Genomic DNA, 56,968 nt, shown 5'->3' with positions numbered 1-56,968 from the left:
CTGACACTTGAAACTGCCATCAATGTAAAAAGCGCGCTTTCACCCAATGACAACAGGCGAATGCCGCACCGCGGTATGATGCGCAACCGCCCGCCCGTCACAGACCGGCACCGCGAGTTGGCTTCGATTGAGAGATGAGGAACAGCATGACCCCCTGGCTGACAGTAGTAGGCATCGGAGAGGACGGCTTCAAGGGGCTTGGAAAAAATGCCCGGCATGCCCTGCTGAACGCTTCGCGAATCATAGGCGGTCAACGGCAGCTGGATCTGCTGCCAGCCTGCATCCGTGGGGAACGGCAATTGTGGCCAAGCCCTTTTACCCTTGAAGCGGTTTTGACCAGGCGTGGCGAGCCCGTTTGCGTCCTGGCCAGTGGCGATCCGATGCTCTTTGGCGTCGGCGCCAGCCTGGCCCGGCAACTCCCCTCGGCCGAAATGCTGACGCTTCCCGCGCCCTCCTCCTGCTCGCTGGCTGCGGCGCGAATGGGTTGGCCCTTGCAGGAAGTGGTCACGTTGTCGGTGGTTGCCCGCCCCGTCGCCGCACTCAACGCGCAACTGTTCAGCGGCGTGCGCTTGCTGGTGTTGAGTAACGACGGCGGCAGCCCCACCGCCATCGCCGCACTGCTGCGTGAACGTGGTTTCGGTCCGAGCCGGATAACCGTGCTCGAACATTTGGGCGGTGAAGCCGAGCGGCGTGTCGACGGTATCGCCAATGACTGGAGCGATCCTTTGATCGCCGACCTGAACCTGATCGCCATCGAGTGCATCGCCGAGCCGAACACGCTGCGCCTGTCGCGACTGGCCGGCCTGCCGGACTCTGCCTTCAAACACGACGGCCAACTGACCAAACGCGATGTACGCGCCATCACCCTCGCGCGCCTGGCGCCCATCCCCGGCGAATTGTTGTGGGATGTTGGCGCTGGCAGTGGCTCGATCGGCATCGAATGGATGCGCGCCCACCCCGCTTGCCGCGCACTGGCCATCGAGGCCGATGAAGGCCGACAAGGGTTGATCGAACACAACCGCGATGCCCTCGGTGTTCCCGGCCTGCAACTGGTTCGCGGCAATGCGCCACAGGCCTTGGCCGGCCTGGAGCGACCGGATGCGATTTTCATTGGGGGCGGCGTCACCCGAGAAGGCGTGCTTGATACCTGCTGGGCCGAACTCAAACCCGGAGGCCGGTTGATTGCCAACGCTGTCACCCTGCAAAGTGAAATGACCCTGATGGCCTGGCGCGAGCAACACGGCGGGGAGTTGACCCGCATTCATATCGCGCAAGCACAACCTCTGGGTGACTTCGACACTTGGCGCCAGGCCTTGCCGATTACCTTGCTGGATGTGACGAAACCCTTCGATGCGTGACGAAACAGCCGAACAACCCGCCCCCCTGCGTAGTGGCCTGACCACCGGCAGCTGCGCCACGGCCACCAGCCTCGCCGCCGCGCGCCTGCTGCTGGCTGGCACAGAGGCCGATGCGGTGGAAATCGTATTGCCCAAAGGCAAGCAGGTGCAGATGCGCCTGGAGTTCTGCCGCCTCACCGAGGACGGAGCCGAAGCGGGAACTCTCAAGGATGCTGGTGACGATCCGGACGTGACCCACGGTGCCCTGCTCTACTCCCAGGTACGCCTGAGCAGCGAACCGGGGACACGCTTCAAGGCCGGTCGCGGCGTCGGCACCGTGACCCGGCCCGGGCTGGTGCTGGGTGTCGGCGAGCCCGCGATCAACCCGGTGCCACGAAAAATGATCAGCGAACACCTGGTCCGACTGGCCGACGAACTCGGCTATAGCGGTGGTTTCGAGGTCACGGTCAATGTCGAGAACGGCGAAGCACTGGCACTGAAAACCATGAACCCGCGCCTTGGCATTCTTGGCGGCCTGTCGATCCTCGGCACCAGCGGCATCGTCCGGCCGTTTTCCTGCGCGGCCTACATCGCCTCGATCCATCAGGGCATCGACGTGGCGAAAACCAACGGTTACCTGCATATTGCCGCCTGCACCGGCAATGCAAGCGAAGACACCATGCGCCGGGTCTACAACCTTCCGGAAATCGCTTTGATCGAAATGGGCGACTTCGTCGGTGCCGTGCTCAAGCACCTGCGCAAAGTACCGGTGGATAAACTCAGCCTGTGCGGTGGTTTCGGCAAGATCAGCAAACTGGCGGCCGGGCACATGGATCTGCACAGCCGTCATTCGAGCATCGACCTGCCGCAACTGGCGTTATGGGCAGCACAGGTCGGCGCCGATGCGGCGTTGCAGCAAAACATCCGCGAGGCCAATACCAGCCAGCAGGCGCTGGCCATGGCCGCCGCAGCCGGGGTCGCCCTGGGTGATGCAGTCTGTCAGCACGCCCTGGACTTTGCCCGTAGCGTCGTGCCGGCGCAGGTTCAGGTGGAAGTCTTCGCCATCGATCGCCAGGGCGGGATCGTTGGCCATGCCGGAGCATTTCAATGAAACGCATCCTGTTGCTCGGCGGCGTGACCGAAGCCATGGCGATTGCCCGCACGCTGGGACCGCAGCATATCTACAGCCTGGCCGGTGTCGGTCGGGTGCCGACCGATCTGCAATGCCAGGTGCGCGTCGGCGGCTACGGCGGTGCCGAAGGCCTGGCGCAATTCATTCGCGATGAAGGCATCGATCTGCTGCTCGACGCCACTCACCCCTACGCCGCCAGTATCAGCCAGAACGCCGCGACCGCCGCGCGCTTGAGCGGCATTCCCTGCTGGGCGCTGCGCCGTCCGGCCTGGCAAGCCCAGGCGAGTGATGACTGGCGGGAAGTCAGCGATTGGGCCGGACTGATCGATGCCCTGAAGCCCTTCCGTCGACCGCTGTTCACCCTCGGTCGCGAGCCCCTGCAACACCTGAACGAAATTCCTGCGGAGCAATTCTGGACCCTGCGCGCACTGGACGTGTACCCGGGCAACGAGCGCTGCGAAGTGATCGGCGCACGTGGGCCCTTCCTGATCGACGATGAACGTGAGTTATTCGAACGGCGAAACATCGACGTGCTGATCAGCAAGAACAGCGGCAGCACGGCGACCGAGCCGAAGCTGGAAGTGGCGCGTGAGCGTGGGGTACCGGTGATTGTCTTGAAGCGGCCGGTGTTGCCGGGAGTTGATCGGGAGTTTGAGGGTGTGACAGAAATCCTGACGACCCTGTCGCTCTTCGACGGCTCCTGATCCCCCGTCCGCCGGGACTTTTCCTACGACACCTTCGGAGTACACGGATTATCCACTCCAGGTCTCCACCCTATAGTCCGGCGGATTCTGAACAAAGCTCCAGCACTACTGACGCTTTGAAATTCACGACTATTATGAAGGCTACGAAAGGATGGCGCTGCGACACCAAACCGCACGTCGCCTTTTTACTTATCGGCCCTGATCAGGCTAAATAGCCCGCGCCTGATCGCCCACCCAAACGGATTTTGTGCCATGTCCCGACAACGGCTCGCAATTGCCTGGATAGCCTGCTTCGCAGTGCTGTTCAACATGCTCGCCATGCCGATGTCCGGAGCGATGGCAAAAACGGCTAATTCACCTGCCGAGCAGTTGTTGTGGGGCAGTTTCTGCAGCTCCAGCGGCGCCAGGATGGTGGCGATTTCCATCGGTGACCTTGAACAGAAAGCCCCGCAAAACGACGATCATTCCAACATGCAGCATTGCTGGTGTTGCTCCGGTTCTGCGCCATTGGTGGCGTTGCCGGGGCATTCGCCGCAGCTGTATTTAGCGCACTTCGAATCCAACCGAAGCCTACCCGCCACCGCCCTCGACAGCCCGTCACCGCGCCAGCAATGGCCGAGTCTCAACCCCCGCGCGTCCCCTCTGGTGTGATTTTTTCTCGCAATTGACTGCGTTTTAAATCGTTCCGGAGAACTGCCATGTTGAACAAACTCATCGTTCTGGCTGCGTTACTGCTGCCTGCCTGTTTTGCCAATGCACACGAATACAAGGTCGGCGAACTGGCAATCGCGCATCCGTGGTCCCAGGAGTTGCCACCCAATGCGCCCACCGTTGCGGCGTATTTCGTGATCGACAATCAAGGCCAGACCGCCGACCGCCTGCTCAGCGTCGACACCCCCATTGCGGGCGAAGCGCAACTGCATGAGCACGTGATGCAAGGCGACATGATGAAAATGCAGCACGTACCGAGCGTGGAAGTGCCCGCCGGTGGCGAGGTCACCTTCGCACCAATGGCCTATCACGTGATGTTGCTGAACCTCAAGGACCGCAGCCTGCTCACTGACGGCAAGCGCTTCCCCATGACACTGCACTTCGAAAAGTCCGGTGACGTGACAGTCGAAGTCGCGGTGCAGAAACAGGCGCCGGACGCCATGCAAGAACACAAGCACGCGCAATAACCACCCGCGCTGAATACGCCCATGCGCCCGCTTAGCGCCAGGTCATCCAGGTCATCCAGGTCACGCAATCAGGCATTGAGCCTGACACGCGGCAGCTGGATCAGCCTGTTCGCCATGTTGATGATCTTTATCGGTCCGCTGATTTCCCAGTCGATGCCGATGGATTCGCGCGCCATGTCGATGACCATGCCTGCGGGTATGAGCATGGACATGCCGATGGACATGTCGGCAATGGAGCATGCCGACCATGCCACGCAAGCCAACGCCGAGCATTGCCCGCCAGCCCCCGGGCACCATGTGCTGTGGGAAAAGTGCGGCTATTGCAGCCTGCTGTTCAATTGCCCGGCGCTGACCGGTGGCGTGTCTTTCGCCAACTTCGTCATCCCGCCCGTCAACACCTTCACTACACCCTCTGTGCGCCTGGGCCATGCCCGGCAAACCTTCTTCCCCGGCGCCCGCACCCGCGCCCCGCCCATCGTCGCGTAAACACTCACTTCTGATTTCACACGGCCCGCAAGACAGCCAACGCAACCTGTGGGAGCGGGCTTGCTCGCGAAGAGGGAGTGTCAGTCAACGTTGATGTTGTCTGGCGCACCGCTTTCGCGAGCAAGCCCGCTCCCACAGGGACAGCTTCAGGCTGCCGGCCGTGTCGTTTACGACTGTTCGATGGAAATTGTCATGTCCAGGTTTTCCGCTGTCCCGTGCTTGAGCCCTGCCCAAGCCTCTTATGCCCTGAACGAATCCGGCGTTCGTTTCAGGCACGCCACCGCCATCCTGTGCGGTGCTTTGCTGGCGCCTTCTGCGCTGGCCGATGATCACGCCGGTCATAGTGAAGAGTTGAGCCCGACGGTGATTACCGCCGTGGCGCCCAGCTCGCCCTTGACCATCGTCACCAACCCCAAGGACCCGCGCCAACCGGTGCCGGCCAGCGACGGCGCCGATTACCTGAAGACCATCCCCGGCTTTGCCATGGTGCGCAATGGCGGCACCAATGGTGACCCGGTGCTGCGCGGCATGTTCGGCTCGCGGCTGAACATCCTCACCAACGGCAGCATGATGCTCGGCGCCTGCCCGGGCCGGATGGACGCTCCGACTTCCTACATCTCGCCGGAAACCTACGACAGACTCACCGTGATCAAAGGCCCGCAAACCGTGCTGTGGGGGCCGGGTTCTTCGGCCGGGACCATCCTGTTCGATCGCGAGCCGGAGCACTTCGGCGAACTCGGCACGCGGGTCAACGCCAGCGTGTTGGCCGGCTCCTACGGTCGCTTCGACAAACTGGTGGACGCCGCAGCCGGCGGACAATCGGGTTATGTGCGGGTCATCGGCAACACCGCGCACTCCGACGACTACCAGGACGGCAACAACGACACCGTGGCGTCGCGCTATGACAAATGGAACGGCGACGTGGCCATCGGCTGGACGCCGAATACCGACACTTTGCTGGAACTGACCGCCGGCCGTGGCGATGGTGAAGCCCGCTACGCCGGGCGCGGCATGGACGGCTCGCAGTTCCTGCGCGAGAGCCTCGGATTGCGCTTCGAGCAGTCCAACATCGGCGAGGTTCTGGACAAGGTCGAGGCGCAGATCTACTACAACTACGCCGACCACGTGATGGACAACTACACCCTGCGCACGCCGTCCGGTACCGGAATGATGTCCGGGCCCATGGCCTCCAACGTCGACCGCCGCACCCTCGGCGCACGGGTCAAGGGCACCTGGCGCTGGGCCGATGTACAACTGATCAGCGGCATCGACGCGCAGACCAACGAGCATCGCCAGCGTGGCGCCATGGGTGTCGACACCTACAAGGACCTGCCGTACACCAAGGATGCCGACTTCCATAACTACGGCGTGTTCGGCGAACTGACCTGGTACGCCGCCGACCGTGACCGCCTGATCAGCGGCGCACGCCTGGACCGTGCCTCGGCCAAGGATTTTCGGCAGACCATCGGCTCGGGCATGATGACCCGCCCGAATCCGACCGCCGACGACACCCGCGCCGATACCCTGCCCAGCGGTTTCATCCGCTACGAGCATGACCTGGCCGACAGCCCGACCACCTTGTATGCCGGCCTCGGTCACACCCAGCGATTCCCGGATTACTGGGAGCTGTTTTCACCCAAGTCCGGCCCCGCCGGTTCGGTCAATGCCTTCGATTCGATCAAGCCGGAAAAAACCACCCAGCTCGATTTCGGCCTGCAATACAAGACCGAAGACCTCGAAGCCTGGGCATCGGCTTATGTCGGGCAGGTGCGCGATTACATCCTGTTCAACTACACCCCGACGATGATGGGTACGACCTCGCAAGCCGAAAACATCGACGCGCGAATCATGGGCAGTGAACTGGGCGCCGCCTACAACCTCACCGACAACTGGAAAGCCGACGCGACCCTGGCCTACGCCTGGGGCAAGAACAGCAGCGATGGCAGTGCATTGCCACAAATGCCGCCGCTGGATGCCCGTTTCGGCCTGACCTACAGCGAAGACAACTGGAGCGCCGGCGCACTGTGGAGAGTGGTTGCCGCGCAAAACCGCATCGACCAGAACAAGGGCAACGTGGTCGGCAAGGACTTCGGCAAAACGCCGGGCTTCGGCGTGTTCTCCCTCAACGGTGCCTATCGGATCAACAGCAACTGGAAGGTCAGCAGCGGCGTCGACAACCTGTTCGGCAAGGCTTACGCCGAGCACTTGAATCTGGCCGGCAACGCCGGTTTCGGCTATCCGGCCAATGACCCGCAAGCCATCAAGGAGCCGGGGCGAACGCTCTGGACCAAGGTGGATATGAGTTTCTAAAAGCTTCGCGAGCAAGCTCGCTCCTACAGGGGAACGAGCCTGCTCGCGATCGGTTGCACAGCAACCGCAAAACAAACAACTAAAAAAGATCCAGCCAAGCGGAGCACACGTGATGAAACAGCCCAAAGTGAATTTCTACAACCTGGCCTGGCGCTGGCATTTCTATGCCGGATTATTCGTTGCGCCATTCATGGTGATGCTGGCCCTGACCGGCACCGTCTACCTGTTCAAACCGCAGCTCGACTCGCTGATGTACAGCAGCCTGCTCAAGGTTCCGGCCGGTCATCACACCGTCTCGGCCGACGACCTGCTGACACGGGTGAAAATGGCTTATCCACAAGGCCAGGTCACCCAATACCTGCCGCCGGTCAACGCCGAGCGCAGCGCGCAGTTTGTCGTACTCAACGATGACAAGGAGCTGAACGTTTTCGTCGATCCGTACCACGGTGACATCCTCGGCGAACAAGACGCCAAGAAGAACCTGCAAGCCATTGCCCGGTCGATTCACGGTGAGCTGATGATCGGCACCGTTGGCGACCGACTGATCGAACTGGCCGCCGGTTGGGGCGTGGTGCTGGTGGTGTCCGGCATTTTCCTGTGGTGGCCGCGCGGTCAGGCGGCAGGCATTTTGTGGCCGCGCCTGAACAGTCGTGGTCGCATATTGTGGCGTGACCTGCACGCGGTCACCGGATTCTGGGGCGCGTCCCTGCTGCTGGTGATGTTGCTCAGCGGCATGACCTGGACCGGCTTCTGGGGCAAGCAGTACGCCGAAGTGTGGAACGTGTTCCCGGCAGCCATGTGGGATGACGTGCCGAAGTCCGACGTCGAGGCGCGCAGCCTCAACACCGCCACCCGCCAGACCGTGCCGTGGGCCATGGAAAACACACCGATGCCGATGTCCGGCGACCATGCCGGGCACATGGCCCACGACAGCGCAGCGGCCGGTCCGGCATCGCCGACCATCCGCCTGCAGGACGTACAAAACATTGCCAGCGAGCGCAAGGTCGAACCGGGCTACAGCATCACCCTGCCGACCACTGCAACCGGCGTGTTCACCATCGCCGTATTCGCCGACGACCCGCGCAATGACGCCACGCTGCACATCGATCAGTACACCGGCAAGGTCCTGGCCGATGTACGTTTCGAGCAATACGGCAGCGTCGCCCGCGCCACGGAAATCGGCGTGATGTTGCACGAAGGCAAGATGTTCGGCGTGTTCAACCAGATCGTCGTGTTGCTGATCTGTTTGATGATTTTGCTCAGCGCGGTCAGCGGCGTGGTGATCTGGTGGAAGCGCCGCCCGCAAGGAAAACTCGGCGTGCCGCCGCTACGCCACGACCTGCCGAAATGGAAAACCGCGATGGTGATCATGTTCGCCCTGGCGGTAGCCTTCCCGATGGTGGGCGCTTCGCTGGTGGTGGTATGGGTGTTCGATCGCGTGCTGCTGTCACGTTTCACCCGGCAGACTGAGAGCGCCTCATCTTCATCATGAAACAGGCGAGATGCGCGGGGCGAAAGGCACTGTAAACTCCCCGCGCATCACCTCAGCCCCATCGCGAGCAAGCTCGCTCCCACAGGATTTGCGCAATACCTGTGGGAGCGGGCTTGCCCGCGAAGGGGCCATCAGCATCACCTCAAGAGCCACTGCATGACCTCGCTGAACCTCACAAACCTCACCTGGTCCCCTCTGGGTCACGGCCATTGCCACCATCAATTCCAGCTGCGTGATGCCTCGCTACACGTGGCCGCCGGTGAGTTCGTCGGGCTGATCGGCCCCAACGGCAGTGGCAAGACCAGCCTGTTGCGGTGTGCCTGGCGCTTCAGTAAACCGGAAAGCGGCGAAGTCAGGCTCGATCACCAGAACGTCTGGAAACAATCCTCACGCTGGTGCGCACAACGCATCGCCGTAGTGCTGCAGGAATTCCCTGATGCGTTCGGCCTCACCGTCGAGGAAGTGGTCGCCATGGGCCGCACGCCGCACAAAAGCTTGTTTGATGGCGATACCCTTGAAGACCGCGACCTGATCAATCAGGCCCTGGAGTCCGTCGGCCTCAATGGCTTCGAAGACCACGGGTTCGCCACCCTCTCCGGAGGTGAAAAGCAGCGGGTCATCCTCGCCCGCGCCCTGGCCCAGCAACCACAACTGCTGATCCTTGACGAGCCGACCAACCACCTCGATCCGCGTTATCAGCTTGAGCTGCTGCAGTTGGTCAAACGCCTGAATATCGGCACCCTGGCGAGCATCCACGACCTCAATCTGGCGGCGGCTTTTTGTGATCGGCTGTACGTGATCAACCATGGTCGTATCGTCGCCAGCGGCACACCGAAAGACGTCCTGACGGTTGCGTTGCTGCGCAATGTGTTCGGCGTCCAAGCGCTGATCGATGAACATCCACTGCACGGCTACCCACGAATCACCTGGATAACCCAACCATGACTTTGCGTTCCCTGCTGCGCTCCTGCCTCCCACTCGTGATGCTGCTGGGCAGCGCCCAGGCATTGGCCGAAGCCACCCGTTACCCGCTGACAATCAAAAGCTGCAACCGCGAGGTGACCTTCAAGCAGGCACCGCAACACGCCCTGAGCCACGACATCAACATGACCCAGATGATGCTCGCCCTCGGCCTCAAGCCCCGGATGGCCGGTTACAGCGGCATCAGTGGCTGGAAGGCCGTGACGCCCGAGATGCAGGGCATTCTCGAAGGCCTGCCGGAACTGGCGGCCAAGTACCCGTCAGTGGAAACCCTGCTCAATGCCAACGTCGATTTCTTCTTCGCCGGCTGGGACTACGGCATGCGCATCGGCGGCGACCTCACGCCACAAACCCTGCAACCGCTGGGCATCAATGTGTATGAGCTGAGCGAATCCTGTGCCTTCGTGATGAAGCGCCCGCCGGCCAGCCTCGAAGACACCTACAACGACCTGCGCAACCTCGGCAGAATCTTCGACGTGCAGGACCGCGCCAATGCCCTGATCGCGAACATGCAGGCGCAAGTCGCGAATATTCGCAAAGGCCTGCCCGCGCAAACACCGCGGGTGTTCCTGTACGACAGCGGCGAAGACCGGGCCATGACCTCGGGGCGACTGGGCATGCCACAAGCGCTGATCGATGCCGCTGGCGGGCGCAATATCCTGGAGGATGTCGAAGCGAGCTGGACCCGGGTCAATTGGGAAACCGTGGTCGAACGCAACCCGCAGGTGATCGTGATCGTCGACTACAGCGAAGTCACTGCCGAGCAGAAGATTCAATTCCTGCTGAGCAACAAGGCTCTGCAATCGGTGGACGCGATCAAGCACCGGCGTTTCATCGTCATCCCTTACGTGCAGGCCACGCCGGGGATCGATAACGTACTGGCGGTCGCCACCCTGGCCAAGGGTTTCCACGGCGAATGATCAACCGTCGCTACGCCCTGTTGCTGATCGCCCTCGGCACCCTGTTGCTGGTGTCGTGCGTGGTGTCCCTGGGTTTCGGCCCGGCGCGGGTGCCGCTGGATGTGGTGTGGCGCATCCTGTTGCACAAACTGTTCGGCTTCGGTGTGTCGGACTGGAACCCCGGACAGGAACATATCGTCTGGCTGATTCGTGTGCCGCGCATGCTGCTCGGCGCGCTGGTGGGCGCCGGGCTGGCGCTGATCGGCGCGGTGCTGCAAGCGGTCACACGCAACCCTTTGGCCGACCCGCACCTGCTCGGCGTCACGTCCGGCGCGACCTTGGGCGCAGTCATCGTGGTGTTGCATGTGGGCGAAATCGTTGGCCTGCTGACCTTGCCGATCGCGGCATTTATCGGTGCATTGCTGAGCATGCTGGTGGTGCTGATGATCGCCAGCCGCCACGGTCGCCTCGACAGTGATCGTTTGTTGCTGTGCGGCGTGGCAGTGTCCTTTGTGATGATGGCGATTGCCAATTTGCTGCTGTTCATGGGCGACCATCGAGCCAGTTCGGCGGTGATGTTCTGGATGCTCGGCGGGCTCGGGTTGGCTCGCTGGGAGCTGCTGGAGGTGCCGACAGCCAGTGTGTTGCTTGGGTTGATGTTATTGCTGGGCATGGCGCGACCACTGAATGCGCTGATGGCCGGCGAGCAAACAGCGGTGACCCTGGGCTTGAATGCTCGTACCGTGCGCCTGCGAGTGTTTCTGATTGCGTCATTGATGACCGGGGTGCTGGTGTCGATCAGCGGCTCGATCGGTTTTGTCGGGCTGATGGTGCCGCACATTGCGCGGCGCCTGGTCGGGGCTGAACACCGAAGATTGCTGCCGGTGTGCGTGTTGCTCGGCAGCGTGTTTCTGGTTTGGGTCGACGTTGCCGCCCGGACACTGATCGCCCCCGAAGACTTGCCTATCGGTATTGCCACCGCAGCAATTGGCGGGTTGTTCTTCATCGGCCTGATGCGACGTCGTTAACGCCATGGTTAATTAAAAAATTTCAGAACTGCATTTACGCTTGGAAAAAACTCGTATTGAGTTAACGCTTAACAAGTTCACCATCATGTTCATACTCCGCACTCGCGAGCTCACCCATAAAACGCTCGCGCACTTCAATGACGATTATTCCTACAACTTAATCGCCACAATTCTTACAAGAGCGGAAAGAGGTAAACATGTTCAAGAAGTTCATCGCATCCATTGCACTTGTTTCAGCGCCCGCATGGGCAGTGCAGCCACCCTTTACTGGCGTTGACTACAGCGGTCGGTATCAATGCACCGGAATGGACAGTCATATCGGTGCGTTTGAAGGTGTTGTCGAGATGAAGCTCAATGCCGAACAAAGTACCGGCGAACACGGTGCCTACGGTTTTACGCTGACGTTGCTCGACAACTCCCGATATGAAGGATTTGCTGCCGCCAACTTGAGTTCCCTGGCGATTTACTTTGCCCATACGGATCCGTCGCTCAAGGATTACGGCGTCGGGATTGCGAAACTCGCTACAACCCCTGACGGAAAAGCTTCATTCACCAAGTACTACTACGGTCCGGAGTACGAGGGTGGCGGGCATGGCTTTGAAACTTGCATTAAAAGCTGACGGTCCCCGTTTACGACGCTGATACGCCATCGTTGAGTCCTGTGGGAGCGGGCCACTCGCGATGGCGTCTGTTTTTTATCGATTTGATGCGCCGTCGATGATCTGCCCTTAGACTGCGAGTCCGCATAATCTCAGGATGAGTTCCATGTTGAAAACGTTTGTTCTCTCGTTGTTGGCTTTCGGCACCGGCACCGTGCTGGCTGACACCACGGTCGATGTTTCGAAAATTTACGGCAAGATTCAGTTCGTCAATTCTTACCCTGACTACAAGGTGAAAATTGACGACAGCTGGCCTGATCTGAAAGTCCAGAAAGTCACTCAGTGGCCCGACTCCGTCGGTAAATGGGAGATTGTCGACCAGTACCCCGACTACAAGATCCAGATCGTTGACTCCTACCCTGACTTCACCATCAAGTATGTGGATTCCTGGCCCGGCGTGAACTGACCACCATTGTCCCGCAACTGCCGCCATGCGGCAGCACCACAATGACGCACCTCCTCGCACCACGGCCCCGACCTCGTCCCTTCATGGTGCGCCCTCAAACCGCGCAACCGCTCTAAAACGACATTCCCCTGCCTTTTGCCGACCGGGCACAGCCCTTGCAAAACACAGCTTCAGTAGTCCGCATCTGCCAACCAAGAAAACTCATAAGTTCATGGAGATCGCACAATGAAGCGTCGCAGTTTGATCAAGGCTTTCACACTCTCGGCATCCATTGCCGCGATGGGCATGACCTGGACTGTCCAGGCGGCCGAGACCATCAAGGTCGGTATTCTGCATTCGTTGTCCGGAACCATGGCGATCTCCGAAACGTCGCTCAAAGACATGGCGCTGATGACCATCGACGAGATCAACGCCAAGGGCGGCGTGAACGGCAAGATGCTCGAGCCGGTGGTGGTCGACCCTGCATCGAACTGGCCGCTGTTCGCCGAGAAGGGTCGTCAGTTGCTGACCCAGGACAAGGTCGCCGTGGTGTTTGGTTGCTGGACTTCCGTGTCGCGCAAATCGGTACTGCCGGTGTTCGAAGAACTCAACGGCTTGTTGTTCTACCCGGTGCAATACGAAGGCGAAGAAATGTCGCCGAACGTCTTCTACACCGGCGCAGCGCCGAACCAGCAGGCGATCCCCGCCGTTGAATACCTGATGAGCGAAGAAGGCGGCAGCGCCAAGCGCTACTTCCTGCTCGGCACCGACTACGTCTACCCGCGCACCACCAACAAGATCCTGCGTTCGTTCCTGCACTCCAAAGGCGTGGCCGACAAGGACATCGAAGAGGTCTACACCCCGTTCGGTCACAGCGACTACCAGACCATCGTCGCCAACATCAAGAAGTTCTCGGCTGGCGGCAAGACGGCGGTTATCTCCACCGTCAACGGTGACTCCAACGTGCCGTTCTATAAAGAGTTGGCCAACCAGGGCCTAAAGGCCACCGACGTTCCGGTCGTGGCGTTCTCGGTTGGCGAAGAAGAACTGCGCGGCATCGACACCAAGCCACTGGTGGGCAACCTGGCGGCGTGGAACTACTTCGAATCGGTCGAGAACCCGGTGAACAAGAAGTTCGTCGATGACTGGAAAGCCTATGCGAAGAAACACAACCTGCCGGGCGCCGACAAGGCGGTGACCAACGATCCGATGGAAGCCACCTACGTCGGCATCCACATGTGGGCGCAAGCGGCGGAAAAAGCCAAGTCCACCGACGTCGACAAAGTCCGCGAAGCCCTGGCCGGCCAGACCTTTGCCGCGCCGTCCGGCTACACCCTGACCATGGACAAGACCAATCACCACCTGCACAAGCCGGTGATGATCGGCGAGATCCAGTCTGACGGTCAGTTCAACGTGGTGTGGCAGACCGAAGGGCCGATCCGCGCCCAGCCGTGGAGCCCGTTCATCCCGGGCAACGACAAGAAGCCGGAGTATGCGGTGAAGAGTAACTGAGCCATTGGGCCTGACGGTAGTTCAGGCCCAACACAACTCCCGGTGGGAGCGGGCTTGCTCGCGAAGACGGCGGCACATCCAACATTTATGTGACTGACACACCGCTTTCGCGAGCAAGCCCGCTCCCACATTTAGTCCGAGCAAGGCGACTCTCTATGCCCACTGCCCTGTACCGATTTCTTCTGGCGATCGCGCTCTTGCTGCCGATGGCCACCCACGCCGGTGACGCCGAAGACTTCGTCGCCGCCAATCCCGTGCAGCAAGCCCGGCTGCTGGAAATCTGGGCCGCGCAACCCGATCCGGCCCGTATCGAACTGATCAACGCCCTGCAACTCGGCGAATTGACCGTCGACGGCCAGCCAAAAACCCTGCGCCTGAACAACCGCCTGCGGGGTCTTATCGACACGGCCCTGGCCAGTCATCAGTTGCTTGCCGCCGACGCTAAACTCCGTCTGGCCGCCGCGCGGCAATTGCAGAAAAGTGCCAAGCCGGCGCAATTGAAATTCCTCGATCAGCAACTGGCGGGCGAAAAGGACGAGAGCGTTCATCCCGCCCTCAGCCTGGCCCTGGCCAATCTGCAACTGGTCGACAGCGATCCGGCCGTGCGCCTCGCCGCTGTGCGCTTGCTCGGCGAAACCGGTGATCCGCTAGCCCGCACTCGCCTCGAAGGCTTGCTCGATCCTGGCGTTGAGGCTGATGCCAATGTACGCACTGCGGCCGAAACCAGCCTCGCTCAAGTCAAACGCAAACTGCTGGTCGGCGAGATGCTCGGCCAGGCCTTCAGCGGCATGTCCCTTGGCTCGATCCTGCTGCTCGCGGCATTAGGGCTTGCGATCACCTTCGGCCTGCTTGGCGTGATCAACATGGCCCACGGCGAGATGCTGATGCTCGGCGCCTACTCGACCTATGTGGTGCAACTGATGTTCCAGCGCTTCGCGCCGCAGGCCATCGAGTTCTATCCACTGATCGCGCTGCCGGTGGCGTTTTTCGTCACCGCGGCCATCGGCATGGCGCTGGAGCGCACGGTGATTCGCCACCTCTACGGCCGTCCGCTGGAAACCCTGCTCGCCACCTGGGGCATCAGCCTGATGCTGATTCAACTGGTTCGCCTGGTGTTCGGCGCGCAGAACGTCGAAGTGGCCAACCCGGCCTGGTTGTCGGGCGGCATTCAAGTGCTGCCGAACCTTGTGCTGCCGTACAACCGCATCGTCATCATTGCCTTTGCGTTGTTTGTGGTGGTGCTGACCTGGCTGCTGCTGAACAAGACTCGCCTCGGCCTGAATGTTCGCGCCGTCACCCAGAACCGCAACATGGCCGCCTGCTGCGGAGTACCGACCGGGCGCGTGGACATGCTCGCCTTCGGCCTCGGCTCGGGCATCGCCGGTCTCGGTGGCGTGGCCCTGAGCCAGATCGGCAACGTCGGCCCGGACCTCGGCCAGAGCTACATCATCGACTCGTTCCTGGTGGTGGTGCTCGGCGGTGTCGGGCAGTTGGCCGGTAGTGTTTTTGCTGCGTTCGGCCTGGGCATCGCCAACAAGATTCTGGAACCGCAGATCGGTGCCGTGCTCGGCAAGATCCTCATCCTCGCGCTGATCATTCTGTTCATCCAGAAACGTCCGCAAGGCCTCTTCGCACTCAAAGGACGGGTGATCGACTGATGAACCAGCCCCTGATGCTCAAGGCTACACAAAAGGCCGGCCCCAAAGTCACGATTGCCATCGGCGCGGTGATCCTCGTTTTGCTGCTGGCGTTACCACTGCTGTCGTTGTTAACGCCGGACAGCACGCTGCATGTTTCCGCCTATACGCTGACGCTGGTGGGCAAGATCCTTTGCTACGCCATCGTCGCCCTGGCGCTCGATCTGGTGTGGGGATACGCAGGCCTGCTGTCCTTGGGCCACGGCCTGTTCTTCGCCCTCGGCGGCTATGCCATGGGCATGTACCTGATGCGCCAGGCCTCGGGCGATGGTTTGCCGGCGTTCATGACCTTCCTGTCGTGGACCGAAATGCCATGGTTCTGGACCGGCACCAGCAGCTTCCTCTGGACCCTGTGCCTGGTGGTATTGGCGCCGGGGCTGCTGGCGTTGGTGTTCGGCTTCTTCGCCTTCCGCTCGCGGATCAAGGGCGTGTATTTCTCGATCATGACCCAGGCCCTGACCTTCGCCGGCATGTTGTTGTTCTTCCGCAACGAAACCGGCTTCGGCGGCAACAACGGCTTCACCAACTTCCGCACCATTCTTGGCTTCGGCATCACCGAACCGGGTACCCGCGCCGTGCTGTTTTTCGCCACGGTGCTGTTGCTGGTGGCGAGCCTGTACATCGGCTGGCGCCTGGCGCAAAGCAAGTTCGGTCGGGTGCTGACCGCGCTGCGCGATGCGGAAAATCGCCTGATGTTCTGCGGCTACGATCCGCGTGGCTTCAAGTTGTTCGTGTGGGTGTTGAGCGCGGTGTTGTGCGGCCTGGCCGGTGCGCTGTACGTGCCGCAAGTGGGGATCATCAACCCGAGTGAAATGTCGCCCACCAACTCGATCGAAGCGGCCGTCTGGGTGGCACTGGGTGGGCGTGGCACCTTGATTGGTCCGTTGCTCGGTGCCGGCGTGGTCAACGGTATGAAGAGCTGGTTCACCGTGGCGTTTCCCGAGTACTGGCTGTTCTTCCTCGGCGCGCTGTTCATCGTCGTGACCCTGTACTTGCCCAAGGGCGTAATCGGTCTGTTGAAGAAAAGAGGTGAGCAATGAGAGTCACTGCAACCGCTGAATTCATGCTCGAACCGGCGTTCTTTCCACCCCTGGAACCCAACCGCGACGCCGGCAGCAGCCGCGATGCCATCGGTCTTGGTCAGCGTGCCGGTAAAGGCCTGAATACGCGCCACGGCACCATCCTGACCCTGGAAGACATCAGTGTCAGCTTCGACGGCTTCCGCGCCCTGAACAATCTGAACCTGTACATCGGCGTCGGCGAACTGCGTTGCATCATCGGCCCCAACGGCGCAGGCAAGACCACCCTGATGGACGTGATCACTGGCAAGACCCGGCCCAGCCACGGCAAGGCCTGGTTCGGCGAAACCCTGGACCTGACGCAAATGAGCGAAGTGCAGATCGCACAGGCCGGCATCGGTCGCAAGTTCCAGAAACCGACGGTGTTCGAAGCGCTGAGCGTGTTTGAAAACCTGGAGCTGGCGCAGAAAACCGACAAGTCGGTGTGGGCCAGCCTGCGGGCACATTTGAGTGGCCAGCAAAAAGACCGCATTGCCGAAGTACTCGAGACCATTCGCCTGACCCCATCGGTCAACCGCCCCGCCGGTTTGCTGTCCCACGGTCAGAAGCAGTTCCTGGAGATCGGCATGTTGCTGATGCAGGACCCGCAATTGCTGCTGCTCGATGAGCCGGTGGCGGGCATGACCGACGCCGAAACCGAGTTCACCGCCGAGCTGTTCAAGAGCCTGGCCGGCAAGCACTCACTGATGGTGGTAGAGCACGACATGAGCTTCGTCGGTTCGATTGCCGATCACGTCACCGTGTTGCATCAAGGCAGCGTGTTGGCCGAAGGGTCGCTGGAACAAGTGCAGGATAACGAGCGGGTGATCGAGGTTTATCTCGGTCGATAGACATGTGAACACCGCTCCCACAGGGGGGTCTGAGGAGAATCTGGAAATGTTGCAAGTCGAAAAACTGCACCAGTACTACGGCGGAAGCCACATCCTGCGCGGCCTGACGTTTGATGTGAAGGTCGGCGAAGTCACCTGCCTGCTCGGCCGAAACGGCGTGGGCAAGACCACCCTGCTCAAATGCCTGATGGGCCTGCTGCCAGCCAAGGAAGGCGCAGTGAACTGGGAAGGCAAACCGATTACCGCCTTCAAGCCGCACCAGCGTGTGCATGCCGGCATCGCCTACGTACCGCAAGGCCGGGAGATCTTCGGCCGCCTGACCGTGGAAGAAAACCTGTTGATGGGCCTGTCGCGCTTTCCCGGCGGCGAAGCGAAGGAAGTCCCGGCGTTCATCTACGAGCTGTTCCCGGTGCTGCTGCAAATGAAGCAACGCCGGGGGGGTGACCTGTCCGGCGGCCAGCAACAACAACTGGCTATCGGCCGTGCGCTGGCCAGCCGCCCTCGCCTGCTGATCCTCGACGAACCCACCGAAGGCATACAGCCGTCTGTGATCAAGGAGATCGGTGCCGTGATCAAAAAGCTCGCGGCCCGGGGCGACATGGCAATCCTGCTGGTCGAGCAGTTCTACGATTTCGCCGCCGAACTGGCCGACCAATACCTGGTGATGTCCCGGGGCGAAATCGTGCAACAGGGTCGCGGGGAAAACATGGAGGCCGAGGGCGTGCGTGGGCTAGTCACGATCTGAGCCAATGGTCACGATCCTCTTGATTCGACTTTCGGGCGTGGAACCCAGCCCGAATCCAGGATTGCCGGATGCGTTTTGTGGATTGATGGAGTAGGCCACCAAAGAACCATCGTGACTTGAGGTGTAATTGTTCTTGAAGACATCGACATGCCTGAAAGCTGTCGCGAGATCGACTGTCGAAGGCAACGCCTGATGCAACTTGATCTGATCTGCGCTGTAGCGGGGGTAAGACCGGGCAGTCTGTTCTGCATACTCCGGTATGTCTAAAAAGGGACAATGCACCAATTTGGTTCTCTACATTTCAGGAGTCTCCCCCTATTGGTGCGCTCAATCCGGCAATAACCGCCTCCTGCTGCGATACCTTGCGGCACAGCCTTTGCAACCATCGTGATGTCCTCACGATAAGCACTGACTATGACTCTTCCCGCTTCTGGTGCCTTGTTTACCCCCAGCTGGCACGCCGAGCTGGAGCTGGGTTACGCACGATTCGACGACAGCACGCGCCCGGTCCAGCGTCGACACCAAGGTCCGTTGCGGGTGCAAAAACACCTGTATGCCGAAGGGCCGGAAGTCTGCCAGCACATCATCGTCCACCCGCCCGGTGGAATTGCCGGCGGTGATCGGCTGGACATCTCGGCCAGCGTCGAGCGCGATGCCTGGGCACAAATCACCAGCCCCGGCGCGGCCAAGTGGTATCGCGCCGCCGGCCCCGCCTATCAGCAGCTGAAGTTGAAGGTGGCGGCCGGTGCGACACTGGAATGGCTGCCCCAGGAGACGATCATTTTCAGCGCGGCCCAGGCTGAACTCAGCACTTGCATCAACCTTGAAGGCGATGCGCGACTGTTCTACTGGGACGTCGTGGCCCTGGGCCGTCCGGCCAGTGGCGAGCGCTTCGATCTCGGGTACTTCCAGGCGCAACTGGATATCCGCCGCGACGGCCAGTTGCTCTGGCACGAACGCCAGCGCATTGTCGGGGCGGACGGCTTGCTGGATTCGCCCATCGGGCTCGATGGGCGACCGGTATTTGCGACGTTGCTGGTGACCGGGGAAATCGATAGCGACTTGCTGGAAACCTGCCGCTCGCTGCCCAGCGACGTGCGCGGGGATCTTTCGCAGTTGCCGGGATTGCTGGTTGCACGGTGCCTGGCCAGTGAAGCGTTGTTGGCGCGGGGGTGGCTGATTGATTTGTGGCGATTGCTCAGGCCTGCGCTGCTTGGCCGCGAAGCAATACCTCCACGAATATGGAACACCTGAATCATGCTTTCTGTGGGAGCGGGCTTGCCCGCGATAGCGATGTATCAGGCACCATTTTTGTTGAATGTGCCGACGCCATCGCGAGCAAGCTCGCTCCCACAGGGGATTTGTACTCACAGGTCCCACACCTTTTAACTGCCGATTATGGATGTCTACGATGGACCTGACCCCACGTGAAAAAGACAAGCTGCTGATCTTCACCGCCGGCCTGGTGGCCGAGCGGCGATTGGCTCGCGGCGTGAAACTCAATTACCCGGAGGCCATGGCCTACATCTCCGCAGCCCTGCTTGAAGGCGCCCGCGACGGCCAGACCGTGGCCGACCTGATGCACTTGGGCACCACCCTGCTGACCCGCGAACAAGTGATGGATGGCATCCCGGAAATGATCCCGGAAATCCAGGTCGAGGCCACTTTCCCCGACGGCACTAAACTGGTCACCGTCCACCAACCCATCGCCTGAGGCCGCGCCATGACTTACCACATCCGCGATGCCGAGCATGCCGACCTGCCAGCCATTCGCGACATCTACAACGACGCGGTGCTCAACACCACGGCGATCTGGAACGAACAGGCGGTCGACCTCGGCAATCGACAGGCCTGGTTCAACGCCCGGCATTCCCAGGCTTATCCGGTCCTGGTGATTGTCGATGCCGACAATACGGTGCTCGGGTACGCCTCGTTCGGCGACTGGCGACCCTTCGACGGTTTTCGCCACACCGTCGAGCACTCGGTCTATGTGCGCAGCGACCAGCGCGGCAACGGCCTCGGTCCACAACTGATGGATGCGCTGATCGAGCGCGCCAAAGGCTGCGGCAAGCACGTGATGGTTGCTGCCATCGAAAGCGGTAACGCCGCCTCCATTCGCTTGCATGAGCGCATCGGCTTTATCACCACCGGGCAAATGCCTCAGGTCGGCACCAAGTTCGGCCGCTGGCTGGACCTGACCTTCATGCAACTGACCCTCAATCCTGGCGCGCAACCACCCGCCGCCAACAAGGAGTGATCGCCCATGAACCCCGCCCAACTGCGACGAGTCAACGTTGAAAGCTTTGCGCATTATCGCCAGGGCCTGATCGATCTGCTGCTCGATGCCGTCGGTTATGGCGCCAGTGTCGGCTTCATGGCTGACCTCGATGCGACCCAGGCCCATACCTATTTTGATGAAGTCCAGGACAACCTGAACAAGGGCAATGTGTTGCTATGGGTGGTGGTCAAGGACGAGCAGGTGCAGGCCAGCGTACAGCTGAGTCTGTGCCAGAAAGCCAACGGTCTGAACCGTGGCGAAGTGCAGAAACTGCTGGTTCGCGAACATGCGCGGCGTCGTGGTCTGGGCCAGCAACTGATGAGCGCCCTGGAGGCCGCTGCCCTGCAGCACAAGCGCGGCATGCTTTACCTCGACACCGAAGCCGGTTCGCCCGCCGAAGCTTTCTACCAATCGCTGGGTTATACCCGCGCCGGTGAAATCCCCGACTACGCCTGCGACCCGAGCGGCCGCTACAAGCCGACCGCCCTGTACTACAAGATTCTCCAAGGAGCCCATTGATGATTCCCGGTGAATACCAGATCCAGCCCGGCGAGATCGAACTCAACGCCGGCCGGCGCACGATCAGCCTGAAAGTGGCCAACAGTGGCGATCGGCCGATCCAGGTCGGCTCGCACTACCACTTTTTCGAAACCAACGACGCCCTGACGTTCGACCGCGCCGCCAGCCGCGGCATGCGCTTGAACATACCCGCCGGCACCGCCGTGCGCTTCGAACCGGGGCAGAGCCGCGAGGTGGAGTTGGTGGACCTGGCCGGGCATCGCCGGGTGTTCGGCTTTGCCGGCAGGATCATGGGTGATCTCGACTGACAAATGCGGTGCTCCCAAAAGATCGCAGCCTCGCTTCGCTCGACAGCCCCAACAGAGACCGGGCGCGCGAATGCAGTGTGAACACCCGTAGGAGCTGCCGAGCGCAGCGAGGCTGCGATAGCGAGTAATGCGAGCGGTCTCAAAATCAATTGAATTCCAAGGCGAACACATGAAGATTTCCCGTCAAGCCTACGCCGACATGTTCGGTCCCACTGTCGGTGACAAGGTCCGCCTGGCCGATACCGAGTTGTGGATCGAAGTGGAACAGGACTTCACCACCTACGGCGAAGAAGTGAAATTCGGTGGCGGTAAAGTCATCCGTGACGGCCAGGGTCAGAGCCAGTTGCTGGCCGCCGAGGTGGTCGACACCCTGATCACCAACGCGCTGATCATCGACCACTGGGGCATCGTCAAGGCTGACGTCGGTCTCAAGGACGGGCGCATCGCGGCGATCGGCAAGGCCGGCAATCCGGACATCCAGCCCAACGTGAACATCGCCATTGGCGCCAGCACCGAAGTCATCGCTGGCGAAGGCATGATCCTCACCGCTGGCGGCATCGACACCCACATCCACTTCATCTGCCCGCAGCAGATCGAAGAAGCGTTGATGAGCGGCGTCACTACCATGATCGGTGGCGGCACCGGACCGGCCACCGGCACCAACGCCACCACCTGCACCTCCGGGCCGTGGCACCTGGCACGCATGCTCCAGGCCGCCGACGCGTTCCCGATGAACATCGGCCTCACCGGCAAGGGCAACGCCAGCCTGCCGGAACCGTTGATCGAGCAGGTCAAGGCCGGCGCCATCGGCCTCAAGCTGCACGAAGACTGGGGCACCACCCCGGCGAGCATCGACAACTGCCTGAGCGTCGCCGACCAGTACGACGTCCAGGTGGCGATCCACACCGACACGCTCAACGAATCCGGCTTCGTCGAAACCACCCTCGCCGCCTTCAAGGGCCGCACCATTCACACCTATCACACCGAAGGTGCCGGTGGCGGTCATGCGCCGGACATCATCAAGGCCTGCGGCTTTGCCAACGTGCTGCCCAGTTCCACCAACCCGACCCGGCCGTTCACTCGCAACACCATTGATGAACACCTCGACATGCTGATGGTCTGCCATCACCTGGACCCGAGCATTGCCGAAGACGTAGCGTTCGCCGAAAGCCGCATCCGCCGCGAGACGATTGCCGCCGAAGACATCCTCCACGACCTCGGTGCGTTCTCGATGATCAGCTCCGACAGCCAGGCCATGGGCCGCGTCGGCGAAGTCATCACCCGCACCTGGCAAACCGCCGACAAGATGAAAAAGCAGCGCGGCCCGTTGCCCGGTGATGGCGAGGGCAACGACAACTTCCGCGCCAAACGCTACATCGCCAAGTACACCATCAACCCGGCGATCACCCACGGCATCAGCCATGAAGTGGGCTCGGTCGAAGTGGGAAAATGGGCCGACCTGGTGCTGTGGCGCCCGGCGTTTTTTGGCGTGAAGCCGACGCTGATTCTCAAGGGTGGTGCCATTGCGGCCAGCCTGATGGGTGACGCCAATGCCTCGATCCCGACGCCACAACCGGTGCACTACCGCCCGATGTTCGCCAGCTTCGGCGGCTCACTGCATGCCACCAGCATGACCTTCATCAGCCAGGCCGCGCAGGAGGCGGGCTTGCCCGAAGCCCTGGGCTTGAAGAAGAAAATCGCCGTGGTCAAAGGCTGCCGTGACGTGCAGAAAACCGACCTGATTCACAACGACTACCTGCCGGACATCGACGTTGATCCGCAGACTTACCAGGTCAAGGCCGACGGCGTGTTGCTGTGGTGTGAGCCGGCGCAAACCTTGCCGATGGCCCAGCGTTACTTCCTGTTCTGACCCGGCAACCACGACACGAGCAAAGGCCTCGCACACCCTGTGGCGAGGCTTTTGTTTTTTCCGTGGTTACTGGGCGGTTTCAATCCGCAGCCGATCCAGCTTGGCCCGAATCATCGCTTCGCGTGTCAGTTTTTTCAGCAACTGCGTAATCTGCAGATCGATGTCTTCCAAGGCTTGAACATATTGCTCGTCAGTCATCAGCTTGCCATCGGCAAAGTCAGCTTCACTTTTGCCCAATTCACTGCACAGCCCTTTGATTTCCACCTCCACCGCAGCCTTTTCCTCGGAGGTCAGCCCCGTGCCTTCGGCCCTGCGCTGCAACGCATCCTGCAAATCGATGGTCGCGTCGATCCGGCGCTTCAAGCCATTCAATTCCTCGCGGTAAGTCGACTCCAGCCAGGTTCGCCAGAGCGGTTGTTCAACGATTCGATCAATCAGCAACTCGCCCTCCTCCAGCGCCTTGATCCGCTGGAACGCTGCCTCGATCATCTCCTTGCTCACCTTGGCGATCTTGCGAAACTGCATGCCCCGTGCCTGCCACGGCAGATCCAGGCGTTCCGCCAGTTCGGTCATGTAGGCCAGGTGCACTTCCACTTCATCGATAGTGCCGGTCACTTCGCCATCGGCGTCGTAGCGGCGGTACCGCTCTCCCTTCGCCCACCGTTCAGAAACACGCGTACGGGCAATGGCACCGAGTTCATCGAGCCGGGACTTGCCCAGGGCCAGCTCCAGCAATTGCGTTTCGATCAGGTCCGCACGCTCCAGGGCGTAAGCTTCGTGGACCAACACCTGCACGCCCATGGCATTGAACAACTGTGTACCGCCATCCACGCACTCGGTGGGGGTTGCCGCCTCGCTGAACAGCCTGATGCGCAGTTCACTGTCGCTGGCCATGGCTTCGAGCATGCGCCAGACCTTGCCGGTCAGTTCTGACCGATAGGTCCCGCCGGCCTTGAAGTCGGCGGATTCGGTGAGCCTGCGGATTTCATTGAAGAACGGCACTGAATCGAATTCATCCTCGACCGCATCCCAGACTTCCTGTTTTATCTGCCATTGCCGCTCGGTCATGCCCGACTTCCAGTTCTTGCTATCCATTACGCTGCGAGGCGGATAGGGACGTTCCGGATCCATGCCAACCGACTCGATGTAAGACTTGAGGATCTCGAGATCCTCCGGCGAGATCCAGCGCGGGGAACGACTGATCACGGTACGCGCCAATAGCTCTGCTCGAAATGAACCGGGCGCGACCTCGGGTATCCGGCTGATCGGGTTACCGCTCAGATCAAGATAAATACTGCGCGGCCGCGATTGCGAAAACAAACCGACAGGCCAGCTGTCCAGCCCTGTTTCGCCCAGCAACAGCACCTGCAAATACGGCATTCGGCTGATGTTCGGAATGAGCTTCAGCGGGTTGCCGTGCATGTGCAGGAACATCATGCGCGTCAAGTTCTTCAGGCGGTCTACCGCCAATGCATCCAGTTCAATGTTATTGCCACCAAGATACAAGCAAGTGAGATGGGGCATGTCCTCCACCGCCTGCGGCAGCTCCGTCAGCAGATTTTCTTGCAGATTGAGATAGCGCACCTGGTGAAACGAGTCGAGGAATGACATGTGCTCGCCGCGCAACCGGCCCCCGCTCAGGCTCAACTCGGTGACATGATCGAAGTTGGCCTCCAGTTTCGGCAGGGTATCCAGAAGCTCGCTCAACTTTGGAATATTGTCGAACCTCAAGGACTGCGGATGCAGCACACCCACCGCTTCCATACCTTCGGGCCCGGTGCGCTGCCAGCATTGCCTGAGTACTTTGTAGATATTGTTTCGCGCACGCCACTCCGCCATGCCCGCCGGGCTAAAACGAAAGGACTTCGTCGGCGAGTCCAACCAGCGTTGCAGGGCGCGGTTCAACTGGTTGAACTCGGCCTCGAGCACGGCCAGTCGTTCATGCGCCGTACCTTCGCCCTGGCGTACCTCCGCCAGCAGCGTCTCGACCTCCTCCGAGGTAAAACCCGGATACAGCGCACGAGCCCGTCGCCGCAACCCCATGCCATTCGGTGCTTGTCGAGCATAGCCACGCATGCCGCCGCGCAGGCGCATGACGGTCGGATCGTAAGTCGGCTTGAAGTTCGGGTTGTCCCGCAGAATCGGCTCAAATACCTGACGATCCAGCGGATGTGCCTTTATCGTTTGCTCCAGCCGCGCGGCCTCGTTGATGCCGAAGCCCAGGGCCGTTCGTTGCGAATCCGGCAACGCATGCAGCACCGCGGCATACACATTGTCCGCGCCGTGCAGGTGTTGATCGCTGTCGTCGCGCGCTTCGTATTTGCCATCCTCACCCAGAATCAGCACTTTGCGGATCGGCGCGTCGACGGGGCCGAGACTGTCGGTCAACGTTCCCTCGAATGAATTCTTACGAACCTCCAGACGCACATCCGCCGGCCAGTCTGGCAAGGCCGCCAGGGAGTGCAACTCCAGGCGCGCGGTATCAGCGTTATGCAAGGCATCGAGGTAAAGGCCTTCATAGGCCCGTGTCATCCGCAATTGCTCGGCGTCCTTGCGGACTTGTTCCGCCAGGCGCAAGGGCACGCGTTTTTTTTCGTTCAGGTGTCGTACGTCCGAAGGATGCGCCTCACCCAGCAACTCTTGCGCCTGGCTGAGCGAGATTTCGGCAAAATCCCCCTTGAGCAGATTCACCAAGGGATCGTCCGAACGGGTCCGACGACTGTACAGAAGGTCGAACAACTTGCGCTTGCGCTGCCCCACCCGTGTTGCCCATTGTTCGCGCAACGCTTCGGTACGCTTCTGCGAGTCACCGGATAACCATTCGCCGAGCAGTTCACGAAGCGCCTGTTCATCAAGGAACCCCACCACGCGCTCGGGCAGCGCCCCCGCCAGCAGGTCGGACCAGCTCATCTGCAACGTATTGGCCGGTAACGCCTGGGCATAACCGTCCTTGATCGCCTTCCCGGTCAGTCCCGGCCCCTGGAAGACTTCAATGGCCTTGTCATCGGGCCAGCCCCTCATTTCGGTCATGATTCGCACGGCGTAATCGGCCCATTCCTCGCCGATCCGGTTGGCCAGAATCTGCTCCGCGCAGGCTTGCGCATCGGTATGGGCCTTGAAGCGCTTGAGGGTATCGGCCAACAGTGCGGGAGGGGTCTGCTGTTCGACGTGAAGCCGGCGCAGCAGATTTTCGTGCACGCCACTGGCGGTCAGAATCTGCTCCAGGGTTTCATCGGAAAGTCCATCCACCGAAGCGCCCAGACGCCTGAGTATCTGCCTCCTGTCCCATTCGAGCGGTTGGTCGAGCTCCGTCTTCCAACTGCCGGCACCGTTGTGCTCCACCAGCGGCTGATAGGCATCGGCGCGAGTCGGGTGTTGAAGTCGATGCCGGCCGGTGGCCGGGTCTTGTTTGACTGCGTAACATTTGTCATCGCGGCGCAGCAGGTCCTGATCCTGATGACGGTACAGCCCTGTGTCACTGGCCTTCGCTCCATCGGGCAACACGATCGGCTGTTCATAGGGACCGAGGTCAGGGCTCCACAAACGCTCCTTGCCGCCGACTTCCACGGGTTTGAGGCCCTCGACAAACGGCGACACTTTGATCGGCGTGACGCCGGTGCCGGGCAGTACATGCCCGGCACCCATGAGTGCCAATTGCGCGAAGTTGATCAAGACCCCATTGAAGTAGGCAGAGGCTTGCTCCTTGTCGCCCTTGCTCCAGTCCTCGATGCCTTCGGCGACCTCGGCGAGCATCTGCGCGACCATGATACCGAGCATGGCTTCGCCCAGTCCGGGCACCAGCATTGCGGCAAAATTGAATACGTTCCAGCCGATCGACAGGTAACTGGTCAAGCGTTTGAAGCGTGCATTGGCATCCTCGTCGTCAGTCGGCACGGCAATGAGCCTGGCATCGGCGATGGCCTTGTCGCGGCGCTCCAGAAACAGCGCCACCCACAGTTCACCCGTAATCTGGTTGGTGATGGGCTCCGCATCGGGGTTTTCAACCGCGGTTTCACGCCACCACGGCCCCATGTCGAGCGGCTCGCGCTCGTGCCAGGCGTAGGTCGTGAGTCGTTCGTTGACCCGGGAGAAAAAAAGTCCTTTGTCCTTCTGAGCTACAAAACGGCTGAAAAAGGCTTGGTAATCGGCATTTCTCAACTGACCGAGCAGCGTTTTCATGAACGCTGTCAGCGACGGATACTCCCTGAAGGGATGCTCCGGATCATCCGGGACATAGGCGATCAACGAACCGGTCAAACGACTTTGTTGATAAATATCCTCGCGGCGCAACAGTTCATCGCTCAGCCCCTGCGGTCCATTGGCAAAGAAGGCTTGCAACAGTTTGAATTGATCATATGCCTGGCCCGGCAGTACCGAGAGGCGGCGCGACCAGTCTATCCAGAAACTCAACAGCTCCGGCGTCAACGCTTCAACTTCGCGTTTTACTTGCGATGGCTCAATGACTGCGCTGAACAGCACGATGCCAGTCATTCGAAAGCCCATCAGCGACAACCGATGACAAAGCAATGGCTGGTTATACAGTTCGATGTTTGCCTGGCCCTCACGCACCTTGTTCAATGTTCCGAAGGCATGGTCACTGATATCCCCCCTCAATCGGGCAATCAGCGCCGCCACATGAAAAGCCGACTTTTCACTGGCCACCGAATCCCGCTGCAAGGTCCGTTGTGCCTGTGGGGTACTGGGTAACAGGACGGACTTGATGTGTCGTCGGTATTGCCCGCCGATATCCAGGCTTCGGCACAAGGCTGCAAACGCCGGGAGGGTGATGGCCGGTTCAAGGCTGAGACTGCCCCGACTGTCCCTGCGGTAAACACCGGAACTGTTGCGCAACGCGTCAGGTGCCGTTTCGTCTTGTTCGAAGTTGTGCAGCGCAGCTTCCAGCAACGTGGATTCGCGCACACGACTGGCCCCGGTATCGATGCCGATAATGAACTTGCTCGGCACCTCGAGCTGTACGGTGAGCTCGTTGAAGTTCTCGACCGTGGTGAATTTCGATTGCAAAGCCGTTTTGAGCAGCGGTTCGGCGAAGGCGTTGATGTCATGCTTCAACTCGCCCCGGGTCTGGTCCAGTACGTCTTGTAAACGCCAACGTTCATCAATCAACCGCTTGAGATATTGACGGTCGACTTCCCGCGCGCCGCTATACCACTCGGGCATTTGCGGCTCGAGCGCAAGCAGGGACTTCAACCTCTCTACCGGCGCATTTTTGATGGCTCCCGGTATCACGTCATTTGCACGACGGTAATGTATCCCGTGACTATCGATGGACACTCCGTCCGGTATTTTCTGTGAGTTGCTTCCATGCAAGTCAGACACTTTTGAATCACCTTGATGACAGGAAAAGAACCACCAGCTTATTCACCTGCACCTGAAACAAAAGTCCAAATAACTGCTTGGCCGCCCCCCCGAAATGGCTCCGGGGGATCGAAATTCAGGGAGCCAAAAACATATATCTACCGCCATCGGCACGTCCGCCTGTGCCACTGCATGAGCGGTCGTGTTTTTTCCGGCAAAGGGACTACTATTCGACTCGCCGCCCCCGATTCATAAACAGGTAACCGCCATGCGTCTTTCCGAATTCATCGTGTTACACGTTGATCGCATCGTCGATGAGTGGGAGCTGTTCGCCAAAACCATCACCCCGGCCGCCGAAAACATGGATAGCGCCGCCTTGCGCGACCATGCCCGGTCGATCCTGCTGGCCGCGGCCCGGGACATGTGCAAACCCCAGACACCTGCCGAACAGGCGGCCAAGGCGCGCGGCGAAGGACCGGAGAAAACCCCCAGCCTCGACGAGGCCGGCGCCAGCCACGGCGAACTGCGTCACACCGTGGGTTTTGATCTGGTGCAGATGACCAGCGAATTCCGTCACCTGCGCGCCTGTGTCATCCGCCTGTGGGTCAACAGCCTGCAATCGCCTGACCTGGCCTACTTCCAGGACATGATACGTTTCAACGAAGCCATCGACGAAGCCCTCGCCGAATCCACGGCCACATATGCCGAGCAGGTCAATCGTTCACGGGACATTTTTCTGGCGATCCTCGGCCATGACCTGCGCGCGCCCCTGCAGGCGGTGAGCATGTCCACTGAACTGCTGCTGCGCAAAGCCGAGCTCGACGGTGATGCGCTCAAGTGCGCGGTCAATATCCTGCGCAGTACCGGGCACCTGGCGGTGATGGTCGGGGACTTGCTGGAACTGGTGCGCAGCCGCCTGGGCAAGCGCCTGCCGATCGAGCTGGCGCCCATGGACCTGGCCGAAGCCGCGCGCGAAGCGATTGCCCGGGCCTGTGCCAGTCAACCGGAATGCAATCCGACCCTGGATGTGCAGGGCGACACCCGCGGCACCTGGGACCCGCGCCGGCTCGATCAGATGCTGCAAAACCTGATCGGCAATGCCTTGCAGCACGGCTCAAGCAAACGCGAAGTGACGCTGCGCCTCAGGGGCGAGGCTGACAGCGTCCGACTGACGGTGCACAACGACGGAGCCCCGATCCCCTGCGATGCGATCCCGACGATTTTCGACCCGCTGGTGCGCAGTGCCAGCGAAGAACTCGGCGAGCCGACGACCAGCCTTGGGTTGGGATTGTTTATCGTCAAGGAAGTGGTTGATGCGCATCAGGGAACGATTGAAGTCAGTTCCCGTGAGATAGATGGCACGACGTTTACCGTGGTGTTGCCGAGGAAGGTCTAGACGTTTGCCGAGGGGAGGCTTTTGTGGCGAGGGAGCTTGCTCCCGCTCGAGCGCGAAGCGGTCGCAAGCCCTGCAATTGCGCTGAACCTGTTGAAATGTGCTGACTGGATGTTTTTGGGGCTGCTTCGCAGCCCAACGGGACGGTGCGGCGATCCGACAAGCTCCCTCGCCACAGGCTGGGTGCCACTCTTTGAGTTACTCCACCACCAACCGCCCCAACCTCTGCTTGAGCATGCGGTTCTCGGCCCGCAGTTGCTGGACTTCTTCGAGCAGGTCCAGCGCCAGGGCGACGCCTTCCCATTCCAGGTCAAGGTCGCGCCGCAGCTTGGCGGCGCGCTTGGCCAGGGTCAGCTCGTAGTCGTTGAAAACCCAGTCCTTGGGCTGGGCGCCCTGAGGTTCGAGGATGCCGTGCTCGACGATTTCGATCACGTAGACGTCCGACAGCCCGGCCGCCTCACAGAATTCTGCCATGTCCAGTTGAACGATCAGGGGACTGCTCATAGTCAGTGACTCCTTGGTTCCATGGGATCAAAAATGCTCTCGCGGGTCGAACGCGGCTTTTTTTGCCAGCTCCTGCCACAGGGCCTTGATGTCCTCGTCGGATTTCTTCGGCATCACGGCTTTCAGTTGCACGAACAGATAACCGCGCTCACCGGCCTTGTTCATCAGGCCATGGCCCTTGGCACGCATGCGCTGGCCATTCTGGCTGCCCGCCGGTACCTTGAGGTTGATCTTGCCGGTCAGGGTCGGCACCGCGACTTCAGCGCCCAACGCCAGCTCCCACGGTGCCAGTGGCAAGGTGATGATCAGGTTCTCGCCTTCGACGTCGAATTTCGGGTGCGGCGCAAAACGGATCGTCAGGTACAGGTCGCCATTGGCCCCGCCACCCACGCCCGGAGCGCCCTGCCCCTTGAGGCGAATGCGCTCGCCGTCGCTCACACCGGCCGGAATCTTCACGTTCAGGCTCTTGCTGGTGTTGCTCACATGCTGGCCGGCCGCATTGTACTGCGGCACCTGGAAGGTGACCTTCTTCGACTCGGTCGACAGCGTTTCTTCGAGAAAAACCCCAAGCTCCATTTCCACGTCCTGCCCTCGACGTCCGGTACTGCGACGCGACTGTCCACCACCACTGAAACCAGGCCCACGGTTGCCGAAGATCGAACTGAAGAAGTCCGAGAAATCGCCCGTGTCCTGGCCACCGCCACCGAAACCGCCACGGCTTTGCCAGCCTGGTGGTCCCTGGAACGGTTGGCCGTGCTGGCCATAGCGGCGCAAATCATCGTATTCGGCGCGTTTGTCGGCGCTTTTCAGCGCTTCATAAGCTTCCGAGGCGTCCTTGAACCTGGACTCGGCGTCCTTTTCCTTGCTGACGTCGGGGTGGTATTTGCGCGCCAGCTTGCGATAGGCGGCCTTGATCGCCTTATCGTCTGCGGTCGGCTCCACACCGAGAATCTTGTAATAGTCTTTGAAGTCCATCGAGGGAATCACCATCCGTTATCAGAATCGCGCCACAGGCCACAGCATGCGCTTGTTTGCAGCCATTGGTTTGACCGATCTCAAGTTTGTGACCGGGCGGCGCGGCAGAAGTTTATCGGCAGCAGGCGGGGCTTCTTGCGAGCACTCCCGCGGCTGTCCGGTTGATGCAGGGTAGTTTGGGGGGGATCACCCATCTTTCAAGGCATTGTCCGCGAAGAATTAGCAGATAACCGGCCTTCGAATCTGGCGCGCTCTGACATACACTGCGCGGCCGTTTTTTAACCGGAACCTGAAAGACATGAACAACGCATCTCCAGCCCGTGCCTTGGGTATCGACTTTGGCACGTCCAACTCCACCGTCGGCTGGCTGCGCCCCGGCGTGGAAACGCTGATCGCGCTGGAGGACGACAAGATCACCCTACCGTCAGTGGTCTTCTTCAATATCGAAGAACGTCGCCCGGTGTACGGCCGGCTGGCATTGCACGAGTACCTGGAAGGCTACGAAGGCCGCCTGATGCGCTCGCTCAAGAGCCTGCTGGGTTCCAAGCTGATCAAGCACGACACCAGCGTCCTGGGCACGGCGATGCCGTTCAAGGACCTGCTCGGGCTGTTCATCGGCCAGCTCAAGAGCCGCGCCGAAGCGTCCGCCGGTCGGGAATTCGAAGAAGTGGTGCTGGGTCGCCCGGTGTTTTTTGTCGACGATGACCCGATGGCCGACAAGGAAGCCGAAGACACTCTGGTCGACGTGGCGCGCAAGATCGGATTCAAGGAGGTCTCGTTCCAGTACGAGCCGATTGCCGCCGCGTTCGACTACGAGTCGACCATCGAGAAAGAAGAGCTGGTGCTGATCGTCGACATCGGCGGTGGTACCTCCGACTTCTCCCTGGTGCGCCTGTCGCCGGAGCGTCGGGGTGTGGATAACCGCCACGAAGACATCCTCGCCACCGGCGGTGTGCACATCGGCGGAACCGACTTCGACAAACAGCTCAGCCTGCAAGGCCTGATGCCACTGTTCGGCTACGGTAGCCGCATGAAGAGCGGCGCCTACATGCCCACCAGCCACCACATGAACCTGGCGACCTGGCACACCATCAACTCGGTGTACTCGCAAAAATCGCAACTGGCCCTGGGCAGCATGCGCTACGACATCGAAGACACCGGCGGTATCGACCGCCTGTTCAAGCTGATCGAACAGCGTGCCGGACACTGGCTGGCCATGGAAGTGGAAGAAACCAAGATCCAGCTGACCCACGCCGACAATCGCCACGTGCCACTGGACCGCATTGAAGCGGGCCTGAGCGTGCACCTGAGCCGGGCGCTGTTCGAGTCGGCCATCGACAGCCTGCTGGAGCGGGTGCGCAACAGCGTCACCCAACTGCTGGCGGACGCCGACGTGCGGGTCGACCAGGTCGATACCGTGTTCTTCACCGGTGGTTCGAGCGGGATTCCGGCGCTGCGCAACAGTGTTTCGGCGATGTTGCCGAAGGCGCGGCATGTGGAAGGGAACATCTTTGGCAGTATCGGTAGCGGTTTGGCGATTGAAGCGGCCAAGCGCTACGGCTCTATGGACTGACCACAATCTCTGTGGCGAGGGAGCTTGCTCCCGTAGGACTGCGCAGCAGTTCCCTTCTTTTCAGGGATAAGGGGGCCGCTGCGCGACCCAGCGGGAGCAAGCTTTCTCGCCACAATTTGATCAACATCTAGATCCGAAGCAGATCAAACCATCCCCACCTGCTTCAACTCACTCTTCAGATACGCGTAGTAAATCGGCCCCGCCACTACCCCCGGCAGGCCGAACGCGGCCTCGAACACCAGCATCGCCAGCAGCAACTCCCACGACTTGGCACTGATCTGCCCGCCGACGATGCGCGCGTTGAGGAAGTATTCGAGCTTGTGGATAACAATCAGGTAACCCAGCGCCGCCACAGCGACCCAGATCGACAACGACAAACCGACGATGGTGATCAAAGTGTTCGACATCAGGTTGCCGATCACCGGCAGCAGGCCGAGCAGGAAGGTCAGCACGATCAGGGTTTTGGTCAGCGGCAGCTTGATCCCGAACATCGGCAGGATCACCGCCAGGAAAATCCCGGTGAAGACAGTGTTGAGCAGGGAAATCTTGATCTGGGCGAACACGATGTTGCGAAACGCCTGGACCAGCAAGTGCAGGCGCTCGAACAGCGCCGCAGCCAGCGGCTTGCGCTTGGTCAGGTCCGGCACACGCTGCAAGGCAATGATCGCACCCAGCACCATGCCGATCAGCAAGGTCACGAACATGTGCGCCGCATCCTTGCCCACCAATTGCAAATCGCTGAGGTGTTTGCTGACCCACTCGCCAATCGCCACGCGGAACTCCGCGGCACTGGCCGGCAGGTAGGCGTCGATGAACGGCGGCAGTTGCCCGCGCGCGCGGTCGACCACTCCCATGAACTTGTCGAGGGAGGCACCGGGGTTTTCCGCCTCGTGCAGCAGGAAGCTGAAGGCACCGGCAAAGATCAGCGATAGCACGCTGACAATCAGAGTCCCCAACAATGCCACCGCCAGCCAGCGCGCACGCCGGCCTTCGATCAGCCGTTGCAGTTGCGGGGTGAGCATGTTGACCAGTTCGAACACCAGCAATCCGGCGAGCAGGCTGGGCAGCAACCGCAGCGGCAGGACCAGCAGCAGCCCGCCAAAAATGATGACCCAGCTGATGACCAGCAAGACTTGACGCTGAGAAAACGTTGGCATACAGCCTCAAAAACGAACGGCGTAAAAAGGATTGGCAGTCTGCCAGCGATCCGGTGCGAGCACTAGGGATTGTGTGGGGCGACCTTAGTGGGGGCCCTGGATGTTTGCAGTGCCTCGACTGGCCTGCTCGCGATGGGGCCCTCACAGCTCCAAAATTTTTCAGCCCTAGTTTATTTTTTCTTCAGGCAATCGCTCATGAACACCTTGCGCTCATCCCCCTTAAGGGCTTTGGTGGCGGCGTCGGCATTGCAGGTCTTCATCTTCTCTTGCTGTGGGGTCAAGGTCTTACCAGCATCGTTTGCCGGCGCAGTCGCCTTCAGGCAGGTGCTCATGAAAGCTTTGCGCTCGTCGCCCTTGAGGCTTTTGGCCGTAGCGTCGGCGTTGCAGGTGGTCATCTTCTCTTGCTGGGCCGTATTGGCGGCAAAGCCCTGGGAGCACAGCAGCAAACCGATCATCAACAAAGGGACACGCATCATCTTCATGGAGTTTTCTCCTGGTCGCCACACCGAGGGGCGTGGCCTTGCACTGGAGTGTAGACAACCCCTGTTACACCTTCCTGTTCTCCAGATGGCTGCGCCGATACTGCTCCGGCGTACATCCGGCCTGGCGCTGGAACATCGCGATAAACGCCGAGCCGGTGCTGTAGCCCATGTCGAAGGCGATTTCCTGAATGCTGCGCGGGCTGTCCAGCGCTTCGATCGCCGCCAGAAAACGCAGGCGCTGGCGCCACTCACCGAAACTCATGCCCAGTTCCCGCACGAACTGCCGCGCCAGGGTGCGCTCGCTGACATGGATGCGTGCGGCCCATTCCGACAGCGGCCGATTGTCCCCCGGTTCGGCCTGCAGCGCTTCCAGGATCCCGAGCAATCCGGGGCTGCTGGCATAGGGCAGGTAGCACTCGTGCACCGGGGCCTGTTGCAACTGGTCCACCAATACCTGGGCCAGACGCTGGTCGGCGGCCTGTTCGGGGATTTTCACGTCCCGGGCGGCGAAGTCCTTGAGGATCGCCTTGAGGACGTCGCTGATGGCCAGGGTGCAGGCTCGCGGCGGCAGGTCGGCGCAGACCTTGGGTGCCAGGCACACCGCGCGGTAGTTGACCGGTTGGTGGCTGTAGAAGCTGTGCTCGATCTGCGGCGGCACCCACACCGCGTATTGCGGTGGCGACATGAAGCGGCTGCCCTCGACGTCCATGTGCAGCACGCCGTGGGCGGCATATTCCAGCGTCCCCCAAGGATGTCGATGGGGCGCGGCGTATTCGTGGGCGTCGAAATCGGCGTAGCGGAAGTACACCGCCGACGGCAGTTCGCTGAAATCCAGCAGGTCGATGTGTTTACTGCTCATGCTGTCCGTCATCAGGGGCCGGTTGTCTGGATCGAAGTATAGGCTTGCATCCAGACAAGAGGATAATTGCCCTTCATTAACGTTCTGGTTTTTCCCGATGCAATACGCTTATCCCCTGCTGGCCATTTTTATCTGGGCCGGCAACACCGTGATCACCAAAATGTCGGCCGGGGCGATCTTCCCCGCCGAGATCGGTTTCTACCGCTGGCTGCTGGCCGGGTTGCTGTTCACGCCCTTCATGCTCAAACCGGTGCTCGCCCATTGGCCACTGATCCGCCCAAAGCTGGGCAAGATCTTTGTCCTCGGTGTTCTCGGCATGGCGGTCTATCAAAGCCTGGCGTACTTCGCCGCGAGCCTGACCTCGGCCACCAACATGGGCATCATCCTGTCGCTGATGCCGCTGATGTCGCTCGCCATGGCGATCATCAGTCTCGGCCAGCGCCTGACCATGGGCGCCCTGGCCGGTGCGGTACTGTCGTTTGCCGGTGTCCTGGTGGTGGTGTCGTCCGGAAGCCTTGGCACATTGCTGGAACACGGGGTCAACCTGGGCGACGCGATGATGCTGATCGCCACCCTGGCCTATGCGGTCTACAGCACCCTGTTGAAAAAATGGCAACTGAAACTGCCGCCGCTGGTGCTCTTGTATCTGCAGGTGCTGGTGGCCGTGGTGGTGCTGTTTCCATTGTTCATCGCCTCACCGAAAGTTGGCCCGACCCTGCAGAACATTCCGCTGGTGCTGTACGCCTGCCTGCTGGCATCGATGGTCGCGCCGCTGGCGTGGATGCAGGCCGTGGTGCGTTTGGGACCGAGCCGGACCACACAGTTCTTCAATTTGCTGCCGCTGATTACCGCCCTGATTGCGGCGGTGGTGCTGCATGAACAACTGGCGCTGTATCACCTGGTGGGCGGGGTATTGACCTTGGGTGGAGTGATTGTTTCCGAGCGATGGACGACGGTATTGGGTCGCGCCTAGCTTTTTGTGGCGAGGGAGCTTGTCGGATCGCCGCACCGTCCCGTTGGGCTGCGCAGCAGCCCCTATTCATTCACCCAAGACTCAATGATCGATTTGCGACCGCTGCGCGGTCGAACGGGAGCAAGCTCCCTCGCCACAGGCGGTCTAGACGCCTGCCGCCGCCAGCCGCGCCGCATGCTCGACAAACAGCCGGATCGGTTCGGCCCCCTTGCCCACCAGCCCCAGCGACTGGTTGACGATATCGAAGTGATCCAGCGGATACTCATCGCCAATCACCGTGCCCAGGTGCGAGCTGTAGCGCCCGACCATGCCGTCGCAATGCCCGGCTTCGCGGACGAAGGTTTTAGCGAACAGCCGGCAAGTGCGGTTGGTGCCGTCCAACAGATTGCGCCCGCGATCGGTAATGCCCGGTTGCAAGGTGCCGGACCAGGAGTAATAACGCACACCGTTGACCTGCTCCGGCCCCTGACCACCCCAGGTGTCAGGCAAGCCCTGTGGATAACGCTGGTTGAACAGCGCCACGCCAGCACTGGTGAGGGAGTGATGAGACGCATGGATATCCACCGGCAGCTTCGGCCCGCGGTAACCGGTATCCAGCCAGCCCATCAGCACCCCGATCATCCGTAGCAAAACGCTCAGCAGACGACCACGGACGCTGTCATGGGGATAATGCTCGTGCAGGTAATCGGCGAGCTCCGAACCGTGGTTCGGCCCCGCCACCGAGGTCACCGAAGCGATCAGGTCAGGACGCTTTGCCGCTGCATAACGGGCGGTCAGCGAGCCCTGGCTGTGGCCGATCAGGTTGACCTTGGCGGCTCCGGTTTCCCGCAGGATTTCGTCGATACGCACCAGCAATTGCTCGCCGCGCACTTCGTTCGAATTGAGCGGCGAGACCTGCACCGCGAACACCACCGCACCACCACGGCGCAACGCCTCGACGATCCCGTACCAGTACGGATAAAGCACCAACCGGATGAACCCGAGCATTCCCGGGACCAACACCAGCGGGTAGCGCGGGGCAGAACCTTGCGACATGGGTGGACATCCTTGTGGTCGGGTGTTGATGCAAGGCGGGATGCAAGACATCCGCCAAGCTAAGCCTGCGAAGATGACAACTCGACGACAAGTCTATGTCATCGGCCCTACTTCAACCCCACCACGCCCGCCACGATCAGCCCGACCGAGACCAGCTTGATCACGCTCAGGCTTTCACCCAGCAGCGCGAAACCGAGAAACACCGTGCCCAGCGAACCGATGGCGGTCCAGATCGGGTATGCGATGCTCACCGGCAACTCGCGCATGGCAAGAGTCAGGAAGTAGATCCCGCCCACAGCGGCGACCACGGTGATCAGCGAAGGCCAGAGACGGGTGAAGCCCTCGGCGTACTTCATGCCCATGGCGAAGGTGACTTCGAACCCGGCGGCGACCAGCAGAAACAGCCAGGCCACCTAGAACTCCCCGGCCAGCGCCAACAGACGCTGCTCAGCCTCGGCGGCAGATATTTCAAAGCTGCGCTCGGTGGACTCTTCGCCCTCGGCAGCCACCACGGTGACGTCCGTGATGCCGATGAATCCGAGCACCGTACGCAGTAGCGTATCGGCATGGTTCATGGCTTCGAGCTCGCCACCCGGGCCAAAACCGAAGCCGCCACGGCTGGTGATGATCAGGGCCTTTTTACCCTGTACCAACGGCTCGTACTGAGCCACGCCATTGTCCAGGCTGTGATCGAAGGTCACCCCGACCCGCACGATCTGATCGATCCAGGCCTTGAGACCGCTGGGTACGCTGAAGTTGTGCATCGGTGTGGATATCAGCAACACATCGTGGCCAAGCAGTTCGCCAACCAGTTCGTCACTGAGGGCCAGGTCAGCCTGCATCGACAGCGGCCGAGCGTCGGGCTCGGGGTAAAACGCGGCAGCCACGAATGCCTCGTTGACCGGCGGTATCAACGTCCGACCGACTTCGCGTCGGGTCAACTGTGAGTGTGGATGACGGGCCTGCCAGGCCGCTAGAAACACTTCGGCCAAACGCCGGGAGTGCGAACGCTCACCACGGGGACTGGCGTGAACAGCAAGAATTCTACTCATCTGTCTCTCCTCAGGACTAAACTCAAACGGCTTGTGGCTTGCAGCTTGAAGCTGACCAACGTCCTCGTTCAAATGAGAAGAAATCAGTCTGGATGAATCTATTTCATCCATGGAGTGTTGAATGTTTGCCTCATTGCCGTTGACCGCCCTGCGGGCCTTCGAATCCGCCTCACGCCTGTTGAGCTTCAAGGCTGCCGCCGAAGAACTGTCCGTCACCCCGACGGCGGTGTCACACCAGATCCGCTCCCTGGAAAGCTGGCTCGGTGTGCCGTTGTTCGAGCGCCTGCCACGCCAGGTACGCCTGACCGAATGCGGCGAACGGCTGTTCCAGAGCCTGCACGGTGCTTTCCTCGAAGTGGCGCAAAGTGTCGATACCCTGCGCCCACAACGCAGCGGCGCCAACCTGACAGTTTCCACCACCGCCGCCTTCGCCGCCCTGTGGCTGGTGCCACGGCTTGGACGCTTCTACGCCCGTCACCCGAACATCAACGTGCGCCTCGATACCCACTGCGAGGTCATCGATCTGCATCAGGACGCCAGTGTCGATCTGGTGCTGCGCTACAGCCTCGATGATTACCCCAACCTGTACGGCCAGTGCCTGTTCGATGAATCCTTCGGTGTCTACGGTTCGCCCGAACAAGTGGCCCTGGCGTCGAGTCGCCCCCCCACGCTGATCAGCGTGCGCTGGCACAACTCCAAACTCTATGCCCATGGCTGGGAAGCCTGGTGCGCCCGCTCCGGCGAAACCTGGCTGAGTGGCCCGCCCGCCGTGCGTGAATACGACGAAGAGCACTACGCCCTACAAGCGGCGATTGCCGGGCAAGGTCTGGTGCTGGCGAGCAATATTCTGGTGTCGGAAAGCGTGGCCAGTGGGTTGTTGGTCGCTTATCGAGGCGAAATTCAGGTCGACGGTGCCGGCTACAGCGCGTTGTGCGTGCCGGGGCGTGAGCGACACCCGCCGGTTCGGGCGTTTTTTCAATGGCTCGCAGAAGAGGCGCGTTTGTCAGGGCATCCCTTGCAATGAGTGCTGCCCCGCAGGGACCACTGCCAAACGTGGGCAACACTTGCAAACAGGCCGCACGCAGCAGACCCTGCCGGATTTTCCAGTGACTGGCTATCGGCATCAAATACGTTGTGAAGTAATGTCAAAAACATACTTGTCCGTTGAATCAGGGAGTTTACTCAGTATCTGGTCCAGCATCCGGTCTTTTTCATATCCCGCCTTGTTCAGCAGTTGCTTCGAGACGTCAATACTGACCTTACCGACAATATGCTCGCCCACAAATCGCTGATTGATAAAATCAACCTCAACGTCTTCAATCGTTCCAAAATGAACAAACGCCGAATAAACAGCCGGCCCCGCCCCCACAAAACTCAACTGCAACGCAATAGTTGAAATAACTGAATCTTTCTCTCCCGGCGCACTCACCACCGCACGCTGCCTAAGTTTCGCACCCACCACTTCCGTATTGAGCGAATCTTCAACAGAAGCCATCAAGCGCTCAAACTGCGGAGCTTGACTCAAGCCAAAGAGACTGCCAAGTCTTGCACCAACCAAATCTTGCAGCACAACAACCGCGCCAACCTCCGGCTCAAAGCTATAACTCTTATATGCTTCACGCCTCCACTTAACTTTTTCCATTGCATTTGAAAAATCTTTATACCACTGATCAGGAGCAACAAACCTGTCAACCTTCGAATTCGCATACAGGCGAGAGTAAAGCAACGAATTCAGAGCCTCCTTCCTCCAAAAAGCTGGAATATCGGTTGAAATAGACAACGGATCCCCCGCGACCAAAAAAACAATATCCTTATTCATTAACAACCTCCGTAGAGCAGTAAGCCGACGCGGGTTGCCTTTTCAGTAACCCGCGTGCAGCCTTTCACTTATCCAAGCTTGGCGCCCGCAAAGAAATCTTCCGAACTCTTATCAAGCGCCGCATATATGAGGTCTCTATTGCGCTCATGCACCCGCATATTGAGTTCAACCATGGTAGCTACTTTCTTCATTTTTAATTCCGAAAGCTTCCACGTCCAAAACCAGGCGCCGCCCTGCTGCGTCTTGAGCTCACAATCGACAGCTAGGTAAGCGGTGATAGCGGTACCGCCCTCGGATTGCAAGCAGGGTACAATTCTGAACTCCGCGTTTTTTCCGCTCTTGCTATTATTATCAAACAAAGTGATCAGTTGCTCTTCATCTTTCACCTTGCCCAGGACTCCATCCAGCAATTTCAGCATCGCTGGTGCATTCCTTCCGGCAACAGTTTTTATAATGTCCATGACAATAACGTCCATCGTAACATTAACCTGCTTACTGACATGATCCTCATACTTATTATTGATCAATGTCCAACCACAATGCTTCATGGCCTCACGATACTTCTCATGCCAGTCAATTGGCGTCAACTTAATATCTGAATTGCCGTCAGCATAGCGCTCCGCATAATGAATACTGTCTGCCGCTGCTTGTTTTTTATCTTCATCGAGATTATCTGTAAATCCGATAATCGTAGGGCTTTCTTTGCCGACCAGTACATCTTGCTCTTTTACGCCCACTTCCTCCGACTGAGTAATGACCTGAGCACGAGCAAATCTAACACTTTGTGTTGCAAGCTTTGCCCCTTCAAAAAACGCCTGACTCTCTTCAAAGCTCGGCAATATAATACTCATATAAATCTCCATATTTAAAAATAAATATCACTTGCAAGACCAGCCTTGTGACTGGCGATCAAAACTTAATAAAGTTGAGGAATAATAGCCACCAAACAAACATAACACTTCATTACCCACCCCAAGATAAAAATATGAAAATCAAACGCACCAGAAAAAACACAGCTGATCATCCGAGACTAATTCAAATAGTCCGCAACCAAGTTTCCAGCATTTACCGCCAGATCATCTCTCTACACTCTTCGGCGCCTTGCCCGCCTTCATCTGCTCCAGCAATGGCGCGCATTGATTCGCCTCCCCCCCACTCGGCGCCACCAGCGCCAGCAACCCTGCCGCCGGTGCGGCGATCACGCCCAGCGCCACCATCCCGGCTCCGCGCAACATCAGCGGCACGGCCTTGACCCCGGCATCGGGCTTGATGAACTTGCCGCGCACGTACAGCGGCGAGCGCAATGAAATCAGGCGCCAGCCCTTGGATTCCGGGGTGATGGTCAGGTCCAGTTGTTCGGTCGCCATGTTCGCCGTGCCATCGATGTAAACAATGGCGTTCTCGGTGTCGAACACAAACAGGCGGGTACTCGCCAGGCCGGACTGGATACCGAAGTCGGCCGCCGCGCAGTTGATCTTCACTTCCTTGTCGCCAAAGATTTTGCCGACCACGTAGTTGCCGACGTTCAGGCCCGCCAGCTCCATCAACTCGCGACTGATGGCGCCATCGTTGATCAGCATTTTCAGATTGCCATTGGCGCTGCCCAGCAGTTTGGCCACCGAATTGCCGTGCCCGCTGATATCAGCATCGCCGTTGAGTTCGCCGAAACTGGTTTTCATCGGTTCAAAGCCGGGGAACAACTGCTTGAGCTTGAAGCCTCGGGCCGTGAGTTGGGCATGACCCTCCAGTGGATCGGCGTGGCCGTTCAGGCGAATCTGCGCATCCAGCTTGCCGCCGGCCACGCCGAAACGCAGCGGTTCGAGGCTGAGTACGCCATCGGTGAGTACCAGATGGGTATAGAGGTCGTTGAACGGCAGCTTTTCGCTGTGCACGATGCGCTTGCCGGTGAACTCGACATCAGCATCCATATCGCGCCAACGATCGGTCTTGAACTCTTCGACCGGCAGCACTTTGTCCGCCGGCTGTTTGCTGTCACCGCCCCGGGCCTTCTGTTCGGCGTTGGAGTCGGCACCAATCAGCGGCGCCAGGTCAGCGAATAGCAATTGATTGGACAGCAGCGAGCCGCTGAGTTTTGGCCGTGGCTGGCTGGCCACATAGGTCAGATTGCCGTGGATGTCGCTTTCACCGATCTTGCCGTTGAATTGTTCATAGCGGAACACCGCACCACCTGCCTCGTGCAACTTGGCGATCAGGTGGCCATCGGTGGCATAAGGTGGCGTGTCCGGCAGGATCACGCCGGTCAGCGGGTAGAGGTTGCCCAGGCTGGTGCCGGCCAGTTTCAGGCGCAAGTCCAGGGCACCCAGGTTCAGTGGATCGGTCAGGGTGCCGGCCAGTTCAACGCTGGAATCGGCGATCTTTACCTGTGCCTGAAGCGGAAACGGCCGTGCCGCGTCCTGCAACGCCAACAGCCCGCCAATCTTGCCCTGGCCCGCGAGTTTCTGGCCGTGGTACTGGCCGTTGACCTTGAGGGCGAACGCATAATCCTGGGGTGACGAGCCCTTTTCCTGCGCGGCTTTCGCCGCCTTGTCGCCGACGATATCGCTGAACGGGATCGGTTTGCCCAATGGATCGATCAGCACGTCGAGCTGGGTCTTCAGGTTCTGGTCATCGAGGGTGACATGGCCCTTGTCGAAGCCAATCGCACCGATATCCACCACCCAGCTCGAAGGCTCGGCGTCCGGGTCCTTCGGGTCGAATTTGAAGGTCCAATTGGCGCGCCCGTCAGCCAGGCGTTGCAGTTGGGCATTGGGTTCGGTGAGATCGATACGCGGGATCACCACCCGCTGCGCCAGCAATGCCAGGGGTGAAATACGCAGCTCCACCCGCTTGAGGGTGACCATCTGCGGTTGTTTCGACCAGTCAGGATTGCCCAGGCTCAAGTCTTCGGCCACCACATGAGGCCACGGCACCCAGGCGCGCCAGCCGCTTTCATCGGGCTCGGGCTGCCAGACCACCGACAGATTGCCGTTGATGGCGAAGGCGCGGTGCAGCTCTTCGGAAACCTTGGCGTTGAGCGGCGGTTTGATCCGGTTCCAGTCAAAAAACACGATGATCAGCACCAGCACCATCAACAAGGTAAGGAAAGTGGAAAGGGTCCAGACCAACGTCTTTTGAGTGCGCGTCATTGCACAGGGCTCCTGATACGACTGAGCGTCCCGATTGCGACGCACATGTGAAACGGTGAGCCGCAAACGGCTCGCCATGAGAGTTACGACTGATAAAAACCCGGCAGGTTTAATCGAAAGACCGATTTCGCTGAATTCATCCAGTCAAAAGCTGACCAATCAGTCATTCAGCGTTACCGCCCCCCGCACTACTGCCTGTCGAAGATGAGTCGAAAATACCCATTTCGGGGCAGGACAACTCGCCTGAAACGCCTGGTTTAGAGCCTTCGCAGCAAACAATCAATTCCATTGATTATTACCATTGCGTTTATGAACTTTCATATCGATTTATCGAGAGTAGCATTGCTCTCGTACCCAATTTTTCGCACCCCCGAGGAGCACAACGATCATGAAACGCCAATTACTGCTTAGCCTTACACTCTCGATGCTGGCCAGCACTGCCTTTGCCCTGCCAGCCGCTGACCAGGCCACCCCACAAGTGAAACAAGACCACTCGGCGTTCAGCCAGACCGTTGCCGCCGATGGCTCCGACCGTACTCCACAAGGCCAGACCCTTGCCGAAGGCGGCAATGATCGCCTGAAAGAAAAAGGCCTGATCACTCAGGATGGCTCGGACCGTACTCCTCAGGGCCAAACCCTGGCAGCCGATGGTACCGATCGCACCCCACAAGGCCAGACCCTTGCCGCTGATGGTACCGATCGTACCCCACAAGGCCAGACCCTTGCCGCTGATGGTTCGGATCGCACCCCACAAGGCCAGACCCTCGCTGCTGATGGCTCCGACCGTACTCCACAAGGTCAAACCCTCGCTGAAGGTGGTGGTGACCGTGTGATCGAACGCAACAGCGCCGTGAGCTAAGCCCCATGGCCGCCCTGAAAAAAAGCCCAATCCCCGGATTGGGCTTTTGACTTTTCAGCGGTCCGCTTGATAGATGCGGCACTTCTCCCGCTTGATCCCCCACAGTCGTTCGACGCCGGCAAAGCCGATTTGCTAGAGTGCGCCGCGTCCCTGTCCAGAAAACGCCCTTGCGATGCTGCCCCGCGCCGAACAGAAACAACAAACCCGTAATGCCCTGATGGACGCTGCTAGGCGCCTGATGGATGGCGGCCGAGGATTCGGCAGCCTGAGCCTGCGCGAAGTCGCGAAAACCGCCGGGATCGTACCGACCGGTTTCTATCGGCATTTTGCCGATATGGATGAATTGGGCCTGGTGCTGGTCAGCGAAGTCGGCCAGACATTCCGCGAAACCATTCGCCTGGTACGACACAACGAATTCGTGATGGGCGGCATCATCGATGCCTCGGTGCGGATCTTTCTCGACGTAGTCAGCGCCAACCGATCGCAGTTCCTGTTTCTCGCACGCGAGCAATACGGCGGTTCGCTACCGGTGCGCCAGGCCATCGGCCGTTTGCGTGAAAACATCAGCTCGGACCTGGCGGCGGATTTGTCACTGATGCCGAAACTGCAGCATCTGGGCATCGCCGACCTCAGCGTCATGGCGGACCTGATCGTCAAGAGCGTGTTCGCTACTCTGCCAGACATCATCGACCCGCCAACCGAGGCCTTGCCCGAGCACCTGACGCCCCAGGCAAAAATCACCCAGCAGTTGCGATTCATCTTTATCGGCCTCAAGCATTGGCAAGGGCTTGGAAGTACTGAGTAACGCCCCTCGTTTCAGACTGCTCCAAAACCCACATTGAGCTTGATCGCTTCAACCTGGTGCAAAAATCAAAAACAACGCACCAACTTCAACCAAAAAGCTCACCCCATCGTCGCGCATCCCACATCTCCGTCAGCCATTTCCTACGCATCATGTCGATTGGCAAGCCCCTTGCTCTAGCCTGAGCATTGTCCATTGCTGGAAGCCTTCCGATGCTGGTGATTCATCGCAGAATCGACCCTCAACCCGCCTGGGCTGCCGAACTGCACCTGACGTTCGAAGCCCGCAGCAAAAGCCGTTTGCGCTGTTTCAGTGCCGAAGGCGAAGACGTCGGGTTGTTTTTGGAGCGCGGCCAGCCGCCATTGCATGATGGCGAATGCCTGCAAGCCGAAGACGGGCGAATCGTGCGCGTTTGCGCCCGCCCCGAACAACTGCTGCACGTCACCTGCGCCAGTGCCTTCGAATTAACCCGGGCGGCCTATCACCTGGGCAATCGCCATGTTGCCCTGCAGGTCGGCGACGGCTGGTTGCGCCTGCTCGACGATTACGTTCTCAAGGCCATGCTCGAACAACTCGGTGCCGTTGCCGTGAACATCGAGGCGCCGTTCCAGCCGGAACATGGCGCCTACGGCGGTGGTCATCATCATTCTCGCCACGGCGATGAAGACTTCAACTACGCGCCGAAACTGCACCAGTTCGGCGTACGCACATGAACCCGGCCTGGGCGCTGCTGCGCCTGGCCAGTCCACAACTGCCGATTGGCGGCTACAGCTACTCCCAAGGGCTGGAAATGGCTGTGGATAACGGCCGTGTTCACGACCCCGACAGTGCGCGACGCTGGATCAGCGATCAGTTGCTGCTGAATCTGGCGCGCTTCGAAGCGCCGCTGTTGCTCGCCCATTGCGTGGCCGCCAGCGAGGAAAACTGGGACGAGTTGCTGCAGAACTGTGAAGCGCATCGCGCCAGTCGCGAAACTCGCGAGCTGCATCAGGAGAGCCGGCAGATGGGCTACTCGTTGCAGCAATTGCTCAATGGCTTGCCGGAACTCGACGCGCCGGCCCGTGCCTTCCTCGATCAACGCAGCGAGCCGCATCTGGCCCTGGGTTGGGCCTTGGCCGCACGCGCCTGGCAGATCAGCCCGCAGGACGCCCTGGCCGCATGGCTCTGGAGCTGGCTGGAAAATCAGTTGGCCGTGCTGATGAAGACCCTGCCCCTGGGTCAGCAGGCCGCCCAACGCCTGACCAGCGAACTGTTGCCACTGCTTCAACAAGCGCAACAGAACGCCACCCGAATCGATCCCGATCACTACGGCAGCGCCGCTTTCGGCCTGTCCCTGGCGTGTATGGCACACGAGCGCCAGTACAGCCGTCTGTTCCGTTCCTAGGGCCCCTATTTTGGAGAATCACATGAACACACAACCCCTGCGCGTCGGCATCGGCGGTCCGGTCGGCTCCGGCAAAACCGCCCTGACCCTGGCCCTGTGCCTGGCCCTGCGCGAGCGTTACAACCTGGCCGTCGTGACCAACGACATCTACACCCGCGAAGACGCCGACTTTCTGGTGCGCAACGAAGCCCTGGCGCCGGAACGCATCATTGGCGTGGAAACCGGCGGCTGCCCGCACACGGCCATCCGCGAAGACGCCTCGATCAACCTCGAAGCCGTGGATCAGCTCAACCGACGTTTTCCGGGGCTGGACCTGATTCTCGTGGAGTCTGGGGGCGACAACCTCTCCGCGACCTTCAGCCCGGAACTGTCGGACCTGACCATCTACGTGATCGACGTCTCGGCCGGCGACAAGCTGCCGCGCAAGGGCGGGCCGGGAATCTGCAAATCCGACCTGCTGGTGATCAACAAGATCGACCTGGCGCCGCTGGTCGGTGCTTCGCTGGAGATGATGAACAGCGACACCCAGCGCATGCGCAACGGCAAGCCGTTCGTGTTCAGCAATCAGAAAACCGGTTTGGGCCTGGAAGAAATCATCGCCTTCATCGAACGCCAGGGTTTGCTGACCGCGGCCTGATCAAGACTTATCAACAAGGAAGCTTATCCATGACACTCAAACGCATTCTCGGCGCCCTGGCCCTGCTGCTGGCCCCGACCCTCGCCTTCGCCCATCCGGGGCATGGCGACAACGGCTTGATCGCCGGCATCAGCCATCCGCTTGGCGGCCTCGATCACTTGCTGGCGATGCTCGCCGTCGGCCTGTGGGCGGCGCAGCAGCAAGGTGCTGCGCGTTGGGCGCTGCCGTGCGCCTTTGTTGGCACTATGTTGATTGGCGGGCTGTTGGGTTTTGAAGGATTGAACCTGCCGGGACTGGAAGGCGCAATTGCCGCTTCCGTGTTGGCTTTGGGGTTGGCGGTTGCCTTGGCGGTGCGTCCACCGTTGGTGATGGCGGTGGGTGCGACTGCGTTGTTTGCGCTGTTCCATGGCGTGGCCCATGGTCTTGAGCTACCGGACATGTCGAGTCCCTGGACCTATGCCGTCGGGTTTGTGGTGGCGACAGCGGTGTTGCATGCGGCGGGTTATGCAGTCGTGCGGGTGTTGCCGCAAGCAGCTGCGCCACTGGTTCGACTGGCAGGCGCGGCTTCGGCGGCGACCGGGGTGTGGTTGCTGGCGGGCTAACCCCCTCCCTGTAGGAGCTGCCGCAGGCTGCGATCTTTTGATCTTGCATTCAAAATCCACATCAAAAGATCGCAGCCTGCGGCAGCTCCTACGAGGATCGCATCCGTCGAGTCAGCCTCTCTGCTAACATGTCGCGCAATCGCCCCTGCCGTGACGACGCCAGCCAATGCCGCCTGTTTCCCGCTCCGCCTCTCAGCCCGAATTGACCGCCCTGTTCGCCTCGGTGCAACAGCACTTCCTGAACGTCATCGTGCCGCTCTGGCAAGGTCCGGGCTGGAACGCCGACATGGCGTTGCCCTACGAGGCGCTGGATGCCGAACACCAACCGCTGCCAGCGCAACGCTACCGAGCCATGGCCTGTGCGCGGCAGTTGTATCTGTTTGCCGGCCTGATCGGTCAGGTGCCGGGCGCCGAAGAGCGTGCCGCCGCGTTGTTCCGCTCGATGCAGCGGCACTTTCACGATGCCGAGCACGGAGGTTGGTTCTACAGCGTCGATGCACAAGGTGCGCCGCTGGATCAGCGCAAGGACCTCTACACCCACGCCTTCATCCTGTTCGCTTGCGCCCATTATTGGGACAAGGTCCGCGAGCCGCTGGTGGAGTCGGTGCTCAACGCCTCGCTGGAAGTGGTCGCGCAGCGCTTCGCCACGGACGACGGCCTGTACGAAGCCACGCTCGAGCGCGACTGGTCGTCGCTGGACAGCGGCCCATTGCAAAACCCGCTGATGCACCTGGCCGAAGCTTTCCTCGCCACCCTGTCGGTGCGCGAAGACCCCGACGTGCAACAGGCGCTCGTCGAGTTATGCACAGCCATGCACGCGCGCTTCATCGATCCGCAGCACGGCGTGTTGATGGAGAAGCCGCTGGGGTCTGTGGATAACTGGTTTGAACCGGGGCATCAGTTCGAGTGGTATTTCCTGCTGGAATCCTCGGCGCTGTTACGCAATTCGACGCTGCATGCCGATCTGGAGCGGGCTTTTGCCTTTACCGAGCAAGCGGGCGTCGATCAGCAGACGGGTGCCGTGCGGGCGATGCTCGACTTCGCAGCGCAGGGCGGCGTGCGGGATGCCACGCAGCGTATCTGGGCCCAGGCCGAGTACTTGCGCGCATTGACGCTGCGTCCGGACAGCGAAGTGGCTGTACTGCGTCAATTGCAAGCCTTGCAGCAGCGCTCGCTGCATGCCGGCGGCTGGTACGAATGCCGTGACGAGCACGGTGAAGTCAGCCGCCGCGACATGCCTTCGACCACGCCCTATCACCTGGCGACCTGTTATCGCGGGCTGGCGCAATATCTCGGCTGACTTTGTGGCGAGGGGGAGTCCAATCACTCAATCCACTTGCGATCGCCGGTAAAGCTGATGGTCAGCCATCGCGCGGCATCCGGCTCGCCAAGCTTCGCGGAAATTTCCTCGCGCAAACTGTCCAGTTGCCCCACACCGTCGAGCCAGTAATCCTTCGGCAATACGATGTGAATCTCGATAAAACAGGCCCTGCCGTGTTTCTGCACGTAGGAAATGTAATCGTCGAAACCATGCTCGACCTTCGCCACCTCCATCACCTGACGCACCTTGTCGTCCAGTTGATCCGGGACGATCCCCAGCACATCGCGCAAGGCCGGTCCGAGGATTTTGAACGCCGGGGGGAGCATGCCCAGGGCCAGCAGGATCAGGATCATCGGGTCGACATACACCGCCCACTTGTCATAACCCTGAGTCTTGAGCAGCAGCGCGATGAGAAAACTCACCAGCAGGCCCGCCGACAGCATCGCGTCCACCAGCCAACTGATGTTGTCGAACTGGATCAGCGATGAGTTGAGTGTGCGATTGCGTTGGCGGACGTAGAAAAAATAAATGAGCTCAACGACAGTGAAGAACGCCGCGTAGAAAATCACCAGCCCCAGTTCGACCTCGCGGCCACCACTGATGATGCCGAACACACCGTTGAGAAAGGCATAAACGGCGACCAGGAAAATGAAGCTGCCCTCGATCACCAGCACCATGGGCTCCAGGTGCCAGGATCCGAACTGGAAGCGCTGGTTGCTTTCCTTGGCGATCAGCCGGGCGGTAATAAGCATCAGGACCTTGATGAAGGCCGCGATCAACGAAAAGAAGCCATCGAACAGGATGGATTGGGCGCCCGAAACAAACCCGGTGATGATCCCGGCGAATGTCACGGCAAGCATCAGGAAGGTCGATTGTTTGAGCAGCGACTGCTCGCCTCGATTACTCACTTGATCTCCTCTAATACCTCTAGACCGCCGGGTGTGGCGGAGTTGTTGGGTGAGGAGTCTAGCTGATGTCTTGCACTGCCAGTTCCGCCCCCTTCGTCGGAGCGCCGCCCGGAGCAAGCCCGCGAAGGGCCGTTACGCGGTCTTAAGACTTACGCTCGATTGCAAACCCGGCCCAGGTCTGGCTGACCGGCATCAGTTCCAGGCTGTTGATGTTGATGTGCGCCGGGGCATTGAGCACCCAGAAGATGGTCTCGGCGATGTCCTGCGGCTGAATCGGCTCGGCACCGGCGTAAGTGGCGTTATAGCGCTCCTGGTCACCGGCAAAACGCACCAGCGAGAACTCGCTCTCGCACAGGCCTGGTTCGATGTTGCTGACCCGTACGCCCGTGCCTTGCAGGTCGCAGCGCAAGTTCACGGAGAACTGCTTGACGAAAGCCTTGGTCGCGCCATAAACGTGGCTGCCCGGGTACGGGTAGTTGCCGGCAATGGACCCCAGGTTGACGATACCGGCACCACGACCATGGGCAATCAGGCGCGGCAACAGCAGACGGGTGCTGTACATCAGGCCTTTGACGTTGGTATCGACCATGGTGTCCCAGTCGTCCAGGTCGCACTTGGGCGCCGGATCAACCCCCAGGGCCAGCCCGGCGTTGTTGATCAACCCGCGCAGTTTGGCAAAGGATGGCGGCAGATTGGCAATCGCCTCCTCCATGGCCTTGCGATCGCGCACATCGAGCACCAGGCCATGGACTTCGGTCTGCTTCGACAGCTCGGCGCACAGTGCATTGAGGCGCTCTTCACGACGGCCAGTCAGCACCAGTTTCCAGCCGGCCTCGGCAAAACGACGGGCACAGGCTTCACCAAAACCGGAGGTCGCGCCGGTAATAAACAGGGTGTTGGACATCGTGTTCTCCTTGCTTCGGCTGATCGCCAGCCATTGGAATAGAAAATCAGCAGGCAGCATGCCCGGCCTTGTTCACAGCGGCAACCACCGTTCAATCTGTTCAAAAAACGCTCAATCCCGGCAAGCCCTTGACCAGCGCGGCCTACAGCCATGTGCGCGCACGTTATCCACAGGCCGGTCCACAGTCTTTGGGGGCAAGTGGAAAAGCTGCAAGCCGCTATCCACAAGGCTTTGCGCGGGGTTTTGAAACTTTTTCGCTTGACCCTCGACCGCCTGCTGTGTAGCCCTTGGCCATTTTCATGACTGATGGGTCAAACCGACGATGGCGCCAAGCCAGTAACCACGGCCTTCAGCCGAGTCTTTCCAGAGTTTAGTCACAGACTTATCCACAGGCTTGTCCACCCCGATTTCACGCTCTTGCGCCCGGAACAAAAAGGTTGACAAAGCGGCCTTCAAGCTGCGCAAAAACACTTGATCAAAAAACAACCACCCCTCTGCAAGCCACGGTTTAAAAGGCCTCCAGCCAGCTACTCCCACGTTATTCACAGCCGGTTCCACAGTAAACGGGGACAAGTCAAAACTGTGACAAAACAACTATTTGCAGCGGCTTTATGTCGCGGTTTCGGAGCTTGGGAATATTGTTTTCCACAATTTCCCGCAGGCATGCCAAAACCCTGTGGGAGCGAGCTTGCTCGCGATGACCGGGGCACAGCTTGCATCGTGGTGACTGACACACCGCTATCGCGAGCAAGCTCGCTCCCACAGGGATTAGTGGGTTATTGGAGATGTAAAAAAGCCCCGGCGATTGCGCGCCGGGGCTTGTGCATGACAGAGCAGACTCAGTGCCCGCCGAGATAGGCGTTACGCACATCCTCGTTGACCAACAACTCCTTGCCGGTGCCGGTCATGCGGATTTCGCCGTTGACCATCACATACGCCCGGTCCGACAACCGCAGGGCGTGGTTGGCGTTCTGCTCCACCAGGAAGATGGTCATACCGGTCTTGGCCAGTTCCCGTAGCGTTGCAAAGATCTGCTTCACCACGATCGGCGCCAGGCCCAGGCTCGGCTCATCGAGCAGCAACAACTTGGGCCGGCTCATCAGGGCCCGGGCGATGGCGAGCATTTGCTGCTCGCCGCCGGACATGGTCATCGCCCGCTGGGTACGCCGCTCTTCGAGCCTGGGGAACAGCTCGAACATGCGCTGCATGTCCTCCTTGGCATACTTGTCACCGATAGGGATGGTGCCCATCAGCAGGTTTTCCTCGACGGTCATGTCGGGGAACACCCGCCGCCCTTCCGGCGACTGCGCGATGCCGTTGGAGGCGATGTAGTGGGACGACTTGTGGGTAATGTCCACGCCCTGATAGAGGATCTGCCCGTCGGCTGCCCGTGGCTGGCCGAAGATCGACATCAGCAGAGTCGACTTGCCGGCGCCGTTGGAGCCGATCAGGCTGACGGTTTCCCCTTCGTTGATGTGCAGCGAGACGCCTTTAAGGGCCTGGATCGGCCCGTAGAACACGTCCAGTTCCTTGAGTTCGAGGATGGGTTGGCTCATAGCACCACTTCCTCTTCATCGGCGCCCAGGTAGGCCGCAATCACTTTCGGATCGTTACGAATCGCATCGGGTCCGCCCTCGGCGATGACGATGCCGTGGTCCAGCACCACGATATGATCGGAGATACTCATTACCATGCCCATGTCGTGTTCGATCAGCACCACCGTCAGATCATGCTCGTCGCGCAGCAGCCGGATCATCGCGCTCAGCGCTTCGGTTTCCTGAGGGTTGAGGCCGGCGGCCGGTTCGTCGAGGCAGATGATCTGCGGTCGGGTGCACATGGCACGGGCGATTTCCAGGCGGCGCTGCTGGCCGTAGGACAGTTCACCGGCCAGGCGGTTGGCACAGTCCACCAGGTCCACCACTTCCAGCCAGTAGAACGCGTGGTCCAGTGCATCGCTTTCGGCCTTGCGATAGCCCTTGGTGTTGAGGATGCCGGCCAGCATGTTGCGGTTGACCCACATGTGCTGGGCCACCAGCAGGTTTTCCAGAACGGACATTTCCTTGAACAGGCGAATGTTCTGGAAGGTCCGCGCCAGGCCAGCACGGTTCACCAGGTGGGTGCCGCCGAATGCCTTGTAGAACAGCCGACTGGCGAAGGATTTCGGCGAAACGAAATCCGTTGGTTTGAACGGCTCGCCCAGCAACTTGATGACGTTGGTCTGTTGCCCACGAATGTTGAGTTCGATCTTGCCGCCGGAAGCTTTGTAGAAACCGGTCAGGCAGTTGAACACCGTGGTCTTGCCGGCGCCGTTTGGGCCGATCAGGGCGAAGATCGAGTTGCGGTGCACTTTCAGGCTGACATCGCTCAACGCCTTGATGCCGCCGAAGTGCATCATCAGCTTTTCTACACTGAGTACGACTTCGCTCATGGCGCTACTCCTTTACGCGGGGTCACACCGGTACGGCTGATCCGAATCAGGCCGCGCGGTCGCCAGATCATCATCAACACCATCAGGATGCCGAACAGCAGCACTCGGTACTCGGCAAAGCCACGCAGCAGCTCAGGGGCGACGGTCAGCACGAAGGCGGCAATCACCACGCCTATGGTCGACCCCATGCCACCCAGTACCACGATGGCGAGGATCAGGGCCGATTCGAAGAAGGTGAACGAGGTCGGATTGACGAAGCCCTGGTAGGTGGCGAAGAACACCCCGGCCAGACCGGCCGTCGAGGCACCAATGGTGAACGCCGAGAGCTTGACCAGCACGTGGTTCAGGCCCATGGAGCGGCAGGCGATTTCGTCTTCGCGCAGGGCTTCCCAGGCGCGGCCGACCGGCATGCGGGTCAGGCGATGCTTGATGTACAGCACGGCCAGCACCACCAGGAACAGCACCGCGTAGATGAAGTAGTACTTCACATCCGGGTTGTAGGCGATGCCAAAGAACTCATGGAACGGCACGCCGCCATCCTTGGCCCGCTTGCCGAATTCCAGGCCGAAGAAGGTCGGCAGCGGTGCCGGCATGCCGTTCGGGCCGCCAGTCAGCGACAACCAGTTGTTGAGGATCAGGCGAATGATTTCGCCGAAGCCCAGGGTCACGATCGCCAGATAGTCACCGTGCAGGCGCAGCACCGGGAAGCCGAGAATGCAGCCGGCCAACCCCGCGGTAATCGCCGCCAGCGGCAACACCGTCCAGAAACCCAAGCCAAGGTATTGATAACCGAGCGCCAGGCCGTAGGCACCGATGGCGTAGAACGCCACATAACCGAGGTCGAGCAGGCCGGCCAGGCCGACCACGATGTTCAGCCCCAGCCCCAGCAGCACGTAGATCAGCCCGAGGATGACCACGCCCAGCAGGTAGGAGTTGGAGAAAAACGGCAGCACCACGGCGATGACGATCATCAGCGGGATGATCCAGCGCAACCGCGACTTGTAGTCCGGCGCGAGCACATGCACCCCGGAGCCTGTCGTTTCAAAGCCTTCGAGGATTTTCAGGCCCTTGGATGTCTGCAGGAACATGCTCAGGGCAAAGCGGCCGGCCATGACGATCGCCACGATCCACGCCACCCGGGTGGTTTCCAGGTTGAAGCCATAGCCATCGAGAACGACGCCGACAATCGGCCCGAACACAATCAGGGCAATGAGGCCGGCAAGAATCGCGTCAACCAGACTTTTTTTGATATCAATGGTTTTTTTAGTGGTTGAAGACATCGCTTACACCTTCGACACAAGAGGACGGCCGAGCAGGCCTTGAGGCCGAAAGACCAGAACGAGGACCAGCAGCGAGAAGCTGAAAACGTCTTTGTAGTCCGAGTTCACCAGACCGGAAAACAGCGACTCGGAAATCCCGAGAATGATCCCGCCGAGCATCGCGCCGGGCAGTGAGCCAATCCCGCCGAGCACCGCGGCGGTGAACGCCTTGATCCCGATGATGAAGCCGGCATAGAAGTCGAATGTGCCGTAGTTCATGGTGATCAGCACACCGGCCAGGGCCGCCATCGCTGCACCAATGATGAACACGTAGGAAATCACCCGATCGGTGTTGATCCCCAGGATCGAAGCCATCTTGCGGTCTTGCTGGGTTGCACGGCACATGCGGCCGAGCTTGGTGTACTTGATGATGTAGGTCAGCGCGGCCATCCCGACGAACGCTGCGACCAGAATGAAGACCTTGGTGTAGGTCAACTGAACGAAACCGGTACCGATATCAACGCGCCAGGCACCTGAGAGCAGAGTCGGAACGCCTTGTTGCTTCGCGCCCTGGGAGATCTGTGCGTAGTTTTGCAGGATCAGGGAGATACCGATCGCACTGATCAGCGGTGCGAGTCGGGTAGAGTTACGCAGGGGTTTATAGGCGACGCGCTCGATGACCCAGCCATACACCGCCGTGACGACGATGGTGAAGATCAGTGTGCCAAGCATCAGCAGCGGGAAAGATTCGATACCGAAGTAAGCCAGCAGAGCCAGACTGATTGCCGCGAGGTAAGCGGAAATCATGTAAACCTCGCCGTGGGCGAAGTTGATCATGCCGATGATGCCATAGACCATTGTGTAGCCGATGGCGATCAGGCCATAGACCGACCCGAGGGTCAGGCCGTTGACCAGTTGCTGCAGGAAAATACCATCCATAACGCAATCTCACGCAATGAGAACCTGCACATGTGGCTGTGCGGTTCTTCTAAGGAAAATACAGATTTACGTCGGAGCAATGTCAGCCACGATCAGGCAGGCCACCACGGACCCTGTGGGAGCTGGCTTGCCTGCGATAGCGGTTGAACATTCAACAAAGTTGTCGCCTGTCAGTCCGTAATCGCGAGCAAGCTCGCTCCCACAGGAGAACTGTGGGTCAGTTGATCGAGTCAGCCCTTACTTCTGTTTTTCCAGCTGGTGGTATTTGCCATCCTTGTCCCACTGGTAAACCACGTAGTCGGAGATTTTCAGGTCGCCCTTGCTGTCCCAGGTCTTCTCGCCCATGACGGTCTTGACCGGGTTCTTCTTCAGCCATGCAGCCGCTTCTTCGCCCTTGTTGGACTTGGCGCCGTTGAAGGCTGCTGCCAGGGCCTGGACCGAAGCGTAGGCGTACAGGGTGTAGCCTTCAGGCTCGGTACCGGCCTTGCGGAAGGCGTCTACCACGGTCTTGCTGTCTGGCAGCAGGCGTGGGTCGGCGCCGAAGGTCATCAGCACCCCGTCAACGAATTGCGGACCGCCAGCGGTGGTCACCAGTTCGTCGGTCACGATGCCGTCGTCGGACATGAACTTGACGTCTTTCAGACCCTGCTCACGCAGTTGACGCACCAGAGGACCGGCTTCCGGGTGCAGGCCACCGAAGTAGACGACGTCAGCGCCGGCGCCGCGAATCTTGGTCACGATGGTGCTGAAATCTTTCTCGCCACGGGTCAGGCCTTCATACAGCACAGGCGTTACGCCGCGCTTGACCAGCTGAGCCTTGGTGGCATCCGCCAGGCCCTGGCCGTAGGTGTCCTTGTCGTGCAGCACGACCACTTTCTTGCCCTTGAGCACGTCGACGATGTAGTCGCCGGCCACGATGCCTTGCTGGTCGTCACGCCCGCACATACGGAACATGGCGCTCAGGCCGCGTTCGGTAACGGCGGGGTTGGTGGAGCCTGGAGTGATTGCGATGATGCCCGCTTCGTCGTAGATCTCGGAAGCCGGGATGGTCGACGAGGAGCAGAAGTGACCGACCACGCCGGCGACTTTCTGGTTGGTCAGGTCTTTGGCGACCGTCACAGCCTGTTTCGGTTCGCAGGCGTCATCGCCCTTGACCAGTACGATTTTTTCCCCGTTGACCCCGCCCGCCGCGTTGACCGCATCGGCCGCGGC

At 60.2% G+C, this 56,968-nt stretch carries 55 protein-coding genes (1 of these 55 running past the window's edge); 35 read left to right on the top strand and 20 right to left on the bottom strand.

What is annotated here, in order from left to right:
- The first annotated feature begins 146 nt into the window (after positions 1-146).
- The 24 genes from cbiE to ureC all read left to right on the top strand — a co-directional run bounded on the left by cbiE (position 147) and on the right by ureC (position 23,429).
- The gene (cbiE, locus tag ACMDB8_RS02495) at positions 147-1,358 is read left to right on the top strand and encodes a precorrin-6y C5,15-methyltransferase (decarboxylating) subunit CbiE (RefSeq protein WP_409078589.1); all 1,212 of its coding nucleotides are present in this window, start codon (positions 147-149) and stop codon (positions 1,356-1,358) included.
- Positions 1,351-2,448, top strand: coding sequence for a cobalt-precorrin-5B (C(1))-methyltransferase (locus ACMDB8_RS02490; RefSeq protein ID WP_056725316.1), 1,098 nt, complete (start codon positions 1,351-1,353; stop codon positions 2,446-2,448). The genes cbiE and ACMDB8_RS02490 overlap by 8 nt, the downstream gene beginning before the upstream one ends.
- Positions 2,445-3,173 (top strand): cobalt-precorrin-6A reductase, encoded by a 729-nt coding sequence (locus tag ACMDB8_RS02485; RefSeq protein ID WP_409078588.1) that lies wholly within the window; start codon positions 2,445-2,447, stop codon positions 3,171-3,173. The genes ACMDB8_RS02490 and ACMDB8_RS02485 overlap by 4 nt, the downstream gene beginning before the upstream one ends.
- A 252-nt stretch (positions 3,174-3,425) precedes the next feature.
- On the top strand, positions 3,426-3,824 hold the full coding sequence (locus ACMDB8_RS02480; RefSeq protein WP_082562974.1) for a DUF2946 domain-containing protein: 399 nt from the start codon (positions 3,426-3,428) through the stop codon (positions 3,822-3,824).
- Positions 3,825-3,871: 47 nt separating this feature from the next.
- On the top strand, positions 3,872-4,351 hold the full coding sequence (locus tag ACMDB8_RS02475; protein WP_409078587.1) for a copper chaperone PCu(A)C: 480 nt from the start codon (positions 3,872-3,874) through the stop codon (positions 4,349-4,351).
- A gap of 21 nt (positions 4,352-4,372) precedes the next feature.
- On the top strand, positions 4,373-4,837 hold the full coding sequence (locus ACMDB8_RS02470) for a DUF2946 domain-containing protein (RefSeq protein ID WP_409078586.1): 465 nt from the start codon (positions 4,373-4,375) through the stop codon (positions 4,835-4,837).
- Positions 4,838-5,029: 192 nt separating this feature from the next.
- Positions 5,030-7,147 (top strand): TonB-dependent copper receptor, encoded by a 2,118-nt coding sequence (locus tag ACMDB8_RS02465; protein ID WP_409078585.1) that lies wholly within the window; start codon positions 5,030-5,032, stop codon positions 7,145-7,147.
- 112 nt (positions 7,148-7,259) lie between these two features.
- A complete protein-coding gene (locus tag ACMDB8_RS02460) occupies positions 7,260-8,639 on the top strand; it encodes a PepSY-associated TM helix domain-containing protein (RefSeq protein ID WP_056725328.1) in 1,380 nt (459 codons plus the stop codon).
- Positions 8,640-8,795: 156 nt separating this feature from the next.
- Positions 8,796-9,584 carry an ABC transporter ATP-binding protein gene (locus tag ACMDB8_RS02455; protein ID WP_056725330.1) on the top strand — a complete coding sequence of 263 codons (789 nt, stop codon included), beginning with the start codon at positions 8,796-8,798 and terminating at the stop codon, positions 9,582-9,584.
- On the top strand, positions 9,581-10,540 hold the full coding sequence (locus tag ACMDB8_RS02450; RefSeq protein WP_409078584.1) for an ABC transporter substrate-binding protein: 960 nt from the start codon (positions 9,581-9,583) through the stop codon (positions 10,538-10,540). Before ACMDB8_RS02455 ends, ACMDB8_RS02450 begins: the two co-directional genes overlap by 4 nt.
- Positions 10,537-11,547 (top strand): FecCD family ABC transporter permease, encoded by a 1,011-nt coding sequence (locus ACMDB8_RS02445; RefSeq protein WP_409078583.1) that lies wholly within the window; start codon positions 10,537-10,539, stop codon positions 11,545-11,547. The genes ACMDB8_RS02450 and ACMDB8_RS02445 overlap by 4 nt, the downstream gene beginning before the upstream one ends.
- 197 nt (positions 11,548-11,744) lie before the next feature.
- The gene (locus ACMDB8_RS02440; RefSeq protein ID WP_056725333.1) at positions 11,745-12,167 is read left to right on the top strand and encodes a hypothetical protein; all 423 of its coding nucleotides are present in this window, start codon (positions 11,745-11,747) and stop codon (positions 12,165-12,167) included.
- A gap of 145 nt (positions 12,168-12,312) precedes the next feature.
- Entirely contained in the window at positions 12,313-12,612 is a 300-nt protein-coding gene (locus ACMDB8_RS02435) for a hypothetical protein (RefSeq protein WP_223541711.1), read from the top strand.
- A 225-nt stretch (positions 12,613-12,837) separates the two neighbouring features.
- Entirely contained in the window at positions 12,838-14,103 is a 1,266-nt protein-coding gene (urtA, locus tag ACMDB8_RS02430; protein WP_007996683.1) for an urea ABC transporter substrate-binding protein, read from the top strand.
- Between the two features lie 155 nt (positions 14,104-14,258).
- The gene (urtB, locus tag ACMDB8_RS02425) at positions 14,259-15,761 is read left to right on the top strand and encodes an urea ABC transporter permease subunit UrtB (RefSeq protein ID WP_409078582.1); all 1,503 of its coding nucleotides are present in this window, start codon (positions 14,259-14,261) and stop codon (positions 15,759-15,761) included.
- Positions 15,761-16,840: an urea ABC transporter permease subunit UrtC gene (urtC, locus tag ACMDB8_RS02420; protein ID WP_056725344.1), complete on the top strand. Its 1,080-nt coding sequence runs from the start codon at positions 15,761-15,763 to the stop codon at positions 16,838-16,840. The genes urtB and urtC overlap by 1 nt, the downstream gene beginning before the upstream one ends.
- Positions 16,837-17,709: an urea ABC transporter ATP-binding protein UrtD gene (gene urtD / locus ACMDB8_RS02415; protein WP_056725346.1), complete on the top strand. Its 873-nt coding sequence runs from the start codon at positions 16,837-16,839 to the stop codon at positions 17,707-17,709. Before urtC ends, urtD begins: the two co-directional genes overlap by 4 nt.
- Before the next feature lie 46 nt (positions 17,710-17,755).
- On the top strand, positions 17,756-18,454 hold the full coding sequence (gene urtE / locus ACMDB8_RS02410) for an urea ABC transporter ATP-binding subunit UrtE (protein WP_056725349.1): 699 nt from the start codon (positions 17,756-17,758) through the stop codon (positions 18,452-18,454).
- Between the two features lie 414 nt (positions 18,455-18,868).
- Entirely contained in the window at positions 18,869-19,708 is an 840-nt protein-coding gene (locus ACMDB8_RS02405; RefSeq protein ID WP_409078581.1) for an urease accessory protein UreD, read from the top strand.
- Between the two features lie 157 nt (positions 19,709-19,865).
- A complete protein-coding gene (locus ACMDB8_RS02400) occupies positions 19,866-20,168 on the top strand; it encodes an urease subunit gamma (RefSeq protein ID WP_056725351.1) in 303 nt (100 codons plus the stop codon).
- Positions 20,169-20,177: 9 nt separating this feature from the next.
- Positions 20,178-20,711 (top strand): GNAT family N-acetyltransferase, encoded by a 534-nt coding sequence (locus tag ACMDB8_RS02395; protein WP_056725353.1) that lies wholly within the window; start codon positions 20,178-20,180, stop codon positions 20,709-20,711.
- Between the two features lie 6 nt (positions 20,712-20,717).
- Positions 20,718-21,251, top strand: coding sequence for a GNAT family N-acetyltransferase (locus ACMDB8_RS02390; RefSeq protein ID WP_223541713.1), 534 nt, complete (start codon positions 20,718-20,720; stop codon positions 21,249-21,251).
- Positions 21,251-21,559: an urease subunit beta gene (locus ACMDB8_RS02385; RefSeq protein WP_223541714.1), complete on the top strand. Its 309-nt coding sequence runs from the start codon at positions 21,251-21,253 to the stop codon at positions 21,557-21,559. The genes ACMDB8_RS02390 and ACMDB8_RS02385 overlap by 1 nt, the downstream gene beginning before the upstream one ends.
- 169 nt (positions 21,560-21,728) lie before the next feature.
- Positions 21,729-23,429: an urease subunit alpha gene (gene ureC, locus ACMDB8_RS02380; RefSeq protein ID WP_056725357.1), complete on the top strand. Its 1,701-nt coding sequence runs from the start codon at positions 21,729-21,731 to the stop codon at positions 23,427-23,429.
- Positions 23,430-23,495: 66 nt separating this feature from the next.
- Here the strand turns inward: ureC and ACMDB8_RS02375 are convergent, their stop codons facing one another.
- On the bottom strand, positions 23,496-28,766 hold the full coding sequence (locus ACMDB8_RS02375) for a dermonecrotic toxin domain-containing protein (protein WP_409078580.1): 5,271 nt from the start codon (positions 28,764-28,766) through the stop codon (positions 23,496-23,498).
- Positions 28,767-29,013: 247 nt separating this feature from the next.
- Here ACMDB8_RS02375 and ACMDB8_RS02370 point away from each other — a divergent pair, with 247 nt between their 5' ends.
- Positions 29,014-30,141 (top strand): sensor histidine kinase, encoded by a 1,128-nt coding sequence (locus ACMDB8_RS02370; protein ID WP_409078579.1) that lies wholly within the window; start codon positions 29,014-29,016, stop codon positions 30,139-30,141.
- Positions 30,142-30,336: 195 nt separating this feature from the next.
- Here the strand turns inward: ACMDB8_RS02370 and ACMDB8_RS02365 are convergent, their stop codons facing one another.
- Positions 30,337-30,642, bottom strand: a complete 306-nt coding sequence (locus ACMDB8_RS02365; RefSeq protein WP_056725368.1) for a chaperone modulator CbpM — start codon at positions 30,640-30,642, stop codon at positions 30,337-30,339.
- Between the two features lie 27 nt (positions 30,643-30,669).
- Entirely contained in the window at positions 30,670-31,617 is a 948-nt protein-coding gene (locus tag ACMDB8_RS02360; RefSeq protein WP_056725369.1) for a DnaJ C-terminal domain-containing protein, read from the bottom strand.
- A gap of 298 nt (positions 31,618-31,915) precedes the next feature.
- Here ACMDB8_RS02360 and ACMDB8_RS02355 point away from each other — a divergent pair, with 298 nt between their 5' ends.
- Positions 31,916-33,190 (top strand): Hsp70 family protein, encoded by a 1,275-nt coding sequence (locus ACMDB8_RS02355; protein ID WP_056725371.1) that lies wholly within the window; start codon positions 31,916-31,918, stop codon positions 33,188-33,190.
- Between the two features lie 143 nt (positions 33,191-33,333).
- On the opposite strand, the gene ACMDB8_RS02350 is transcribed toward ACMDB8_RS02355, so the two are convergent.
- From ACMDB8_RS02350 to ACMDB8_RS02340, 3 genes are all read right to left on the bottom strand, one after another.
- Positions 33,334-34,347: an AI-2E family transporter gene (locus ACMDB8_RS02350; RefSeq protein ID WP_056725372.1), complete on the bottom strand. Its 1,014-nt coding sequence runs from the start codon at positions 34,345-34,347 to the stop codon at positions 33,334-33,336.
- 170 nt (positions 34,348-34,517) lie between these two features.
- Positions 34,518-34,829 (bottom strand): PsiF family protein, encoded by a 312-nt coding sequence (locus ACMDB8_RS02345; RefSeq protein WP_056725374.1) that lies wholly within the window; start codon positions 34,827-34,829, stop codon positions 34,518-34,520.
- Between the two features lie 64 nt (positions 34,830-34,893).
- Entirely contained in the window at positions 34,894-35,688 is a 795-nt protein-coding gene (locus tag ACMDB8_RS02340) for an AraC family transcriptional regulator (RefSeq protein WP_056725376.1), read from the bottom strand.
- A 97-nt stretch (positions 35,689-35,785) separates the two neighbouring features.
- On the opposite strand from ACMDB8_RS02340, the gene ACMDB8_RS02335 reads away from it, so the two are divergent.
- Positions 35,786-36,661, top strand: coding sequence for a DMT family transporter (locus ACMDB8_RS02335; protein WP_056725378.1), 876 nt, complete (start codon positions 35,786-35,788; stop codon positions 36,659-36,661).
- Between the two features lie 144 nt (positions 36,662-36,805).
- Here ACMDB8_RS02335 and ACMDB8_RS02330 read toward each other — a convergent pair whose 3' ends face one another.
- The 3 genes from ACMDB8_RS02330 to ACMDB8_RS02320 form a co-directional block, all read right to left on the bottom strand.
- On the bottom strand, positions 36,806-37,696 hold the full coding sequence (locus ACMDB8_RS02330) for an esterase/lipase family protein (RefSeq protein ID WP_409078578.1): 891 nt from the start codon (positions 37,694-37,696) through the stop codon (positions 36,806-36,808).
- Positions 37,697-37,803: 107 nt separating this feature from the next.
- On the bottom strand, positions 37,804-38,109 hold the full coding sequence (locus tag ACMDB8_RS02325) for a DMT family transporter (RefSeq protein WP_056725381.1): 306 nt from the start codon (positions 38,107-38,109) through the stop codon (positions 37,804-37,806).
- On the bottom strand, positions 38,110-38,748 hold the full coding sequence (locus tag ACMDB8_RS02320; RefSeq protein ID WP_056725382.1) for an FMN-dependent NADH-azoreductase: 639 nt from the start codon (positions 38,746-38,748) through the stop codon (positions 38,110-38,112). It lies immediately after the preceding gene.
- Positions 38,749-38,869: 121 nt separating this feature from the next.
- Between ACMDB8_RS02320 and ACMDB8_RS02315 the strand changes: the two genes are divergently transcribed.
- Complete coding sequence (locus tag ACMDB8_RS02315; protein ID WP_056725383.1) at positions 38,870-39,772, top strand: LysR substrate-binding domain-containing protein; 903 nt, start codon at positions 38,870-38,872, stop codon at positions 39,770-39,772.
- Positions 39,773-39,871: 99 nt separating this feature from the next.
- Here the strand turns inward: ACMDB8_RS02315 and ACMDB8_RS02310 are convergent, their stop codons facing one another.
- The 3 genes from ACMDB8_RS02310 to ACMDB8_RS02300 all read right to left on the bottom strand — a co-directional run bounded on the left by ACMDB8_RS02310 (position 39,872) and on the right by ACMDB8_RS02300 (position 43,713).
- Entirely contained in the window at positions 39,872-40,567 is a 696-nt protein-coding gene (locus ACMDB8_RS02310) for a hypothetical protein (RefSeq protein ID WP_056725384.1), read from the bottom strand.
- Between the two features lie 68 nt (positions 40,568-40,635).
- Complete coding sequence (locus ACMDB8_RS02305; RefSeq protein ID WP_056725385.1) at positions 40,636-41,418, bottom strand: hypothetical protein; 783 nt, start codon at positions 41,416-41,418, stop codon at positions 40,636-40,638.
- Between the two features lie 225 nt (positions 41,419-41,643).
- On the bottom strand, positions 41,644-43,713 hold the full coding sequence (locus ACMDB8_RS02300) for an AsmA family protein (RefSeq protein ID WP_409078577.1): 2,070 nt from the start codon (positions 43,711-43,713) through the stop codon (positions 41,644-41,646).
- Positions 43,714-44,101: 388 nt separating this feature from the next.
- Here ACMDB8_RS02300 and ACMDB8_RS02295 point away from each other — a divergent pair, with 388 nt between their 5' ends.
- The 7 genes from ACMDB8_RS02295 (at position 44,102) to ACMDB8_RS02265 (ending at position 49,297) form a co-directional block, all read left to right on the top strand.
- Positions 44,102-44,572, top strand: coding sequence for a hypothetical protein (locus ACMDB8_RS02295; protein ID WP_409078576.1), 471 nt, complete (start codon positions 44,102-44,104; stop codon positions 44,570-44,572).
- 172 nt (positions 44,573-44,744) lie between these two features.
- On the top strand, positions 44,745-45,377 hold the full coding sequence (locus tag ACMDB8_RS02290) for a TetR family transcriptional regulator (protein ID WP_056725389.1): 633 nt from the start codon (positions 44,745-44,747) through the stop codon (positions 45,375-45,377).
- 209 nt (positions 45,378-45,586) lie between these two features.
- Positions 45,587-46,087, top strand: coding sequence for an urease accessory protein UreE (gene ureE / locus ACMDB8_RS02285; protein WP_056725390.1), 501 nt, complete (start codon positions 45,587-45,589; stop codon positions 46,085-46,087).
- Positions 46,084-46,758 (top strand): urease accessory protein UreF, encoded by a 675-nt coding sequence (locus ACMDB8_RS02280; protein WP_056725391.1) that lies wholly within the window; start codon positions 46,084-46,086, stop codon positions 46,756-46,758. Before ureE ends, ACMDB8_RS02280 begins: the two co-directional genes overlap by 4 nt.
- Before the next feature lie 22 nt (positions 46,759-46,780).
- A complete protein-coding gene (ureG, locus tag ACMDB8_RS02275; protein WP_046039876.1) occupies positions 46,781-47,395 on the top strand; it encodes an urease accessory protein UreG in 615 nt (204 codons plus the stop codon).
- 29 nt (positions 47,396-47,424) lie between these two features.
- A complete protein-coding gene (locus tag ACMDB8_RS02270; RefSeq protein WP_056725392.1) occupies positions 47,425-47,997 on the top strand; it encodes a HupE/UreJ family protein in 573 nt (190 codons plus the stop codon).
- 166 nt (positions 47,998-48,163) lie between these two features.
- A complete protein-coding gene (locus tag ACMDB8_RS02265) occupies positions 48,164-49,297 on the top strand; it encodes an AGE family epimerase/isomerase (protein ID WP_056725393.1) in 1,134 nt (377 codons plus the stop codon).
- 23 nt (positions 49,298-49,320) lie between these two features.
- Here ACMDB8_RS02265 and ACMDB8_RS02260 read toward each other — a convergent pair whose 3' ends face one another.
- The 8 genes from ACMDB8_RS02260 to ACMDB8_RS02225 all read right to left on the bottom strand — a co-directional run.
- Positions 49,321-50,226 (bottom strand): cation diffusion facilitator family transporter, encoded by a 906-nt coding sequence (locus ACMDB8_RS02260; protein ID WP_056725411.1) that lies wholly within the window; start codon positions 50,224-50,226, stop codon positions 49,321-49,323.
- 142 nt (positions 50,227-50,368) lie between these two features.
- The gene (locus tag ACMDB8_RS02255) at positions 50,369-51,130 is read right to left on the bottom strand and encodes an SDR family oxidoreductase (protein WP_056725413.1); all 762 of its coding nucleotides are present in this window, start codon (positions 51,128-51,130) and stop codon (positions 50,369-50,371) included.
- Between the two features lie 297 nt (positions 51,131-51,427).
- Positions 51,428-51,676 carry a hypothetical protein gene (locus ACMDB8_RS02250; protein ID WP_056725415.1) on the bottom strand — a complete coding sequence of 83 codons (249 nt, stop codon included), beginning with the start codon at positions 51,674-51,676 and terminating at the stop codon, positions 51,428-51,430.
- Positions 51,677-51,969: 293 nt separating this feature from the next.
- Entirely contained in the window at positions 51,970-52,686 is a 717-nt protein-coding gene (locus ACMDB8_RS02245) for an ABC transporter ATP-binding protein (protein ID WP_056725416.1), read from the bottom strand.
- Positions 52,683-53,558 carry an ATP-binding cassette domain-containing protein gene (locus ACMDB8_RS02240; RefSeq protein ID WP_056725418.1) on the bottom strand — a complete coding sequence of 292 codons (876 nt, stop codon included), beginning with the start codon at positions 53,556-53,558 and terminating at the stop codon, positions 52,683-52,685. Before ACMDB8_RS02240 ends, ACMDB8_RS02245 begins: the two co-directional genes overlap by 4 nt.
- Positions 53,555-54,838, bottom strand: a complete 1,284-nt coding sequence (livM, locus tag ACMDB8_RS02235) for a high-affinity branched-chain amino acid ABC transporter permease LivM (RefSeq protein ID WP_056725420.1) — start codon at positions 54,836-54,838, stop codon at positions 53,555-53,557. The genes ACMDB8_RS02240 and livM overlap by 4 nt, the downstream gene beginning before the upstream one ends.
- A 3-nt stretch (positions 54,839-54,841) precedes the next feature.
- On the bottom strand, positions 54,842-55,756 hold the full coding sequence (locus tag ACMDB8_RS02230) for an ABC transporter permease subunit (RefSeq protein ID WP_008048116.1): 915 nt from the start codon (positions 55,754-55,756) through the stop codon (positions 54,842-54,844).
- Positions 55,757-55,993: 237 nt separating this feature from the next.
- Positions 55,994-56,968 carry the 3' portion of an ABC transporter substrate-binding protein gene (locus tag ACMDB8_RS02225; RefSeq protein ID WP_056725421.1) on the bottom strand. 159 nt of this gene lie beyond the right edge of the window, so only the last 975 of its 1,134 coding nucleotides appear in the window; its start codon lies beyond the right edge, outside the window; the stop codon is at positions 55,994-55,996.

Origin of the sequence: Pseudomonas monachiensis, assembly GCF_047345015.1 — a bacterium.
GTDB classification, from domain to species: domain Bacteria; phylum Pseudomonadota; class Gammaproteobacteria; order Pseudomonadales; family Pseudomonadaceae; genus Aquipseudomonas; species Aquipseudomonas monachiensis.
The sequence above is the reverse complement of the archived record's forward strand: the minus strand, read 5'-3'. Positions and strand labels throughout refer to the sequence as shown.

Bases quoted from the DNA above. Each gene is read 5' to 3' on its own strand.
- cbiE (WP_409078589.1), top strand. From the start codon at position 147: ATGACCCCCTGGCTGACAGTAGTAGGCATCGGAGAGGACGGCTTCAAG.
- ACMDB8_RS02300 (WP_409078577.1), bottom strand. From the start codon at position 43,713: ATGACGCGCACTCAAAAGACGTTGGTCTGGACCCTTTCCACTTTCCTT.
- ACMDB8_RS02230 (WP_008048116.1), bottom strand. From the start codon at position 55,756: ATGGATGGTATTTTCCTGCAGCAACTGGTCAACGGCCTGACCCTCGGG.
- ACMDB8_RS02320 (WP_056725382.1), bottom strand. From the start codon at position 38,748: ATGAGTAGAATTCTTGCTGTTCACGCCAGTCCCCGTGGTGAGCGTTCG.
- ACMDB8_RS02350 (WP_056725372.1), bottom strand. From the start codon at position 34,347: ATGCCAACGTTTTCTCAGCGTCAAGTCTTGCTGGTCATCAGCTGGGTC.
- ACMDB8_RS02345 (WP_056725374.1), bottom strand. From the start codon at position 34,829: ATGAAGATGATGCGTGTCCCTTTGTTGATGATCGGTTTGCTGCTGTGC.
- ACMDB8_RS02355 (WP_056725371.1), top strand. From the start codon at position 31,916: ATGAACAACGCATCTCCAGCCCGTGCCTTGGGTATCGACTTTGGCACG.
- ACMDB8_RS02460 (WP_056725328.1), top strand. From the start codon at position 7,260: ATGAAACAGCCCAAAGTGAATTTCTACAACCTGGCCTGGCGCTGGCAT.
- ACMDB8_RS02265 (WP_056725393.1), top strand. From the start codon at position 48,164: ATGCCGCCTGTTTCCCGCTCCGCCTCTCAGCCCGAATTGACCGCCCTG.
- ACMDB8_RS02295 (WP_409078576.1), top strand. From the start codon at position 44,102: ATGAAACGCCAATTACTGCTTAGCCTTACACTCTCGATGCTGGCCAGC.
- ureC (WP_056725357.1), top strand. From the start codon at position 21,729: ATGAAGATTTCCCGTCAAGCCTACGCCGACATGTTCGGTCCCACTGTC.
- ACMDB8_RS02365 (WP_056725368.1), bottom strand. From the start codon at position 30,642: ATGAGCAGTCCCCTGATCGTTCAACTGGACATGGCAGAATTCTGTGAG.
- ACMDB8_RS02475 (WP_409078587.1), top strand. From the start codon at position 3,872: ATGTTGAACAAACTCATCGTTCTGGCTGCGTTACTGCTGCCTGCCTGT.
- ACMDB8_RS02435 (WP_223541711.1), top strand. From the start codon at position 12,313: ATGTTGAAAACGTTTGTTCTCTCGTTGTTGGCTTTCGGCACCGGCACC.
- ACMDB8_RS02370 (WP_409078579.1), top strand. From the start codon at position 29,014: ATGCGTCTTTCCGAATTCATCGTGTTACACGTTGATCGCATCGTCGAT.
- ACMDB8_RS02395 (WP_056725353.1), top strand. From the start codon at position 20,178: ATGACTTACCACATCCGCGATGCCGAGCATGCCGACCTGCCAGCCATT.
- ACMDB8_RS02280 (WP_056725391.1), top strand. From the start codon at position 46,084: ATGAACCCGGCCTGGGCGCTGCTGCGCCTGGCCAGTCCACAACTGCCG.
- ACMDB8_RS02390 (WP_223541713.1), top strand. From the start codon at position 20,718: ATGAACCCCGCCCAACTGCGACGAGTCAACGTTGAAAGCTTTGCGCAT.
- ACMDB8_RS02490 (WP_056725316.1), top strand. From the start codon at position 1,351: ATGCGTGACGAAACAGCCGAACAACCCGCCCCCCTGCGTAGTGGCCTG.
- urtC (WP_056725344.1), top strand. From the start codon at position 15,761: ATGAACCAGCCCCTGATGCTCAAGGCTACACAAAAGGCCGGCCCCAAA.
- ACMDB8_RS02270 (WP_056725392.1), top strand. From the start codon at position 47,425: ATGACACTCAAACGCATTCTCGGCGCCCTGGCCCTGCTGCTGGCCCCG.
- ACMDB8_RS02360 (WP_056725369.1), bottom strand. From the start codon at position 31,617: ATGGACTTCAAAGACTATTACAAGATTCTCGGTGTGGAGCCGACCGCA.
- ACMDB8_RS02240 (WP_056725418.1), bottom strand. From the start codon at position 53,558: ATGAGCGAAGTCGTACTCAGTGTAGAAAAGCTGATGATGCACTTCGGC.
- ACMDB8_RS02305 (WP_056725385.1), bottom strand. From the start codon at position 41,418: ATGAGTATTATATTGCCGAGCTTTGAAGAGAGTCAGGCGTTTTTTGAA.
- ACMDB8_RS02330 (WP_409078578.1), bottom strand. From the start codon at position 37,696: ATGTCGCAAGGTTCTGCCCCGCGCTACCCGCTGGTGTTGGTCCCGGGA.
- ACMDB8_RS02445 (WP_409078583.1), top strand. From the start codon at position 10,537: ATGATCAACCGTCGCTACGCCCTGTTGCTGATCGCCCTCGGCACCCTG.
- ACMDB8_RS02455 (WP_056725330.1), top strand. From the start codon at position 8,796: ATGACCTCGCTGAACCTCACAAACCTCACCTGGTCCCCTCTGGGTCAC.
- ACMDB8_RS02255 (WP_056725413.1), bottom strand. From the start codon at position 51,130: ATGTCCAACACCCTGTTTATTACCGGCGCGACCTCCGGTTTTGGTGAA.
- urtA (WP_007996683.1), top strand. From the start codon at position 12,838: ATGAAGCGTCGCAGTTTGATCAAGGCTTTCACACTCTCGGCATCCATT.
- ureG (WP_046039876.1), top strand. From the start codon at position 46,781: ATGAACACACAACCCCTGCGCGTCGGCATCGGCGGTCCGGTCGGCTCC.
- ACMDB8_RS02400 (WP_056725351.1), top strand. From the start codon at position 19,866: ATGGACCTGACCCCACGTGAAAAAGACAAGCTGCTGATCTTCACCGCC.
- ACMDB8_RS02485 (WP_409078588.1), top strand. From the start codon at position 2,445: ATGAAACGCATCCTGTTGCTCGGCGGCGTGACCGAAGCCATGGCGATT.
- ACMDB8_RS02385 (WP_223541714.1), top strand. From the start codon at position 21,251: ATGATTCCCGGTGAATACCAGATCCAGCCCGGCGAGATCGAACTCAAC.
- ACMDB8_RS02465 (WP_409078585.1), top strand. From the start codon at position 5,030: ATGTCCAGGTTTTCCGCTGTCCCGTGCTTGAGCCCTGCCCAAGCCTCT.
- livM (WP_056725420.1), bottom strand. From the start codon at position 54,838: ATGTCTTCAACCACTAAAAAAACCATTGATATCAAAAAAAGTCTGGTT.
- urtD (WP_056725346.1), top strand. From the start codon at position 16,837: ATGAGAGTCACTGCAACCGCTGAATTCATGCTCGAACCGGCGTTCTTT.
- ACMDB8_RS02290 (WP_056725389.1), top strand. From the start codon at position 44,745: ATGCTGCCCCGCGCCGAACAGAAACAACAAACCCGTAATGCCCTGATG.
- ACMDB8_RS02335 (WP_056725378.1), top strand. From the start codon at position 35,786: ATGCAATACGCTTATCCCCTGCTGGCCATTTTTATCTGGGCCGGCAAC.
- ACMDB8_RS02450 (WP_409078584.1), top strand. From the start codon at position 9,581: ATGACTTTGCGTTCCCTGCTGCGCTCCTGCCTCCCACTCGTGATGCTG.
- ureE (WP_056725390.1), top strand. From the start codon at position 45,587: ATGCTGGTGATTCATCGCAGAATCGACCCTCAACCCGCCTGGGCTGCC.
- ACMDB8_RS02340 (WP_056725376.1), bottom strand. From the start codon at position 35,688: ATGAGCAGTAAACACATCGACCTGCTGGATTTCAGCGAACTGCCGTCG.
- ACMDB8_RS02245 (WP_056725416.1), bottom strand. From the start codon at position 52,686: ATGAGCCAACCCATCCTCGAACTCAAGGAACTGGACGTGTTCTACGGG.
- ACMDB8_RS02440 (WP_056725333.1), top strand. From the start codon at position 11,745: ATGTTCAAGAAGTTCATCGCATCCATTGCACTTGTTTCAGCGCCCGCA.
- urtE (WP_056725349.1), top strand. From the start codon at position 17,756: ATGTTGCAAGTCGAAAAACTGCACCAGTACTACGGCGGAAGCCACATC.
- ACMDB8_RS02315 (WP_056725383.1), top strand. From the start codon at position 38,870: ATGTTTGCCTCATTGCCGTTGACCGCCCTGCGGGCCTTCGAATCCGCC.
- urtB (WP_409078582.1), top strand. From the start codon at position 14,259: ATGCCCACTGCCCTGTACCGATTTCTTCTGGCGATCGCGCTCTTGCTG.
- ACMDB8_RS02470 (WP_409078586.1), top strand. From the start codon at position 4,373: ATGCGCCCGCTTAGCGCCAGGTCATCCAGGTCATCCAGGTCACGCAAT.
- ACMDB8_RS02310 (WP_056725384.1), bottom strand. From the start codon at position 40,567: ATGAATAAGGATATTGTTTTTTTGGTCGCGGGGGATCCGTTGTCTATT.
- ACMDB8_RS02405 (WP_409078581.1), top strand. From the start codon at position 18,869: ATGACTCTTCCCGCTTCTGGTGCCTTGTTTACCCCCAGCTGGCACGCC.
- ACMDB8_RS02480 (WP_082562974.1), top strand. From the start codon at position 3,426: ATGTCCCGACAACGGCTCGCAATTGCCTGGATAGCCTGCTTCGCAGTG.